At 63.8% G+C, this 54611-nt stretch carries 61 protein-coding genes (2 of these 61 cut by a window edge); 43 read left to right on the forward strand and 18 right to left on the reverse strand.

Features of this window, described 5'->3' with window-relative positions:
- From ACZ92H_RS13655 to ACZ92H_RS13685, 7 genes are all read left to right on the forward strand, one after another.
- Window positions 1-746, forward strand: partial view of a DegT/DnrJ/EryC1/StrS family aminotransferase gene (locus ACZ92H_RS13655; RefSeq protein WP_131378769.1) — the 3' portion only. Its footprint begins 391 nt before the window's first position; the window shows 746 of its 1137 coding nt (coding positions 392-1137); its start codon lies beyond the left edge, outside the window; its stop codon occupies window positions 744-746.
- A 114-nt stretch (window positions 747-860) separates the two neighbouring features.
- A complete protein-coding gene (locus ACZ92H_RS13660; protein WP_131378771.1) occupies window positions 861-1748 on the forward strand; it encodes a flagellin N-terminal helical domain-containing protein in 888 nt (295 codons plus the stop codon).
- A 179-nt stretch (window positions 1749-1927) separates the two neighbouring features.
- Window positions 1928-2797 carry a flagellin N-terminal helical domain-containing protein gene (locus ACZ92H_RS13665; RefSeq protein WP_131378773.1) on the forward strand — a complete coding sequence of 290 codons (870 nt, stop codon included), beginning with the start codon at window positions 1928-1930 and terminating at the stop codon, window positions 2795-2797.
- Window positions 2798-2973: 176 nt separating this feature from the next.
- Window positions 2974-3846, forward strand: coding sequence for a flagellin N-terminal helical domain-containing protein (locus ACZ92H_RS13670; RefSeq protein ID WP_131378775.1), 873 nt, complete (start codon window positions 2974-2976; stop codon window positions 3844-3846).
- A 195-nt stretch (window positions 3847-4041) separates the two neighbouring features.
- Window positions 4042-4923, forward strand: a complete 882-nt coding sequence (locus ACZ92H_RS13675) for a flagellin N-terminal helical domain-containing protein (RefSeq protein ID WP_465049782.1) — start codon at window positions 4042-4044, stop codon at window positions 4921-4923.
- 171 nt (window positions 4924-5094) lie between these two features.
- Window positions 5095-5973, forward strand: coding sequence for a flagellin N-terminal helical domain-containing protein (locus ACZ92H_RS13680; RefSeq protein ID WP_465049783.1), 879 nt, complete (start codon window positions 5095-5097; stop codon window positions 5971-5973).
- A 57-nt stretch (window positions 5974-6030) separates the two neighbouring features.
- Complete coding sequence (locus tag ACZ92H_RS13685; RefSeq protein WP_465049784.1) at window positions 6031-7134, forward strand: hypothetical protein; 1104 nt, start codon at window positions 6031-6033, stop codon at window positions 7132-7134.
- Window positions 7135-7209: 75 nt separating this feature from the next.
- Here the strand turns inward: ACZ92H_RS13685 and ACZ92H_RS13690 are convergent, their stop codons facing one another.
- The 7 genes from ACZ92H_RS13690 to ACZ92H_RS13720 are packed head-to-tail and all read right to left on the reverse strand — an operon-like array spanning window position 7210 to window position 13521.
- The gene (locus ACZ92H_RS13690) at window positions 7210-9297 is read right to left on the reverse strand and encodes a flagellar biosynthesis protein FlhA (protein WP_131378781.1); all 2088 of its coding nucleotides are present in this window, start codon (window positions 9295-9297) and stop codon (window positions 7210-7212) included.
- Entirely contained in the window at window positions 9294-10433 is a 1140-nt protein-coding gene (locus ACZ92H_RS13695) for an EscU/YscU/HrcU family type III secretion system export apparatus switch protein (protein ID WP_465049785.1), read from the reverse strand. The genes ACZ92H_RS13690 and ACZ92H_RS13695 overlap by 4 nt, the downstream gene beginning before the upstream one ends.
- Window positions 10423-11223: a flagellar biosynthetic protein FliR gene (locus ACZ92H_RS13700; protein WP_131378785.1), complete on the reverse strand. Its 801-nt coding sequence runs from the start codon at window positions 11221-11223 to the stop codon at window positions 10423-10425. Before ACZ92H_RS13700 ends, ACZ92H_RS13695 begins: the two co-directional genes overlap by 11 nt.
- A 12-nt stretch (window positions 11224-11235) precedes the next feature.
- Window positions 11236-11508: a flagellar biosynthetic protein FliQ gene (locus ACZ92H_RS13705; protein ID WP_131378787.1), complete on the reverse strand. Its 273-nt coding sequence runs from the start codon at window positions 11506-11508 to the stop codon at window positions 11236-11238.
- Between the two features lie 3 nt (window positions 11509-11511).
- Window positions 11512-12282: a flagellar type III secretion system pore protein FliP gene (gene fliP / locus ACZ92H_RS13710; protein ID WP_131378789.1), complete on the reverse strand. Its 771-nt coding sequence runs from the start codon at window positions 12280-12282 to the stop codon at window positions 11512-11514.
- Window positions 12279-12644: a FliM/FliN family flagellar motor switch protein gene (locus ACZ92H_RS13715; RefSeq protein WP_131378791.1), complete on the reverse strand. Its 366-nt coding sequence runs from the start codon at window positions 12642-12644 to the stop codon at window positions 12279-12281. The genes fliP and ACZ92H_RS13715 overlap by 4 nt, the downstream gene beginning before the upstream one ends.
- A gap of 1 nt (window position 12645) precedes the next feature.
- Window positions 12646-13521 (reverse strand): FliM/FliN family flagellar motor switch protein, encoded by an 876-nt coding sequence (locus ACZ92H_RS13720; protein WP_465049786.1) that lies wholly within the window; start codon window positions 13519-13521, stop codon window positions 12646-12648.
- Window positions 13522-14048: 527 nt separating this feature from the next.
- On the opposite strand from ACZ92H_RS13720, the gene ACZ92H_RS13725 reads away from it, so the two are divergent.
- The 17 genes from ACZ92H_RS13725 (at window position 14049) to ACZ92H_RS13805 (ending at window position 27749) form a co-directional block, all read left to right on the forward strand.
- Window positions 14049-14387: a flagellar hook-basal body complex protein FliE gene (locus ACZ92H_RS13725; protein WP_465049787.1), complete on the forward strand. Its 339-nt coding sequence runs from the start codon at window positions 14049-14051 to the stop codon at window positions 14385-14387.
- 60 nt (window positions 14388-14447) lie between these two features.
- Window positions 14448-16178, forward strand: a complete 1731-nt coding sequence (fliF, locus tag ACZ92H_RS13730; RefSeq protein ID WP_465049788.1) for a flagellar basal-body MS-ring/collar protein FliF — start codon at window positions 14448-14450, stop codon at window positions 16176-16178.
- Window positions 16156-17196, forward strand: a complete 1041-nt coding sequence (locus ACZ92H_RS13735; RefSeq protein ID WP_131378797.1) for a flagellar motor switch protein FliG — start codon at window positions 16156-16158, stop codon at window positions 17194-17196. The genes fliF and ACZ92H_RS13735 overlap by 23 nt, the downstream gene beginning before the upstream one ends.
- Entirely contained in the window at window positions 17193-17882 is a 690-nt protein-coding gene (fliH, locus tag ACZ92H_RS13740) for a flagellar assembly protein FliH (protein WP_131378799.1), read from the forward strand. The genes ACZ92H_RS13735 and fliH overlap by 4 nt, the downstream gene beginning before the upstream one ends.
- The gene (fliI, locus tag ACZ92H_RS13745) at window positions 17879-19189 is read left to right on the forward strand and encodes a flagellar protein export ATPase FliI (protein ID WP_465049789.1); all 1311 of its coding nucleotides are present in this window, start codon (window positions 17879-17881) and stop codon (window positions 19187-19189) included. Before fliH ends, fliI begins: the two co-directional genes overlap by 4 nt.
- An 8-nt stretch (window positions 19190-19197) precedes the next feature.
- On the forward strand, window positions 19198-19635 hold the full coding sequence (locus ACZ92H_RS13750; protein WP_131378803.1) for a flagellar export protein FliJ: 438 nt from the start codon (window positions 19198-19200) through the stop codon (window positions 19633-19635).
- An 89-nt stretch (window positions 19636-19724) separates the two neighbouring features.
- Window positions 19725-21134 carry a flagellar filament capping protein FliD gene (gene fliD / locus ACZ92H_RS13755; protein ID WP_131378805.1) on the forward strand — a complete coding sequence of 470 codons (1410 nt, stop codon included), beginning with the start codon at window positions 19725-19727 and terminating at the stop codon, window positions 21132-21134.
- Window positions 21135-21185: 51 nt separating this feature from the next.
- Window positions 21186-21575, forward strand: coding sequence for a flagellar export chaperone FliS (fliS, locus tag ACZ92H_RS13760; RefSeq protein WP_092802392.1), 390 nt, complete (start codon window positions 21186-21188; stop codon window positions 21573-21575).
- Window positions 21568-21885, forward strand: coding sequence for a hypothetical protein (locus tag ACZ92H_RS13765; RefSeq protein ID WP_465049790.1), 318 nt, complete (start codon window positions 21568-21570; stop codon window positions 21883-21885). Before fliS ends, ACZ92H_RS13765 begins: the two co-directional genes overlap by 8 nt.
- A complete protein-coding gene (locus tag ACZ92H_RS13770) occupies window positions 21882-23036 on the forward strand; it encodes a flagellar hook-length control protein FliK (RefSeq protein WP_465049791.1) in 1155 nt (384 codons plus the stop codon). The genes ACZ92H_RS13765 and ACZ92H_RS13770 overlap by 4 nt, the downstream gene beginning before the upstream one ends.
- The gene (locus ACZ92H_RS13775; RefSeq protein WP_465049792.1) at window positions 23036-23512 is read left to right on the forward strand and encodes a flagellar basal body-associated FliL family protein; all 477 of its coding nucleotides are present in this window, start codon (window positions 23036-23038) and stop codon (window positions 23510-23512) included. The genes ACZ92H_RS13770 and ACZ92H_RS13775 overlap by 1 nt, the downstream gene beginning before the upstream one ends.
- Before the next feature lie 39 nt (window positions 23513-23551).
- Window positions 23552-24295: a FliA/WhiG family RNA polymerase sigma factor gene (locus tag ACZ92H_RS13780; protein ID WP_131378812.1), complete on the forward strand. Its 744-nt coding sequence runs from the start codon at window positions 23552-23554 to the stop codon at window positions 24293-24295.
- Window positions 24296-24363: 68 nt separating this feature from the next.
- Window positions 24364-25278: a flagellar motor stator protein MotA gene (gene motA, locus ACZ92H_RS13785; protein WP_034757817.1), complete on the forward strand. Its 915-nt coding sequence runs from the start codon at window positions 24364-24366 to the stop codon at window positions 25276-25278.
- On the forward strand, window positions 25205-26266 hold the full coding sequence (locus ACZ92H_RS13790) for a flagellar motor protein MotB (RefSeq protein ID WP_131378814.1): 1062 nt from the start codon (window positions 25205-25207) through the stop codon (window positions 26264-26266). The genes motA and ACZ92H_RS13790 overlap by 74 nt, the downstream gene beginning before the upstream one ends.
- 16 nt (window positions 26267-26282) lie before the next feature.
- Complete coding sequence (gene flgM, locus ACZ92H_RS13795) at window positions 26283-26573, forward strand: flagellar biosynthesis anti-sigma factor FlgM (RefSeq protein WP_465049793.1); 291 nt, start codon at window positions 26283-26285, stop codon at window positions 26571-26573.
- Entirely contained in the window at window positions 26570-27010 is a 441-nt protein-coding gene (flgN, locus tag ACZ92H_RS13800) for a flagellar export chaperone FlgN (RefSeq protein WP_131378818.1), read from the forward strand. Before flgM ends, flgN begins: the two co-directional genes overlap by 4 nt.
- Entirely contained in the window at window positions 26997-27749 is a 753-nt protein-coding gene (locus tag ACZ92H_RS13805; RefSeq protein ID WP_131378820.1) for a glycoside hydrolase family 73 protein, read from the forward strand. Before flgN ends, ACZ92H_RS13805 begins: the two co-directional genes overlap by 14 nt.
- An 80-nt stretch (window positions 27750-27829) precedes the next feature.
- Here ACZ92H_RS13805 and flgA read toward each other — a convergent pair whose 3' ends face one another.
- On the reverse strand, window positions 27830-28399 hold the full coding sequence (gene flgA, locus ACZ92H_RS13810) for a flagellar basal body P-ring formation chaperone FlgA (protein ID WP_465049794.1): 570 nt from the start codon (window positions 28397-28399) through the stop codon (window positions 27830-27832).
- A 332-nt stretch (window positions 28400-28731) separates the two neighbouring features.
- Between flgA and flgB the strand changes: the two genes are divergently transcribed.
- From flgB to ACZ92H_RS13875, 13 genes are all read left to right on the forward strand, one after another.
- Window positions 28732-29094, forward strand: a complete 363-nt coding sequence (gene flgB, locus ACZ92H_RS13815) for a flagellar basal body rod protein FlgB (protein ID WP_034758109.1) — start codon at window positions 28732-28734, stop codon at window positions 29092-29094.
- An 8-nt stretch (window positions 29095-29102) separates the two neighbouring features.
- The gene (gene flgC, locus ACZ92H_RS13820) at window positions 29103-29513 is read left to right on the forward strand and encodes a flagellar basal body rod protein FlgC (RefSeq protein WP_071324110.1); all 411 of its coding nucleotides are present in this window, start codon (window positions 29103-29105) and stop codon (window positions 29511-29513) included.
- Window positions 29514-29516: 3 nt separating this feature from the next.
- Window positions 29517-30170, forward strand: coding sequence for a flagellar hook capping FlgD N-terminal domain-containing protein (locus ACZ92H_RS13825; RefSeq protein WP_465049795.1), 654 nt, complete (start codon window positions 29517-29519; stop codon window positions 30168-30170).
- Between the two features lie 58 nt (window positions 30171-30228).
- Window positions 30229-31407 (forward strand): flagellar hook protein FlgE, encoded by a 1179-nt coding sequence (locus ACZ92H_RS13830; RefSeq protein WP_465049796.1) that lies wholly within the window; start codon window positions 30229-30231, stop codon window positions 31405-31407.
- Between the two features lie 26 nt (window positions 31408-31433).
- Complete coding sequence (locus ACZ92H_RS13835) at window positions 31434-32162, forward strand: flagellar basal body rod protein FlgF (protein WP_131378829.1); 729 nt, start codon at window positions 31434-31436, stop codon at window positions 32160-32162.
- Window positions 32163-32195: 33 nt separating this feature from the next.
- Window positions 32196-32984, forward strand: coding sequence for a flagellar basal-body rod protein FlgG (flgG, locus tag ACZ92H_RS13840; protein WP_167468652.1), 789 nt, complete (start codon window positions 32196-32198; stop codon window positions 32982-32984).
- Window positions 32984-33658: a flagellar basal body L-ring protein FlgH gene (flgH, locus tag ACZ92H_RS13845; protein WP_131378830.1), complete on the forward strand. Its 675-nt coding sequence runs from the start codon at window positions 32984-32986 to the stop codon at window positions 33656-33658. The genes flgG and flgH overlap by 1 nt, the downstream gene beginning before the upstream one ends.
- Before the next feature lie 9 nt (window positions 33659-33667).
- On the forward strand, window positions 33668-34780 hold the full coding sequence (locus ACZ92H_RS13850) for a flagellar basal body P-ring protein FlgI (protein WP_131378831.1): 1113 nt from the start codon (window positions 33668-33670) through the stop codon (window positions 34778-34780).
- 18 nt (window positions 34781-34798) lie between these two features.
- Complete coding sequence (locus ACZ92H_RS13855) at window positions 34799-35206, forward strand: rod-binding protein (protein ID WP_465049797.1); 408 nt, start codon at window positions 34799-34801, stop codon at window positions 35204-35206.
- 81 nt (window positions 35207-35287) lie between these two features.
- Window positions 35288-36649 (forward strand): flagellar hook-associated protein FlgK, encoded by a 1362-nt coding sequence (flgK, locus tag ACZ92H_RS13860; protein WP_465049798.1) that lies wholly within the window; start codon window positions 35288-35290, stop codon window positions 36647-36649.
- Between the two features lie 10 nt (window positions 36650-36659).
- Window positions 36660-37571: a flagellar hook-associated protein FlgL gene (gene flgL, locus ACZ92H_RS13865; protein ID WP_131378833.1), complete on the forward strand. Its 912-nt coding sequence runs from the start codon at window positions 36660-36662 to the stop codon at window positions 37569-37571.
- Window positions 37572-37576: 5 nt separating this feature from the next.
- On the forward strand, window positions 37577-38620 hold the full coding sequence (locus tag ACZ92H_RS13870; RefSeq protein ID WP_131378834.1) for a hypothetical protein: 1044 nt from the start codon (window positions 37577-37579) through the stop codon (window positions 38618-38620).
- A 112-nt stretch (window positions 38621-38732) separates the two neighbouring features.
- Entirely contained in the window at window positions 38733-39824 is a 1092-nt protein-coding gene (locus ACZ92H_RS13875) for a glycosyltransferase family 9 protein (protein ID WP_465049799.1), read from the forward strand.
- Here the strand turns inward: ACZ92H_RS13875 and ACZ92H_RS13880 are convergent.
- Together ACZ92H_RS13880 and ACZ92H_RS13885 are read right to left on the reverse strand one after the other, a co-directional pair.
- Complete coding sequence (locus tag ACZ92H_RS13880; protein WP_465049800.1) at window positions 39809-41974, reverse strand: putative bifunctional diguanylate cyclase/phosphodiesterase; 2166 nt, start codon at window positions 41972-41974, stop codon at window positions 39809-39811. The genes ACZ92H_RS13875 and ACZ92H_RS13880 overlap by 16 nt on opposite strands.
- Window positions 41975-42166: 192 nt before the next feature.
- The gene (locus tag ACZ92H_RS13885; protein WP_465049801.1) at window positions 42167-42622 is read right to left on the reverse strand and encodes a hypothetical protein; all 456 of its coding nucleotides are present in this window, start codon (window positions 42620-42622) and stop codon (window positions 42167-42169) included.
- Window positions 42623-42803: 181 nt separating this feature from the next.
- On the opposite strand from ACZ92H_RS13885, the gene ACZ92H_RS13890 reads away from it, so the two are divergent.
- Window positions 42804-43283 (forward strand): PACE efflux transporter, encoded by a 480-nt coding sequence (locus ACZ92H_RS13890; RefSeq protein ID WP_465049802.1) that lies wholly within the window; start codon window positions 42804-42806, stop codon window positions 43281-43283.
- On the opposite strand, the gene ACZ92H_RS13895 is transcribed toward ACZ92H_RS13890, so the two are convergent.
- On the reverse strand, window positions 43247-44140 hold the full coding sequence (locus tag ACZ92H_RS13895) for a LysR family transcriptional regulator (RefSeq protein WP_465049803.1): 894 nt from the start codon (window positions 44138-44140) through the stop codon (window positions 43247-43249). The genes ACZ92H_RS13890 and ACZ92H_RS13895 overlap by 37 nt on opposite strands.
- Window positions 44141-44209: 69 nt before the next feature.
- Between ACZ92H_RS13895 and ACZ92H_RS13900 the strand changes: the two genes are divergently transcribed.
- Window positions 44210-44413, forward strand: a complete 204-nt coding sequence (locus ACZ92H_RS13900; protein WP_465049804.1) for a DUF3460 family protein — start codon at window positions 44210-44212, stop codon at window positions 44411-44413.
- Window positions 44414-44548: 135 nt separating this feature from the next.
- On the opposite strand, the gene ACZ92H_RS13905 is transcribed toward ACZ92H_RS13900, so the two are convergent.
- Complete coding sequence (locus tag ACZ92H_RS13905) at window positions 44549-45298, reverse strand: YcbK family protein (protein WP_465049805.1); 750 nt, start codon at window positions 45296-45298, stop codon at window positions 44549-44551.
- A gap of 99 nt (window positions 45299-45397) precedes the next feature.
- Entirely contained in the window at window positions 45398-46234 is an 837-nt protein-coding gene (locus ACZ92H_RS13910) for an EAL domain-containing protein (RefSeq protein ID WP_131378840.1), read from the reverse strand.
- A 233-nt stretch (window positions 46235-46467) separates the two neighbouring features.
- Here ACZ92H_RS13910 and ACZ92H_RS13915 point away from each other — a divergent pair, with 233 nt between their 5' ends.
- Window positions 46468-47280 carry a class II glutamine amidotransferase gene (locus ACZ92H_RS13915; protein ID WP_465049806.1) on the forward strand — a complete coding sequence of 271 codons (813 nt, stop codon included), beginning with the start codon at window positions 46468-46470 and terminating at the stop codon, window positions 47278-47280.
- Between the two features lie 67 nt (window positions 47281-47347).
- Here ACZ92H_RS13915 and ACZ92H_RS13920 read toward each other — a convergent pair whose 3' ends face one another.
- Entirely contained in the window at window positions 47348-47878 is a 531-nt protein-coding gene (locus tag ACZ92H_RS13920; protein ID WP_131378842.1) for a GNAT family N-acetyltransferase, read from the reverse strand.
- 301 nt (window positions 47879-48179) lie between these two features.
- On the opposite strand from ACZ92H_RS13920, the gene ACZ92H_RS13925 reads away from it, so the two are divergent.
- Window positions 48180-49235 carry a sulfate ABC transporter substrate-binding protein gene (locus ACZ92H_RS13925; protein ID WP_131378843.1) on the forward strand — a complete coding sequence of 352 codons (1056 nt, stop codon included), beginning with the start codon at window positions 48180-48182 and terminating at the stop codon, window positions 49233-49235.
- Window positions 49236-49303: 68 nt separating this feature from the next.
- Here ACZ92H_RS13925 and ACZ92H_RS13930 read toward each other — a convergent pair whose 3' ends face one another.
- Window positions 49304-50476 (reverse strand): helix-turn-helix transcriptional regulator, encoded by a 1173-nt coding sequence (locus ACZ92H_RS13930; RefSeq protein WP_465049807.1) that lies wholly within the window; start codon window positions 50474-50476, stop codon window positions 49304-49306.
- A 156-nt stretch (window positions 50477-50632) separates the two neighbouring features.
- Here ACZ92H_RS13930 and ACZ92H_RS13935 point away from each other — a divergent pair, with 156 nt between their 5' ends.
- Both ACZ92H_RS13935 and ACZ92H_RS13940 read left to right on the forward strand, forming a co-directional pair.
- Window positions 50633-51829 (forward strand): hypothetical protein, encoded by a 1197-nt coding sequence (locus ACZ92H_RS13935; protein ID WP_465049808.1) that lies wholly within the window; start codon window positions 50633-50635, stop codon window positions 51827-51829.
- A gap of 317 nt (window positions 51830-52146) precedes the next feature.
- A complete protein-coding gene (locus ACZ92H_RS13940) occupies window positions 52147-52365 on the forward strand; it encodes a TOBE domain-containing protein (protein ID WP_034757699.1) in 219 nt (72 codons plus the stop codon).
- 66 nt (window positions 52366-52431) lie between these two features.
- Here ACZ92H_RS13940 and ACZ92H_RS13945 read toward each other — a convergent pair whose 3' ends face one another.
- The 3 genes in view from ACZ92H_RS13945 to ACZ92H_RS13955 are tightly spaced (at most 44 nt apart) and all read right to left on the reverse strand, a layout consistent with a single transcriptional unit that may run on beyond the window.
- Entirely contained in the window at window positions 52432-52860 is a 429-nt protein-coding gene (locus ACZ92H_RS13945; protein ID WP_465049809.1) for a DsrE family protein, read from the reverse strand.
- Window positions 52861-52904: 44 nt separating this feature from the next.
- Window positions 52905-53654 carry a LytR/AlgR family response regulator transcription factor gene (locus ACZ92H_RS13950; RefSeq protein WP_465049810.1) on the reverse strand — a complete coding sequence of 250 codons (750 nt, stop codon included), beginning with the start codon at window positions 53652-53654 and terminating at the stop codon, window positions 52905-52907.
- Window positions 53651-54611: the 3' portion of a sensor histidine kinase gene (locus ACZ92H_RS13955; protein ID WP_465049811.1), read on the reverse strand. It continues 302 nt past the right edge of the window; the window shows 961 of its 1263 coding nt (coding positions 303-1263); the start codon falls outside the window, past its right edge; the stop codon is at window positions 53651-53653. The genes ACZ92H_RS13950 and ACZ92H_RS13955 overlap by 4 nt, the downstream gene beginning before the upstream one ends.

The raw sequence follows: 54611 nt of genomic DNA on the forward strand, positions 1-54611 counted from the left end.
TCATGCCGGTGCACTGCTATGGCCGGCCGTGCAATGTGGACAAGATTGAAGAAATCGCCAGCAACTACGGACTGAAGGTCATCTATGATGCCGCCCACGCCTTCGGGGTTCGGTATCGCAATGAAAGCGTCCTGCAGCACGGCGACCTCTCGGTGCTCAGCTTTCATGCCACCAAAGTCTTCAATACCTTTGAAGGCGGCGCCATCATTTCGCCGAACGCCAAGGCTAAGCGGCATATCGACCACCTGAAGAATTTCGGTTTTGTCGATGAAGTGACGGTGGTTGCGCCGGGCATCAACGGCAAAATGAACGAAGTCAGCGCCGCTTTCGGCATGTTGCAATTGAAAGGCATCGGCGACGCCCTGCAGCAGCGCGCGGCGATCGACCGCCACTACCGCACGGGACTGGAAGCAACGCCTGGCATCCTGTGCCCCGCCTTGCCGGCCGATACCAGCTTCAATCATGCGTATTTCCCCATCCTGGTGCAGGCGCAATACCCGCTCCGCCGCGATGACCTGTTCCAGAAACTGCGCGATGCCGGCATCTATGCGCGCCGCTACTTCTACCCCTTGATCAGCGACTTCCCCATGTACCGGCACATGCCTTCGGCGGCACGGGCCAACCTGCCCAACGCCAGCGCCATGGCGGAGCAAGTGATCTGCCTCCCGCTCTACCCGGACCTGCCTGCGGAACAGGTCGAGCGTATCGTCGGGATCATCCGCGGCGGATGGGCAAACGGCAAATAAATATTCCCATACAGAAATTTTTATTTAATAGACAGGCAAAAACGGTCGTCTTGTACTCAGGAGAGCGCAAACTCGCGGCTCTCGACTGAATTCACCCTATTAGGAGTTTTTCCCATGCTGAGTTTGCATACCAACAACGCGTCGCTGTCCGCGCAAAATTCGATTGCCAAGACCCAATCGCAACTGTCGACCTCGATGACCCGCCTGAGCACCGGCTACCGCATCAACTCGGCCATGGATGACGCGGCCGGCCTGCAGATCGCCACCCGCCTGAAAGCCCAGACCAGCGGCATGACCGTTGCCATGAGCAACACGCAAAACAGCACCTCGATGCTGCAAACGGCCGAAGGCGCGTTTGGCGAAGTCACCAACATGCTGGTGCGCATGAAGGATCTGGCCACGCAAGCTGCCGATGCCTCCTCGAACACGGACGACCAGAAAGCCATGCAGGCCGAGTTCGACGCCCTGGGCCAGGAACTGTACAACATCATGAGCAACACCACGTTCGGCGGCAGCAAGCTGCTGGGCGACGGCGCCGGCACCGCCGGTTCGCCGACCCTGTCGACGACCATGACGTTCCAGATCGGCGCGAGCTCGACGGAAAAAATGTCGATCGACGTCTCGGGCGGCATGTCGACCCTGAACACGGCGCTGAAAGCCGTGTCGGCCAAGTTCTCGTCCGTTGCCACGACCGCCGCCGGCGCCGAGATCACCACCGGCACCGCCGCCAATGCCATGATCAAGACGCTGGCCGATGCCATCGACAACGTCGGCACCGTGCGCTCCGCACTGGGCGCCGCCGCCAACCGCCTGGACCACATCAACAGCAACCTGTCGAACATCTCGACCAACACCAAGGCTGCTACCGGCCGCATCATGGACGTCGATTTCGCCACCGAAAGCTCGAACATGACGTCGTCGCAAATGCTGCTGCAAGCCGGCACCGCGATGCTGAAACAAAGCAACAGCATGTCCTCGATGGTCATGTCGCTGCTGCAATAATCGACTGCGTCTCAAGACCAGCCCCGGCAAGCGATTGCCGGGGCTTTTTTTATGGCGCATGCTGGCAAAAAAATTTCCACATGGCATTTAATAAACGGCGCGGGATAGTCGTCTTGTACTAGGGAGAGCGCGATGGTTCGCGGCTCCCGACCAAACATACCTAATTAGGAGTTTTTCCAATGCTGAGCCTGCATACCAACAACGCGTCGCTGTCCGCGCAAAACTCGATCGCCAAGACGCAATCGCAACTGTCCACCTCGATGACCCGCCTGAGCACCGGCTACCGCATCAACTCGGCCATGGATGACGCGGCCGGTCTGCAGATCGCCACCCGCCTGAAAGCCCAGACCAGCGGCATGACCGTTGCCATGAGCAACACGCAGAACAGCACCTCGATGCTGCAAACGGCCGAAGGCGCGTTTGGCGAAGTCACCAACATGCTGATCCGCATGAAAGATCTGGCCACGCAAGCTGCCGATGCCTCGTCGAACGTCGATGACAAAAAAGCCATGCAGGCCGAATTCGACGCCCTGGGCTCGGAACTGGCCAACGTGATGACCAACACCACCTTCGGCGGCAGCTTGCTGCTGGGTGATGGCACGGGCACCACCGGCACGCTGTCGTCGTCCATGACCTTCCAGATCGGCGCAAGCTCGACGGAAAAAATGTCGATCGACGTCACCGCCGGCATGACCGGCCTGGCAGCAGCCCTGAAAGCCGTCTCGGCCAGCTTCTCCACCGCCGGCGCCGCCGGTACGGAGCTGACGGCAGCGGCCAACACCGCCATCGGCAACCTGACCACCGCCATCGACAAGGTCGGCACCGTGCGTTCGGCCCTGGGCGCCGCCGCCAACCGCCTGGACCACATCAACAGCAACCTGTCGAACATCGCCACCAACACCAAGGCCGCGACCGGCCGCATCATGGACGTCGATTTCGCCACCGAAAGCTCGAACATGACGTCGTCGCAGATGCTGCTGCAAGCGGGCACCGCGATGCTGAAACAAAGCAACAGCATGTCCTCGATGGTCATGTCGCTGCTGCAATAATCGACTGCGCTTCAAGAGCAGCCCCGGCAAGCGATTGCCGGGGCTTTTTTCATGGCGCGCCCTGAATATGAAAAATTTCCATACAGCACTTAATAAGCGGACAGATCTGGTCGTCTTGTACTGATGAGGGCAAGAAACGTTGCCCCTCGACGAATTCACCTTACAGGAGCAACACCATGCTGAGCCTTCACACCAACAATGCATCGCTGTCCGCACAGAACTCGATCGCCAAGACCCAATCGCAACTGTCGACCTCGATGACCCGCCTGAGCACCGGCTACCGCATCAACTCGGCCATGGATGACGCGGCCGGCCTGCAGATCGCCACCCGCCTGAAAGCCCAGACCAGCGGCATGACCGTTGCCATGAGCAACACGCAAAACAGCACCTCGATGCTGCAAACGGCCGAAGGCGCGTTTGGCGAAGTCACCAACATGCTGGTGCGCATGAAGGATCTGGCCACGCAAGCTGCCGATGCCTCCTCGAACGCACAAGACAAGACCGCCATGCAGGCAGAGTACAACGCCCTGGGCCAGGAACTGTACAACGTCATGACCAACACCACCTTCGGCGGCAGCTTGCTGATGGGTAACGGCACGGGCACCACCGGCACGCTGTCGGCTGCCATGACGTTCCAGATCGGCGCGAGCTCGACGGAAAACATGACGATCGACGTCAAGGCCAACATGGTCACCCTGTCGGCATCGCTGCTGGCCGCGACGAAGAACTTCGCCGCCGCCGCATCGACCGGCGCGTCGGAACTGACCGGTACCGCCAATGCCACCATCGACTTGCTGGCCAAAGCCATCGACGACGTCGGCACCGTGCGTTCGGCCCTGGGCGCCGCCGCCAACCGCCTGGACCACATCAACAGCAACCTGTCGAACATCGCCACCAACACCAAGGCCGCGACCGGCCGCATCATGGACGTCGATTTCGCCACCGAAAGCTCGAACATGACGTCGTCGCAGATGCTGCTGCAAGCGGGCACCGCGATGCTGAAACAAAGCAACAGCATGTCCTCGATGGTCATGTCGCTGCTGCAATAATTTTTACCCCGTACTACCCGCTGGTACCGGCCAGCAAGAAAAGCCAGACCGCGCGTCTGGCTTTTTTACGCCCCACGCCATTTTTTCAAATAATTTCCACACGGCATTTAACGTTTACGGCCGCACGGTCGCCTGTCTTGTTTGAGGACGAAAAATTCCACTGTCCTGCAATGCATTTACCACAGGAGTTACCATATGCTGAGCCTTCACACCAACAACGCATCGCTGTCCGCACAGAACTCGATCGCCAAGACCCAATCGCAACTGTCGACTTCGATGACACGCTTGTCCACCGGCTACCGCATCAACTCGGCCATGGATGACGCCGCCGGCCTGCAGATCGCCACGCGCCTGAAAGCACAGACCAGCGGCATGACCGTCGCCATGAGCAACACCCAGAACAGCACCTCGATGCTGCAGACGGCCGAAGGCGCGTTTGGCGAAGTGACCAACATGCTGGTACGCATGAAGGACCTGGCCACGCAAGCTGCCGATGCGTCCTCGAACGGCCAGGACAAGACCGCCATGCAAGCCGAATACGACGCGCTGGGCCTGGAACTGTACAACGTCATGACCAACACCACCTTTGGCGGCCAGACCCTGCTGGGCGACGGCAACACCGGCAAAGGCACGCTGTCGGATGCGATGACCTTCCAGATCGGCGCAAGCTCGACGGAAAAAATGAGCATCAACGTCTCCGCTGACATGGGCACGCTGAACACCAAGCTGGTGGCGCTGTCGGCCAACAACTTCAAGGCCACTTCCGGTGGCGTGGGCACCGAGCTGACCGCCGCCGGCACCGCCAATACCACCATCGACAAACTGGCCGCGGCCATCGATAACGTGGGTGTCGTGCGTTCCGCCCTGGGCGCCGCCGCCAACCGCCTGGACCACATCAACAGCAACCTGTCGAACATCGCCACCAACACCAAAGCCGCGACCGGCCGCATCATGGACGTCGATTTCGCCACCGAAAGTTCGAACATGACGTCGTCGCAAATGTTGCTGCAAGCGGGCACCGCGATGCTGAAACAAAGCAACAGCATGTCCTCGATGGTCATGTCCTTGCTGCAGTAATTCTTGTCCGGCCGCTTGCGGCCAGCCAGCCAAGCCAGACTGCGGTCTGGCTTTTTTATGCGCGGAACATATTAATTTAACTATATTTGCCAGCATATTTAACGATCTTGGCAACGCAGTCGCCTATACAAGGTAGACCCGCCCATCCCTTCACCCCACCGGAGCCGCCACGTGCTGAGCATTCACACCAATATCGCCGCACTGTACGCCCAGAGCGCCGCCTCGAGCGCGCAGCGGCGGCTGTCGACGTCGATGTTGCGCCTGAGCACAGGCTACCGCATCAATTCGGCCATGGATGACGCCGCCGGGCTGCAGATCGCCACGCGCCTGAGCGCGCAAGTGAGCGGCATGACGGTCGCCATGCGCAATACGCAAAACAGCACCTCGCTGCTGCAAACGGCCGAAGGCGCTTTTGGCGAAGTCACCGACATGCTGGTGCGCATGAAGGACATGGCCACGCAGGCGGCCGACGCCTCCGCCAACCAGCTCGACCGCGACGCCCTGCAGGCCGAATACGATGCGCTGGGCCAGGAACTGTACAACGTGCTGACCAACACCACGTATGGCGGCAGCCTGCTGCTGGGCAATGGCACGGCTGGCAAGGGTACCCTGTCGCAAGCCCTGACCTTCCAGATCGGCGCCAGCAGCAGCGAAACCATGCAGTTCAGCGTGGCCGGCAAGATGAGCGACCTCGATGCGGCCCTGAAAGCCATCTCTGCGAACTTTGCGCCGGGCGCCACGGCTGGCAGCGAAATCGGCAGCAACACCAGCGCCAACACCATGATCGACTTGCTGGCAGCGGCGCTCGACCAGGTCGGCGGCGTGCGCTCGGCCCTGGGCGCCACCGCCAACCGCCTCGAGCACGTGAACAATAACCTGGCCAACATGGTCACCAATACCAAGGCCGCCATCGGCCGCATCATGGATGTCGACTACGCGGCGGAAAGCGCCAACATGACATCGGCGCAAATGCTGCTGCAGGCCAGCACGGCCATGCTGAAACAAAGCCAGAGCATGCAGAAAATGATACTGTCGCTGTTGCAGCCGTGACGCATGCCGCAGCCCCGGCTGGCGGTTTTTTATAGACTTTGATCTGGAAGCAGTGGCATGGCGATAGACCGCATTTCCTCCGGCAACCCGGTTCCCCTGATTACGCAGCGCTTCGACGTCAGCCCGGCCACGCCGATGGTGCCAGGCGTGGTGCAGCCGCTGGTGCCCGTCGGCCCCTACATGGCGTCCGCGCCCGATGCCGGCACCCTGCCCGCGCAATTGCAGCAGCAGGGGCAGGACAGCCTGGCGTCGCTGATCAAGCCCAACGGCGATGGCACGGGCGCCACGCCGCGCGACAGCAGCGCCATGCAGGTCAATCAGCTGTTCTTTACGCGCCAGCTGGTATGGCAGCCGCCCGACGCGGCGCAGCTGGCCGCCTCGTGGCGCGTGATGGTCAAGACCTATGGCGAACAGTACGCGGCGCTGCAGGAACAGGCGCGCGGCCAGCACGTGCCGGGCAACCTGTTCATGGCGGAACAGCAGCCGGCCCTGCTGCGCGAAGGCCCCCGTCCGCCCTTGACGGTCGACAGCGAAGCATGGCGCTTTGCCGTGTATGGCTGGGGCGGCCAACGCCTGCTGCTGCGCGTGCTGGCCAGCGACGAGGACGAGGATGCCGCTGCGCCCAAACGCCGCGGCAAGGTGGCGCTGCGCGTGGAACTGCTCATCACCGGCATCGGCCGGGTGGTGATCCAGATGGAACCGGCCGGCGATGGCGTGCTGCTGGAACTGGCTGCCGATGAAGAGTCCGCCCTGCGCCACCTGCGCCTGGCCCTGCCCGAGATCGCCGACGCCGTGCGGCGCGCGGGATTGCGCGTGGTGCGCTGCCGCCTGAACCGCCAGCTGCACGCGCAGCGCGTGCACGGCAACTACCCCATGCAGGCGGGCGCAGCCGCGCTGACCCTGCCGCTGTTCCGCGCCATGGCAGAAGTGGCGCTGCTGCTGACGCAGCCGGAAGCGGAGGCAGCCGCCAATCCCGAGCCACCGGCGCAAGCGCCAGCGGCCGGGCCGGAAGAAGACCTTATCGTCTCGAAGGAAGTGGCGGCACCGCTCGACTACGACTATGGCGACGACGCGGACGGGACTGCGCCAGGCGCCACCGTGCTGCTGCTGGCCGACGGCCAGGAGCACGAGCTGCTGCCGCCGATCGACGAACAGGATTGACGCAGCCGTCCTGGCGGTCAAAAAAAACGGCGCCCGCAGCGCCGTTTTTGCCATTCCCCAAGCTTACTTCAACACCTATCCCACCGTGCCGATAATGCTCACTTCGCGGTTTTCCGGGATTTCGTTATACGACAGCACATGCAGGCCCGGCGCGAACAGGCGCGCATAGCGGGCCAGCAGCGGACGGATCTGCGGCAGCACCAGCAGCAGCGGCGGCGTCGCCTGCTGCTTCATCTGCTCGCGCGCCACCGGCATGTTCACTTGCAGCTGCGACAACAGGTGCGGGTCGATCGGATAATTATCCAGGGTCACCTTGCCCGACTGGCGTGCCTGGTTCAGCGAACCGAGCAGCATGTTTTCCAGCTCGCCACCGAGGTTGAAAGCCTGCATTTCCATCTTCTGGCCGAACAGGCTGCTGACGATCTGGCGCCGCAGCGCGCAGCGCACTTCGGCCGCCAGCAGGATGGGGTCCTTGGTGGTTTCCGAACTGTCGAGCAAGGTGGTGGCGATGGGCACGATATCCTTCAAGGACACGTTTTCGGCCAGCAAGACGCGGAATACGCGCAGCATCTGCGTGTGCGTCAGGGCCTTGTCCAGCGCGCCGGCCAGTTTCGGCGACAGGGCCGTCAGGCGCTCCATCATGCTGGTGACGTCTTCGTGGCGGAACAGTTCCGGCAAGTATTCGCGCACCATCTTCGACAAGTGCGTGGCGATCACGCTGGGCGCCTCGATGACCTGGTAGCCCAGGCCCAGCGCATGCGCCTTCTCGCCTGGCTCGATCCACGTCACGGGCATGCCGTAGGCGGGCTCGATGCCGGGAATGCCGTCGAGCTGGCCATATACGTTGGGCGACGGAATGGCCATCAGGCGGTCGGCCTGCACTTCCGCCTGCGCCACCACGGTGCCGGACAGCACGATCGCGTATTGCGAGGGCTTCAGGGCCAGGTCGTCGCGCACGCCGATATTCGGCAGCAGCAAGCCCATGGATTCGGACAGGCTCTGGCGCACGCCCTTGACGCGCTTGTTCAGCGGTTCGCCCTGGGTCTTGTCCACCATGCCCACCAGCTTGTAGCCCAGCATGACCATCAGCGGCTGCACGGCGGGCAGCTGCTGCCACTCCAGTTCCGCGGGCTTGTCGTCCCGCAAGGCCGCCTCGATGGCCGCCATGCCGGCCGCATCGGGCCCCTTCACGCGCTTGGTGAGGCGCCAGGCGACAAAGCCCAGCACGGCGGCAAAGGTCATGAACATGAACCATGGCATGCCCGGGATCAGGGCCAGCGCCACCATCATGCCGGCCGCGCTGAAGATCACCGTTGGCGACGTCAGCACCTGGCCCGCCACCTGCTGTTCGAAGTCGCCCGAATCGCTGATGCGCGTCACCAGGATGGCGGCGGCGGCCGACAGCAGCAGCGCCGGGATCTGCGCCACCAGGCCATCGCCGATGGTCAGCAGTGCGTACTGGCGGAACGCGTCGCCAAACGACAGGTCGTGCATCAGCGAGCCGATGGCCACGCCGCCCACCATGTTGATGATCAGGATCAGGATACTGGCGACGGCGTCGCCGCGCACGAACTTCGAGGCGCCGTCCATGGCGCCGTAGAAATCCGCTTCGGCGGCCACGTCCTTGCGGCGGATCTGGGCTTTTTCCTGGTTGATCAGGCCGGCGTTCAGGTCGGCATCGATGGCCATCTGCTTGCCCGGCAAGGCGTCCAGGGTGAAGCGTGCCGACACCTCGGAAATACGCTCGGCGCCCTTGGTGACGACGGCGAAGTTGATGATCATCAAGATCACGAAGACGACGATACCGACGACGAAGTTGCCGCCGATGACCACGTTGCCGAAGGCCTCGATCACCTTGCCGGCCGCGTCCGCGCCCGTATGGCCGTGCAGCAGCACCACGCGGGTGGATGCCACGTTCAGCGTCAGCCTGAGCATGGTGGTGGCCAGGATCACCGTCGGGAAGACGGAGAAATCGAGCGGCCGCTTGGCCGAGACGCTGACCAGGATGACGATCAGTGCCAGCACGATATTGAAAGTGAACAAGATATCGAGCAGCACTGGCGGCAGCGGCAAGATGATCATCGCCAGGATCACCAGCAAGAACAGCGGCGTGGCGAACTTGTGGCGGCGCATTTCAGCAACCACTCTGTTCAGGAAATTCATGAAGGTACTACCTCGCTCAAATGAGATGGCACGACCACCTCGGTGGGAAATGGGGGCTGGGCGGCACGCTGCCCAGAACGGAATGCTTTCAGCTGCAGTATGTAATTGAGCACCTGCGACACGGCCTGGTACAACTGCACCGGTATCTGCTGCTGTACCTGGCTGGTGTTGTAGATGGCGCGCGCCAGCGGCGGCAGCTCCAGCGTCTCGATATGGTGTTCCTTCGCCACCTGGCGGATATACAGCGCCATCTCGTCGACGCCCTTGGCAACGACAAACGGCGCCTCGGCGCGGTCCTGGTCATACTTCAAGGCGACAGCGTAATGCTCGGGGTTGACGATCACCACGTCGGCGTCGGGCACGGTCTTGCGCACGCTGCGCCGGCCGATCTGCTGCTGCAGCTGGCGGATGCGCTGGCGCACTTCGGGCCGGCCTTCGCTGGTCTTGTGCTCTTCCTTGACATCCTGCTTGCTCATGCGCTGGTTACGGGCAAAGAAAAACGCCTGCGCCGGCACGTCGATGATGGCAAACAGCACGAACACGGAAATGAGCGCCATCAGGCCGTCGAGCATCAGCGCGGAACCGTCAAGCATGGCCTGCGTGAGCGGGCGGTGCTGCAAATCGACGTAATGCGTCAGGCTGGAACGGCTGACATGCACCAGCACCAGGCCCAGCACGGAGGCCTTGGCGATGGACAGGCCGAACTCAAAACCATGCTTGGGCGTGATCAGGCGACCCAGATTCTTGGCCGGACTCAGGCGCTCCATCTTCGGCATCCAGTTCTTCGTGGTGATGACCCAGCCGCCGGGTATCAGCGAACCGAGCACCACGAACAGGGGCACGCAAAACAGCGGCACGATCATCTTGATCAGCAAGCCAACGGAGGTGGTAAACGCCATCGACATGGCATTGTCCAGCGCGCCCTTGCTGTCGAGCGGCATGAAGGCCATGGCGAACAGTTCGCGAAAAGTGTCCAGGTAGCCGGGCAGCAGATAGATGAACACCTTCATGCTGATCAGAATGCCCAGCGCCGTCGACAGGTCGCGCGAGCGCACCACCTGCCCTTCCTGGCGCGACTTCTTCAGCTTTTGCTGTGACGCCTTTTCGGTTTTGTCGCCGGTGCTGCTATCCGCCATGGGCCACCCGCATCTGCTCCTGGATCATGTCCAAGACGCGATTGGTCATCGCCACATAATGTTCCGGCACGTAGCGCACGATCTGCGCCAGCATTACCAGGCCGAACAGGGTAATCATGGAAAACCCCAGCGAAAACAGGTTCAGCGACGGCGCCACGCGGTTCAGGAAGCCAAAGCCCAGCTGCACCACCATGGTGGAAAAGACGATCGGCAAGGCCAGCAGCATGGCGGCGGCGAAGATCCACGCCACGTTGTAGGCCACCGTCTGCAGCAGCAGCGGGCCATAGCCCTGCCCCACGGGCCAGGCCGTGAAACTGGCGCCGATCACGCCCGTCAGCACCAGGTGGCCGTCGATGGCGAAAAAGACGATCATGCACATGATGGTCAGCAGCCCCGTGATCACGTCCGACGAAGTGCCGTTCAGCGGGTCATTCATGACGGCCATGGAAAAGCCCACCTGGCTCGAGACCAGGTAGCCGAGGACCGACATCACGGACATGGCGAAGTGGAATGCCAGGCCCAGGATGAAGCCGATGACGGCCTGTTCCAGGGTGGCAACGGCGGCATGCAGCGAGAATGGATCGATCTTCAGCAGCTCCTGCGAGGCACCCGACGCCTGCATGACGGGCAGCATCAGGATCGCCAGCACCAGCGACAGCAGCACGCGCACGGGCGTGGGCACCATCGCGTCGCCCACCACGGGCGAGGCGCTGAGCATGGCCAGGATGCGGCAGAACGGCCACCACACGGCCAGCAGAAACGGCAGCACCTGATTGAAAATCTGATCCATGGGCGCGCGGCGCTATCCGACCAGGGTGGCCGCGCGCTGAAAAATGGAAACGCAATAATCCATCAGGTAGCCCGACATCCAGCGCCCGGCCAGGATCAGGGCCAGCAAGGTGACCAGCAGGCGCGGCAGGAAGCTCAAGGTCTGCTCGTTGATCGACGTGGCGGCCTGCACCAGCGCCACCACCAGGCCCATGAGCAGGCCCGGCACGACCAGGATCACCACCAGCAGCATGACGATATGCAGCGCTTCGATGATCAGGTCGACGGCAACTTCAGGGGTAAACATGGGTCAGTAGCCCTGTATGCTGGTAACGAGGGTGTTGACGGTCAGGGTCCAGCCGTCGACGAGCACGAACAGCAGCAGCTTGAACGGCAATGAGATCACCAGCGGCGAAAGCATCATCATGCCCATGGCCATCAGCACGGAGGCCACCACCAGATCGATGATCAAAAACGGAATGAACAGCATGCAGCCGATCTGGAACGCCGTCTTGAGTTCGGACAACACGAACGCGGCCAGCTTGACCGTGAAGCTGTGGTCTTGCGGGCGCATGGTCGACGGTTCGCCCGCCAAATGGGCGATCTGCGCCAGCGCGGCCTTGCTCGTTTGCGCCAGCATGAACCGCGAAATCGGCACTTCGGCGATCTTCAGCGCTTCCTGCATGCCGATCTGGTCGCGGTCGTAGGGCACGAATGCGTCCTTCCACACCTGGTCGCCGATGGGACGCATGACGAGCAGGGTCAGGATCAGGGCGATGCCCGTGACGATACGGTTGGGCAAGCCCTGCTGCAGGCCCAGGGCCTGGCGCAGCAGGGACAGCACGATGACGAAGCGGGTAAAGCTGGTCATCATCATGACCATCACGGGCAGCAGCCCGAGCAGGGTCATGACGACGAGGATCTGCATCTTCACCGACAGGTCGGTCTTCGCGCCCGGCACCACGCCGGACAATAAATCCTGCGCGCCGGCGGCGCTGCAGCACAGCATCAGCACGGGCACGGCGAGCGCCGCCGCCAGCGGGCCGTGGCGCCGGGTCACACCGGGTACCGCCAGCTTCATGCTGTCATCAGGTCGAGATTGAGGCCGTCGAGGTCGATGACTTTCAGGCCGTAGTTCTCGCCCGCCACCACCACTTCGGCGCGGCCGATCGGCGTGCCGTTGACCTTGATCACCAGCGGTTCGCCGGCCAGCATGTCGAGTTCGATCACGCTTTCCGGGCCGATGGCCATCAGTTCTTCCAGCGAGATGCGCGCCGAGCCCACTTCCAGGGTCAGGGTCACGGGAATCTTGCGCATCATTTGCGGGATGTCGCGTCGCGCGCGGGTACTGGCAACGTCGGCGACTTCGCCCTGGTCGATGATCATATCGTCGCCCAGGTCTTCCAGCAGGGTTTCGCTCTGGTTGGTATCGGTCATATTCATATTATTCGACATCTTCAAATGAGGTTAAACAGAGCTTGCCCTTGTGTTCGGAAACGGCTGCTGTAAATAAACGGGAGTCGTCGAGCATGACGTCAGTGCGGCTCAGGCTGACGGGAATCACGTCGCCCACGCGCAAGTCGAACAAGGCGCCCAGCTGCACCTGCTTGCTGACGAGGCGGCCTTCCAGGGTCACCTGCAGGCGCGAAGCGAGCGGGCGCACGCTGCGCAGGGCCTTCTTGGCCTGCGCGCGCTCGGGCAGCAGGCCGCGCAGCACGTCGGCCATCACGCGCTTGTCCAGCGAAAACCAGAAGGTGCCGCTCTGCCCCGCCTCGACGTCGCTGAGCGCGACGGTGACGATCCAGCTGCCGCGCGCCGGATGCACGCCCGACTGCACGACAGGCGCGGCATTCGCATCGATGGCGCTGGACTTGCCCAGCGTTTGCAGGTTCTTGTCGATGCGGGCGAACAGGCTGGATACCAACTGTTGTCCCAGCACCACAGCCAGACGCTCTTCCGTGGCCGTCACGCGCACCAGCGCCGGATCGGGCAGCACGCCCTTGGCGCCGGCACTACCATAGCGATAGTTCAGCACGCTTAAAAGGATCTGGCGCTCGAGGGTAAAGCCGGCCTGGCCGGCCGGCGTGGAGAAACTCAGCCAGCGGTTCACGCTGTCCTCGTTCTCGACGCGCGACAGGGTCACGCCGTCGATCTGAAAATTACCCCAGTAGCGGCGGCTCATGGGCTGGCGCAGGGCCACGGCCAGGTCGTCGCGCAGCTGGGCGCCGAACACATGCAGCAAATGGACAGGACGTCCGAGCAGACAGGAATCCAGGACTTGATGGCGCGCAGTTTGATCTGTCTTGGTAATGGTTGTCATGTAGTGGTCATGTCGGTATTGCGGTGGCAGAACAAATTATACGGATCGCCCGAAATTAAATACAGCATCATCTTGGCCTTGCTGACGGCAGCGCAAGCAAACGATTGCGCATCGTATCGCATGCTGGATGGCTACGGTGCTGAACAATACATGAAAATCCTAAATATTGCCATGTATCAATATTCCTTGAGCCAATCCTCTCTTTACTTTATAGTTGCCGCGAGGTAAGCTTATAGCGACAAAATGTAGATTTGCAGTGCGCCATTCCGCTTACCTGATTCCGGTTTTCATGGCAGTTTTCAGTTCCTCTTATTGCCACCGGTAGAAACTTTTATCAGCTATATATTGGTTGTCATGGCCGTGTAAATCACCTCGGCGTAGGTTGCTGAGTCTGTGCTTGGATCTGCTTGCAGCGGATGGTGTGGCAACTGATAAAACTGATGGGTTCCGCGGCAGCGCCGGGACTGGAATGGCAACACCAGTATTTCTGATTGATACGTCACCGCATATTGAAAGTAGAGGGCAAGATGAGCAACGAACTCGCAGGTCTGATCAAGGCCGACCTGGCAGCACTGACCAATGACGCACGCGCCCTGGGCGCCAGCATCATGCCGGCCGCCCAATTTGGCGCGCCGGAACAATCGGGCTTCTCGTTCGCGCAAAGCATGAAAGACGCCGTCGGCAAGGTCAACAACGATGACCGCATGGCCGCGCAAAAAATGAGCGACGTCGACAGCGGCAAGAGCGACGACCTGGTCGGCGCCATGCTGGCCAGCCAGGAAGCGAGCCTGTCCTTCTCCATGTTGATGCAAGTGCGCAACAAAGTCATGGGCGCCGTCGACGAACTCATCAAACTGCCTCTGTAAGATTCACGCCCAGATCCACGCCCAGCCTCCCAGCGAAAGTTACCCCAAGTGATTACCCCCATGAAGTCCGCATTTGCGCGCTGGCGCCTTGGTGCCCAGCCCGCCATCCCGCCCGCCCTGCTGAAGAACCTGGTCCCCATCGTCGTGCTGGCCATCGGCATCACCGCCATGGTGACCATGTACTTCTGGCGCGACCAGGCCAACTACAAGCCGGTCTTCGGCGCGCGCGAAAAAGTGGCCGTGACGGACATGATGGCAACCCTCGACGCCGAGCACATCCCCTACCGCCTGCATCCGGACAGCGGCCAGGTGCTGGTGCCCGACGCCATGCTGGGCAAGGTGCGCATGCTGCTGGCCTCGAAAGGCGTGACGGCGCAGCTGCCGGCCGGCCTGGAGCTGATGGACAAGAATGACCCGCTGGGCGTCTCGCAATTCGTGCAGGACGTGCGCTTCCGCCGCGGCCTGGAAGGCGAGCTGGCGCAAAGCATCATGACGATGGACGCCATCGCTTCGGCGCGCGTCCATTTGTCGATTGCCAAGTCGACCTCGTTCGTCGCCAGCGACGGCGACAAGTCGTCCGCTTCCATCGTCGTGGCGCTGAAGCCGGGCCGCACCCTGGCGCCGGAACAGATCGCCGCCGTCATCAACATGGTGTCGGGCAGCGTCGCCAGCCTGGCGCCCACGCGCGTGAGCCTGGTCGACCAGGGCGGCAACCTGCTGTCCTCGCACATCGACCTGACGGACGGTTTCGACGCCTCGGCCGCCGGCAATGAAGGCGCCAAGCGCTTCCAGGATGACATCCGCCGCAACGTCACGGGCCTGCTCGGCCCCGTCATCGGCGAAGATAACTTCAAGCTCAGCGTGACGGCCGCCGTGAACAACGACCGCGTGGACGAAACGCTGGAAAAATACGGCGAAGCCCCGAAAGTGACGAGCGAAGCGATGCGCGAAGAGCAGGAGCGCAACCGCACCGTGGCCGGCATTCCCGGCAGCCTGTCGAACCGTCCGCCTGCCGCCGCCGTGCCCGCCCCTGCCGATGCGGCCGGCGCCGCGCCGGCCGATGGCGCGCCGAAGCCGTCCGACGACGGCACGGCCCGCAAGAACGCCACCACGCGCCAGTACGCGTACGACCGCAGCATCACGCAGATCAAGCGCAGCCGTGGCCGCCTGGAAAAACTCAGCGTCGCCGTCGTCCTCAACAGCGCCGCCGCGCCGAACCCGAAAACCGGCTGGACCCCTGGCGAACTGGGCAACATCGAAAAAATGCTCAACAGCGGCCTGGGCATCAACGCCCAGCGCGGCGACAGCCTGAGCCTGACGGCGCTGCCCTTCCCCGCCAAGCCGCCGGTGGCGCAGTGGTGGGAAGAGCGCGATACCGTCGTCGACTTCAGCAGCTGGCTGCTGTACGCGCTGGGCGCCGTGCTCGGCTACTTCCTGATCCTGCGCCCCCTGATGCGCCTGCTGACCTCGCGCCTGGCGCCGCCAACCCTCAAGCAGCTCGATCCCGCCATGGCCCTGCCCGGCAGCCCGGCTGCCGGCGCGAATGGCGTGACGGTGCCCGGCGCCCCCGCCCTGGGCCTGAACGGCGTGCCGGCCCTGGAAGGCGAAGCGGCTGCGTCCGGCAGCATGCCGGTGGTGCCGCTGCTGGAAAATTATGACTTGCCGCCACCTGGCTCGGCGGTCGACGTGATGGTCGACCACCTGAAAGTGCTGGCTGAAAAAGAACCCGAGCGTGTCGCCGAAGTCGTCAAACAATGGATGCAGAAAAATGGCCGAACTCAACAACAATAATCTCCCTGACGACGCAGAATTCGAGAGCGTCAGCCTGAATCCCGTGGAGCAGGCCGCCATCGTGCTGCTGAGCATGGGCGAAGAGCAGGCCGCCAACGTGCTGCGCTGCCTGTCGCGCGAAGAATTGCTCGAAGTGACGCAAGTGATGTCGCGCATGAGCGGCATCAAGGTCGAGGCCGTGAAAACGGCCATGCAAACCTTCTTCGACGACTACCGCCAGCAAAGCGGCGTGCATGGCGCCTCGCGCAGCTACCTGAAGCGCTCGCTGGACATGGCGCTGGGCAGCGATATCGCAAATAGCGTGCTGAACAACATTTACGGCGATGCCATCCGCCCGAAAATGGCGCGCCTGCAGTGGGCCTCGCCAAAATGGCTGGCCGAATACATCGTCAACGAACACGTGCAGATGCAAGCCGTCTTCCTGGCCTTTTTGCCGCCCGCGCTGGCCGGCCAGATCCTCGACGCCCTGCCCGTCGAAGGCCGCGACCTGGTGCTGCTGAACCTGGCGCGCCTGGACGAGATCGACCGCGACCTGCTGGTCGAGCTCGATGAACTGGTGGGCCGCTGCCTGGGCACGCTCGACACGCAAAGCACCAGCGTGGAAGGCATCCGCCAGGCCGCCGAGATCCTCAACCGCATGCCGGGCAACCGCGCCGCGCTGGTCGAACTGCTGCGCGCGCACGATCCGGAAGTGGTGTCGGAAATCGAGCTGAGCATGTACGACTTCCTGATCCTCGCCACGCAAAGCGATGTCACGCTCACGCGCATCCTGGAAGACGTGCCGATGGAACAGTGGGCCATCGCCCTCAAGGGCGCGGAGCCGTCGATCCGCGATGCCGTGCTGAAAACCATGCCGCGCCGCCAGGCACAGAGCTTCGAAGACATGATGCGCCGTTCCGGCCCCGTGCCGCTGTCGCGCATCGAACAGACGCGCCAGGAAATCATGGCCACCGTCAAGGGCCTCGCCGATGCGGGCGAGATCGAAGTGCAACTGTTTGCCGAAGCGGTGATTGAATGAAGCACTTTCGCTCGTATCGTTTTCCGCCCCTGTCGCAGTTCATCGCCGCCGGCCAGCGCGCCTCGAACGAGGACACGGACGGCCAGTGGCAGGCGTCCGTCTCGGAAGGTTTCGAGCAGGGCCAGCGCGACGGCTATGAAGTGGGCCTGGTGCAAGGCCAGCAGGATGGCTACGACGCCGGACGCAGCGACGGCATGGCGCACGGCCGCGAAGAAGGCCGCAATGAAACCCTGGTGGCGCTGGACCGCCTGGCGCGTCCCGTCGACGCCATCTTGCGCGACCTGAAAAAAGTGCGCGCCGACTACCGCGCAGCGCAGCGCAAGGAAGTGGTCGACCTGGTGGCCAAGGTGGCGCGCCAGGTGATCCGCGCCGAACTGGCGCTGCAGCCAGTGCAATTGCTGGCCCTGGTCGACGAGACCCTGGCCTCGATGCCGCCCACGCGCGAGGAGATCGACGTCTTCCTCAATCCGGAAGAATTGAAGCGTATCAGCGAACTCGATCCGAAGCGCGCCAAGCGCTGGAACCTGATCGCCGACGCCCGCCTCGACGCGGGCGAATGCCGCATCAAGGCGGGCGACAATGAAGTCGACGCCGGCTGCCATCAGCGCCTGTCGGCCTGCATGGAACAGGTCAGCAGCCATCTGGCGCTGGCCGCCGAACACGCGGACCAGGGCACGCCTGCATGATCGCCGACACGCTGCGCAGTTTCGAGATCGGCGACATCCCGGTCGCGACGCCGACCGGCCGCCTGGTCGGCGCTTCCGGCTTGCTGCTGGAAAGCGCCGGCTGCCGTTTGCACACGGGCCAGCGTTGTCAGATCGAAACTGTGAATGGCGAGTGGCTCGATGCGCAAGTCGTCGGCTTCCGTGAAAAGCTCTCTTACCTGATGCCTTTCAAGAAGGCCTCGGGACTGACCACGGGCGCGCGCGTGCTGCCCCTGCCCGACAAGGCCAGCCTGCAGATCGGCCCCTCGTGGCTGGGCCGCATGGTCAATGGCCTGGGCGAGCCGATCGACGACCTGGGCCGCCTCGGTGGCGAACACATCCTGGAAGTGACGCCGCCGAAGATCAATCCCCTGAAGAAACAACCCGTGGTCGAGCCGCTGGACGTGGGCGTGCGGGCCATCAACAGCATGCTGACCCTGGGCAAGGGCCAGCGCGTGGGTCTGATGGCCGGTTCCGGCGTCGGCAAGAGCGTGCTGCTGGGCCTGATCACGCGCCAGACGGTGGCCGACGTGGTCGTCGTCGGCCTGATCGGCGAACGGGGCCGCGAAGTGCGCGAATTCGTCGAAAAATCGCTGGGCGCGGAAGGCTTGAAAAAAGCCGTGCTGGTGATCGCCCCTGCCGACGAATCGCCCTTGATGCGCATCATGGCCACCGAACTGTGCCATTCCATCGCCGCCCATTACCGCGACCAGGGCAAGCACGTGCTGCTGCTGGTCGATTCGCTCACGCGCTACGCGATGGCGCTGCGCGAAGTGGCGCTGGCCCTGGGCGAGCCGCCGGCCACGCGCGGCTATCCGCCGTCCGTCTTTTCGAATTTGCCGCAACTGGTGGAGAGCGCCGGCAATGGCGCCCACCCGGAAGGCAGCATGAGCGCCATCTACACGGTGCTGGCCGAAGGCGACGACCAGCAGGACCCCGTGGTCGACACGGCGCGCGCGATTCTCGACGGCCATATCGTGCTCACGCGCGAACTGGCCGAGCGGGGCCACTACCCCGCCATCGACATCGCCGCCTCGATCAGCCGCTGCATGGCGCAGGTGATCACGCCCGAGCACATGCTGGCGGCGCGGGCGCTGAAGGCATCGATGGCGCGCCATGCGCGCGTGCGCGACCTGATCCCCCTGGGCGCCTACGTGCCCGGCGCCGACCCCATCACCGACCGCGCCGTGCAATTGCACGGGCCCATCGAGGCCTTCCTGTGCCAGGGCACCAAGGAAGAGGCGCCGATGGGCCCGTGCATCGCACAACTTGAACAGATCATGGCCTAGGAGCATTTGTGAGCGACGCGCATACCATCCGCAACCTGACTACCCTGGTCGGCTTGCGCAGCACCGAAGTGGAACGCCTGCAAGGCGAAATGGCCGCCCAGACGGCCGTGCGCGAGCGCTACCAGAAAAACCTGGAGCGCCTCACGGGCCTGTACACGGATAGCGGCCCCAGCGGCGCCCTGCCTCTGGCCCTGTCCGTCAACTGCGGCAATTTCAAGCAAGCCGTCATGCAGATGGCCGACCAGCACCGTACCGACCTGCATTTGCATGAAGCCAACATGGCCATTTCGCAGCGGGCCCTGAACACGGCGTGGGCCAAGCGCGAGGTGCTGGACCAGGTGCTGACGCAAAAACAGCAGCATGTTGCAAACAAGCAACAACGTACCGATGCCAAGCGGCAAGACGAGCTGGCGACCCAATTCTGGTTCCGCGGGCAGGTAAAATGAGCTTTGTGTAAGTTTCTTTCAGGAAAATTTCACGAAACGGGAATGGGGGTCGCCTTGTACCGGTATATCCCTTTATTCAGGAGTCTGGCATGGCAAGCGTAATTACTTCACCGGTCTACGATCCGATCACCACCGCAAAAAACCTGGCGACCAAGGAAATTGCGGCGCAGCAAGCAGCACTGACGGCGAAAAACACGCTGGCCAACAATACCAGCACGGCGCTGAACAACATGAAGTCGGCCATCTCCGCCTTCCAGCTGGCCATGTCGGCCATGACCACCAGCAAGTCCGTGCTGAGCCAAGCGGCCACCTTCCCCTCCGCGGGCTATGGCACGGCGACGGCCGGCATCAATGCCGCGCCCGGCACGTACAGCTTTTTCGTGGAAAAACTGGCCACGGCCAGCCAGCTGTCGTACGGCGGCCTGACAGGCGTCGCCACGGCTGACGGCACGGGCACGCTGAAAGTGAAAATCGGCGATGGCGTGGGCGACAATACGCTCGACATCGACCTGGCCGCCGCCGACAAGGATGGCAACGGCACCCTGACGCCGCAGGAAATCGCCGCCGCCATCAATGGCAACAGCAAGAACAACTCGCGCGTGACGGCATCCATCGTCACCATCGGCAACGAAGCACAACTGGTGCTGACGTCGAATGTGACGGGTGTCGCCAATGCCGCCACGCTCGATGCCAGCGGCGTCACCAACGTCGCGCTGAAAGGCGCGCTGATCGCGCCAGCCAACTTCAAGGAAGTAGTCAAGGCCGACGACGCCATCGTCTGGCTGGGCAACAAGGATACGGGCACCAAAATCACACAGGCGTCGAATACCTTCACCAACGTGCAGGACGTGAAGATCACCTTCACGCGCGCCATGTCGGCCGCCGAAGCGCCGGTGCTGCTGACGGTCGCCACCGACAACGCCGGCACCATCGCCAATGTGCAGACCTTCGTCGACGCCTACAACAAGCTGAAAACCCTGATCGACGGCCTGGCCAGCCCGGGCGACCCGGCCAAGGGCGTGGCCGCCGGCATTTTCGCCCATGATTCGGGCCTGAACGCGCTGCGCACCAGCATGGGCAATGCCCTGCGCATGAGCATCGGCGGCGATTCGCTGGTGTCGTATGGCATCACGGCGCAGCGCGACGGCACGATCAGCCTGAACAGCGCCAAGCTGACGGCCAAGCTGGCAACCAACCCGACGGGCCTGGACCAGCTGTTCGGCAATAACAGCCTGTCCGCGCCGGCTGGCGTGCTGGGCGGCCTGGACAAGGTGCTGGGCCAGTGGAGCAACGTCACCAAGGGCCAGATCAAGCAGCGCCTGGAAGCGACCGATACCCTGCAAAAAAGCCTGAACAAGAGCATGGACCGCCTGAATACGCAGTATGACAACTCGTACAAGCGCTACCTCGACCAATTTACGCGCCTGCAGATTTTGCAGGAACAGATGAACAAAAACGTCGACATGTTCGACGCCATGTTTGGCAACGATAAATCCTAAGGCGAGCGTGCCTGCCGCGCCGCCGCAAGTTCTGACAGTGAGAAACAAGACATGTTAAACAATGAAGCTTACGGCAACTACCATGCAGTCAACCTGGATGCCCAGACCTCGCGCGCCTCGCCCGTGGAACTGGTGCTGGTCCTGACGGACGGCCTGCTGGAAGAACTGGCGCGCGCGCGCGGGCATATCGTGGGCAAACGCTACGAACAGAAGGCGATCAGCCTGGATAAATGCACGCAGATCATCAACGGTCTGTCGAGCTCGCTCGATTTCGACAATGGCGGCGAAGTGGTGGTCAACCTGGCGCGCCTGTACGACTATTGCGTGGCGCGCCTGTACACGGCCGGCATCAAGCTCGACCCGACCCTGATCGACGAAGTGACGACCTTGATGACGACCATCAAGCGGGGCTGGGTGGGCGTGCAGGCCAACAATGCCTAGGCGCAGCGCACTGCAGCAGCTGGGCCGTCAATTTGCCGCCGCCAGCGAGCAGGCAGACTGGGCAGCACTGGAACGGCTTTCCGCCACCCTGGCGAAAAACCTGCCCTTGCTGGCCGAACGGGGCGCATGGAATGCGCTGGAACAAACAGAATTGTTGCAATTGCGCAAAATTCACGCGCAAGCGGTTAAAATTTGCTCTGCGGAAAAAGAACGCCTGGGTCTGCACCTGGGTGCATTACAGGCAAATAAGGAAGGTTGGGTCGCCTACGCCGCGCTCGGCGAATTCGACTCTGAAGGGTATCAAGCATGATCATGAACTTCAACACGGCGCCGGCCGCTCCGGCATCGACGGGCAATGCGGCGCCTGCAGCGGCAGCGCCGCAGGCCGGTCTCTTGCCCGGCACGCCAGGCTATGGCAGCAGCGCGGCCGCGCCAGGCACGGCCGCCGCGCCTGCCGCCCTGCCCCTGTTCGCGCAGGCGCTCGATGTGGCGACGGTAGAAGAACCCGGTACGCCCGCGGCCGAGACCGGCGCGCCAGTCAAGGATGGCGACAGCGACAGCCAGGCCGACAGCACCCTGCCTGCCATGGCGCCCCCTGTCATCGGCTTGCCGGTGGCCCTGCTGCCGCCAACGGATGCGGCCGCGGCTGAAGCACGCGCCGCCGCCCTGGCGCAGACCCAGTCCGGCGCGGCGCAAGCCAATCCGGCACTCACCATCAGCATGCATCCGGCGGCGGTCACCTTGAACGCCCAGGCAACGCCGCAGGCGGCAGGCCGCGACACGCGCGAACCGCTGGCCGCCGCCAATCCGCTGCCGGCGGCAAAGAGCGGCAGCGGCACCCTGCCCGCCGCCTTCGACGCCGTGCTGGCACAGGCAGCGCCCGCACCTGCCGCACCTGCCGCGCGCGACGGCGAACGCGCCGCCACGCCCGTCGCTGCCGCCGCCCCGAATCCGGGCCTGGCAGGCGCCGTGACCAACGCCGCCACGACGGCGCCCGCCGGCGACACCATCAAACTCAACGGTCCTGCGCAGCAATGGCAGGAGCCCCTGCGCGAAGCGCTGGGCGAACGCCTGCAGACGCAGATCGGCCGCAACAGCGAGCACGCGACGATCCGCCTCGACCCACCGATGCTGGGCCGCATCGAAATCTCCATCCGCCATACGGCCGGCGCGCTGCAAGTCAACGTGACGGCATCGAATGCGGAAGTGCTGCGCCAGTTGCAGGGCATCGGCGAAAACATGCGCAGCGACCTGGCGCAGCGCCAGTACACCGACGTGGCCGTGAATATCAGCGCCACGCCGCGCAGCCCCGCCGCCCAGGCGTTTGCCGAAGGCGATGCGCGCGGCCAGCGTCAGCCAGGCCGCCAGCAGGACGATGCCGAACCGGGCCGCGCCCTGTCCGACGGCACGCCGTCCGGCACTTCCACCACTTACGCCATGCATGAGCGAGAAACCGCCTGATGAATATGAAAATGAAACTGATCGGCGGCTTCGTCGCCGTGGCCGTGCTGGCCGCCGGCGCGGCTGGCGGCGCCATGTGGTACCTGGCCAAGCCGGTTGCCGGCCATGCCGAGACCGCCGAAGCGAAAGCCTCGCCACCGCCTGCCACGGGCAAGAAGGCACGCAAGTTCCTCACGCTCGACAAGGTCATCGTGATGCTGCGCCGCGGTCCTGGCGACACGGACACGCATTACCTGTCGGCCGACCTGGTGATCGCCACCACCGAGGAAAAGGAAAAGCTGACCAAGGACCACCTGCCGCTGATGCGCTCGATCGCCGTCAGCACCTTGTCCAGCTTCCCCATGGACAAGGCCCAGACCATGACGGTGGAACAGTACGCGGAACAGATCAACAAGGCCTTCAATGTCAGCTACGAGCGCGAACAGATGGAAAAGCCGTTCACGGAAGTCATGGTCGGCAAGCTGATCATTGAATAAGCCGACGCCAACACGCCAGCCGACCTAGTGGGAGACCCCGTGGCCTATGTAGAGCAATACCAGGAAGCGTACGGCGCCGGCGAATATGCCGCCGCCAGCGCTTGCGCGGCCGTGCTCAGCGTTGCTGAAGAGCAACAACATCTGGTGGCGTATGCGCCGTTGGTGAAACGCATCGTGCGCCAGCTCAATTCGCAGGTATCGGGCGCCATCGACCGCGACGACATGGAGCAAATTGGACTGATGGGCTTGCTCGAAGCGCTGCGCCGCTACGGCGTGCCGGACCAGTCGTTCGGCAGCTATGCCAGCCTGCGCATCCGCGGCGCCATCCTCGACGAATTGCGGCGCCAGGACTGGCGCCCGCGCGCCGTGCGCCAGGAAAGCCATCGCTTGCGCGACAGCGTGCGCGCCCTCACCCGGCGCCTGGGGCGCGAGCCGCAGGAAGCGGAAATCATGGCCGCGCTGAAGCTGACGCCGGAAGCCTTCCAGGAATACCAGCTGGCGGAAAACGCCGAGCTGATCGCCAGTTTCGATGAAGTGCTGCAGGAAAGCCTGGGACAGGCGGACAGCGCGCCCAGCCCGGAAGAGCAATTGATGGTGCGGCGCAGCCTCGAACAAGCCTTGCGCGCGCTCGACGAACGCGAACAGCGCGTGGTGCAGATGTATTACGAATTCGAATTGAGCTATAAGGAAATTGCCGCCGTGCTGGACTTGAGCGACGCCCGCGTCTGCCAGCTGAACAAGACGGCACTGGGCAAGATGAAAGCCATGCTGCAAGACGCATAAGTTTCCGTACTAGTTTTAGAAAAACTCATCAAATTGACGCAGTACAATGACGCAGAAAGGCAGTTGACATGGTAATTATCGGTATCTTAATCGTGATGGGGTGTGTATTCGGAGGCTTCGCCCTGATGGGCGGCACCGTCCACGCGATCTGGCAACCGGTCGAGTTGATCATCATCATCGGCGCCGCCGTTGGCGCCCTGGTGCTGGGCAACCCCAAGCATGTACTCGGTGAAATGCTGCACCAGATGCGCAAGATCGTCACGCACAAGAAGCAAGGCTCGGAATTCCAGCGCCAGTTGCTGCTGCTGATGTATGAACTGCTGCAAACGGCCGCCGGCGGCCTGAAGGCCCTGGACGCCCACGTCGAGGCGCCGCGCGAAAGCGCCCTGTTCCAGCGCTACCCGCTGGTACTGGAAGAGCCGAAACTGCTGGCCTTTATCGTCGACAACTTCCGCCTGATGGCCATGGGCAAGATCAACGCGCACGAGCTCGAAGGCGTGCTGGAGCAGGAGCTGGAAGCCATCCACGACGAATTGCTGCAACCGTCGAAGTCGCTGCACAAGATCGCCGAAGCCATGCCCGGTTTCGGCATCCTGGCCGCCGTGCTCGGCATCGTGATGGCCATGAATTCCGTGGCCGACGGCGCCGATGCGGCGGAAATTTCGGAAAAAGTGGGCGCCGCCATGGTCGGTACCTTCATCGGCATCTTCTTCTGCTACGGCGTGCTCGACCCGATGTGCAACATGATGAAACAGCTGGTCGGTGAAGAAGGCTCGACCATGGAATGCGTGAAGGTCGTGCTGGTCACGCACGTGGCGGGCAAACCGCCCCTGCTGGCCATCGATGCGGGCCGCCGCCTGGTGCAGCTGAACATCAAGCCGAGTTTCGCCCAGCTGGAAAGCTGGATCAATGCGCTGGAAGATGGCGGCGCCGAACAAGAGCAAGGCCAAGGCCGGGGAGGCCGCCGTGCTAAAGCCGCATGAGAAACATGAACAGGCCATCATCAAGCGTGCCGGACGCAAGCACGACGACGATGGCCACGGCGGCGCCTGGAAAGTCGCGTTCGCCGACTTTTGCCTGGCCCTGCTGTCGCTGTTCCTCGTGCTGTGGCTGATGGCCGCGCGCGAGCAGCAGGCGATGAAGGAAATCATGATGGATGCATCGGCAGGCAGCCGCCAGGGCGAAGGCCAGGGCGTCATGCCGGAACAGAAAGGCGGCCCGCGCGGCAGCCTGATCGAGCGCTTCCCCATGCCCCGCAAGGGCACGGGCGACACGCGCACGGAAGGCAAGCAGGCGCAGGATGGCAAGGCCGGCTCGGCCCCGCAAAACCAGACCAAGGTCAGCTACCAGTCGCCGGAAGACTTGCTGGCCCTGTCGCGCGCGCTCGACAAGCTCAGCGATGAAGCGGGATTGAAGAGCAACTTGCAGTCGGTGATCACGCCCTACGGCTTGCGCGTCATGCTGCACGATACGGACAAGCAAGGCATGTTCGTGCGCGGCAGCGCCGTGCCGACGGACCGCTTCCGCAAGCTGCTGCGCCAGATGGGTCCCGTGTTTGCCCAGATGGAGAACCAGATGCTGATCGTCGGCCACACCGATTCGATGCAATATGCGAATACGGGCTATGAAGGCTATTCGAACTGGACCCTGTCGGCCAACCGCGCCATGTCGGCGCGCGCGCAATTGCTGATCGGCAGCATGAGTCCGGACAGCGTCCTGCAAGTGGTGGGCATGGCCGACCGCGCGCCGCTGGACGTGAAAAACGCCAGCGCCGGCATCAACCGCCGCATCGAACTGTTAATATTGACGCGTGGACAGGCAGACAGCATCGCCGCCATGTTCGGCATGGCCGGACAAAAGGCGCAAGGCGAAGAGTTGCAAGTGGGCGAACCGGATGCGGGAACCTTGCAGCGCCTGCGCGACAAACTGGGCTTGCCCGCCAGGAAAGAGCGGGACGAGCATGCAAATTAAAGGCAAGGGACATCGTATGAAAATCTCCTCCGGCAATACCGGCGCAACCGTGCGCAGCGGCGCCGTGGCGCCTGCCGAGGCGATCGCCGAGCATGGCGCTGCCGGTGCGGTGACGCCCGGTTCGGCCGCTGGCGAACAGATGCAGTCGGCCGTGCTGCAACCGGCCATGGCCGCCCTACGCACCATGCCCGACATCGACCACGAAAGAGTGGCCATGCTGCGCGATGCGCTGGCCAAGGGCGAATTACCCTTCGACCCGTCGAAACTGGCGGGCCTGATCCAGCGTTTCCACGGCGGTGAGTCGTGACCGCCCCGCGCAAGGGCATCACGCGCCAGGAAGCCGTGCGCCGCGTGCTGCAAGGCATGGCCGACGATAGCCTCGGCTACGCCGCCCTGCAAGCCTTGCTGGAAGAACAATTCCAGGCCACCCTGCGCCACCAGAGCGCGCAGCTGACGGCGCTGGCCGACCAGGTTATCGCAGCCGTCGAGCCCCTCGACGCGCGCCGGCGCCAGCGGGTCAGCCTCGTCACCGCGCTGCTCGGTCCGCAGGGCGACATGCCGCAGCTGTTTGCCCTGTTGCAAGAAGATGCGCGCAGCAAGGCCCAGGCCGACTGGGTGGCGCTGGAACAGATGGTGCTCGAATGCAAGCGCCTGAATGCCCGCAACAGCGAATTATTAACGGAACAGTACAGCATCATGCAGCGCGTGCTGCATGGCGAGGAAGATACGTATGCGCCAGGCTGATTTTTCACAGATGCGCGCGATGGCCGCCACGCCGTCGACGCTGGCGACAACTGCCGTGCAGAGCAATATGCGCGCCACGCCTGCGACGGCGGCAGCCGGCAGTTTTGGCAGCGTGTTCCAGCAGGTGCAGGGCGAAGTGGCCCGTTTTATCGAACAGGGCGGCGGCAGCGCCACCACCCTGAATCCGCAAGGGCGCGCCTACCTGGAGCAGAGCCAGCCCGTGAATGTGCTGGGCAGCATCAACCAGGGTGGCGAGATCGGCGAAGTGCAGCAGCAGTTCCTCGCCTCGATCAAGCCCTGGACGGAAGAAACGGGCGCGCGCCTGGGCGTGGCGCCGGAAATCGTCGCCGCCCATGCGGCGCTGGAATCGGGCTGGGGCCAGCGTCCCCTGCGCCAGGGCACGGGTGCCGACACGAATAACCTGTTCGGCATCAAGGCCGGCGGCAAATGGCAGGGCGACGTGGCCAGCAATGTCACCACCGAGTACGAGGCAGGCAGCGGCACGGCCCTGAAGAAAACGGAACGTTTCCGCAGCTACCCGGACCAGGCCAGCGCCTTCCGCGACTATGCGCAAGTGCTGCTGGACAATCCCCGCTACCGCCCCGCCCTCAACACGGGCAAGGACGCGGGCGCCTTCGCGCAAGGCCTGGCGCGCGGCGGCTATGCCACCGATCCCCACTATGCGGCCAAGCTGACCCAGCTGGCGACGCGCCTGCAGCGCACGGCCGCCGCCGAGTAGTTCCGCCGGGTCGTTCCCTGAGCGGCCGACAATCTCGGCCGGCGCTCCCTTAACGGCCGGGAATCTCGGCCGGCGCTCCCTTAACGGCCGGGAATCTCGGCCGGTTCCACCACGCCCGCATCGACCACCCTGGCGCGTATCACCGTGCCGCTGGTGGCGTTGCGCACGCGAATCACCTGCCCCAGCGCGCCCGGGTCCATCGCCTCGCCCGCCATGCTCACTTCCACCTGTTCCTTGCGCGCGACGATGCTGACGGCACTGCCCCGCTTGATCAGCATGGGCGCGGCCAGCTGGCCCTGGCGCAGCACTTCCCCCGCGCGCAGGCTGCGCCGGCTCGACAGTCCCACGGCGTCGGGCAAGGAGGCAATACTGTCCGGCAGCATCGTCACGTCGCGCCGCGCCAGCGCCACGTCGCCCGCCTGCAGCGGCGTATTCGCCGTCACGGGCACGCTGGTAACGGCGACTTGCGCCGTGATGGCGCCGCGCACCAGCATCTCGTAGCGCCAACCGTTGCTCCCAGGACACACTGCAACAAAGCGCATGCGCTGGGCCGAACGGCTGTCCGCCGCCTCGAGCGCGACCGGCGCCGCACAGGCGGGAATGGGGCGCGCGCTTTTCACCACGGCGACTTGAAACTGCGGTTCCAGCAAGCCTGCGGCGTCCGCTTGATGCGCTAATTGCTCGCGCGCCAACTGTTCTACTCGCGAAAATATATTGTCGGCTGGCAATTCTGCGCGTCCTGCACTACTATATAGGCTGGTCAGAAAAAATAGGCCCGGAAGCAGTATGTGAGGACGTGGCATCTTGTTTCGCATCATCGTAATGCTGTTGAAATGAATCATTGCTAACCTTAATCAAAGATACTGAAGCGGCATGACCTTACCATGCGTCAACATGACCAGGCTGGGATTTTACCTCCGCACCACCTATTTTCTAGCCCGAACTGCAAAAAGCACGATCGAATTCAATACAAAGGATGACCATGGGGATTAATTTCAAGGACGCGCTCGGCGTGCATGCCGACGCGCTCGCACTGCGCGCCGACCGCACACGCGTGCTGGCAGCCAACATCGCCAATGAAAACACGCCGGGCTTCCAGGCCATGGACATGGATTTCGGCAGCGCCCTGCAGCAGTTGCAGGACAACGAAGCGGGCCTGCTGTCGACCGATGACGACGCCAGCGCCCTGTACCGAGTACCCTACCACCCCAGCCGCGACGGCAACACCGTCGAAATCGGCGTCGAACAGGCGGCCTTCTCGCAGAACGCCACCGACTTCCAGACCAGCCTCACTTTCGTCAACATGAAACTGAAGGGTCTGTCCAAGGCCATTTCCGGACAATAAGGAACAGCATGAGCTTCCAGGATATTTCCAAGATCGCCGGTTCGGCGATGGCGGCGCAAACCGTGCGCCTGAATACCATCGCCAGCAACCTGGCCAATGCCGATTCCGTTGCCGGCTCCGAAGGCGAAACCTACCGCGCGCGCAAGCCCGTGTTTTCCGCCGTGATGGATGGCGCCAGCGGCGCGGGCGGCCGCGTGCAGGTGCTCGACGTGGTGCAAAGCGACGAACCGCTGCGCAAGGTCTACGAACCGGGCCATCCGATGGCCAATGCCGACGGCATGGTGTACTACCCCAACGTCAATCAGGTGGCCGAGATGACCGACATGATGTCGGCCTCGCGCGCGTTTGAAACGAATGTCGAAGTTCTGGGCCGCATCAAGTCGATGCAGCAGTCGCTCCTCAAATTAGGTGAAGCATAAGCCATGGAAACCAATCTCTTTACAAACAATACCAGCAGCAGCGGTACGAACAGCAATGCCGTGGCCTCGAACAACAATGCCACGCAAGACATGTTTACCAAACTGCTGGTGGCGCAGATCAAGAACCAGGACCCGCTGGCGCCGACCGACCCTAGCCAGTTCGTCAATCAATTGACGCAGCAGGCGCAGACGGAAGCGATGCAGAACCTGTCGGCGCTGACCAGCGCCAATGCCAGCGTGCTGCAATCGATGCAGGTGCTGGCCCTGGGCGCGCAGGTGGGTTCCGAAGTGATGGTCAATACCGACACGGTTCAGATCGACAAGAACACGGTCAGCGGCAGCATCGCGCTGGCCGCCACCAGCAGCAAGACCACCGTCACCCTGAAAGGTGCCGACGACAAGGAATACAAGATCGAACTGGGCGCCAAGGCGGCCGGCACGGTGCCGTTCACCATCGATCCCGTGGCGCTGGGCTTGCCCACCGGCACCTACACCATGTCGGTGAGCACCAGCAGCACAGAAAAACCGACGGTCGATATCGCAGGCAAGCTCAACAGCGTGCGCCTGTCGTCCTCCGGCAACATGATTCTGAGCGTGTCGAACCTGGGCGAAGTCAACCCTGGCGCGATCACGGGCTTTAACGGCAAGACGGCCTGATCCGCCCGCGCCTTCGTTTCCTGAACACTAATCTCGTCCTTCACTAAAGGAAGTCAACATGAGCTTCGACATCGCCCTGTCCGGTATCCAGTCCATCAACCAACAGTTGAACAGCACCAGTAACAACATCGCCAACGCCGGCACCTACGGCTTCAAGAGCAGCCGCGCCAACTTCTCGGCCATGTACGCCGGTTCGCGCGCGACGGGCACGGAAATCGGCTCGATCACGCAAAGCATGACGCTCAACGGCGGCGTGCTGAACACGGGCCGCGCACTCGACGCCGCCATCGACGGCCGCGGCTATTTCGTCACGCGCGATGCGCAAAACACCATGACCTACAGCCGCGTCGGCATCTTCTCGGCCAGCAACGATGGCTTGCTGATCGATTCGAATGGCCGCCTGGTGCAAGGCTATGCGTCCGTCAAGGGCAGCACCGCGCTGGGCACCATGGGCGACATCAAGATCCCGACGGGCCAGATTCCCGCCGAGGCATCGACCAAGCTGGCCTACGCCGCCAACCTGTCGTCCGACTGGACCGTGAAAACCCCCGCCTTCGACAAGACCAATGAGCTGAGCTACAACAGCGCCAAGGTCTCGGTCGTCTACGATTCGCTGGGCGGCAAGCACGCGCTGGGCCAGTACTTCGTCAAGACGGCGACCGGCGTGGACGTGCACTACACCTTCGACAACACCGACGTGACGCCAGTGACGAAAATGACCTTCGACACTGCCGGCAAGCTGGTGACCGGCACGGCCGCCACGCCAGTGCTGCCGACGCCGCCTGGCGCGGCGGCCATGTCGGTCGCCATCGACTACACGGGCACCACCCAGTTCGCCGGCGAGGCAACCACCTCGACCGACCGCGCCGATGGCTATGCCTCGGGTACCTACACGGGCGTGGAACTGGCCGACGACGGTTCCGTCGTGGCGAAGTACACGAACGGCCAGAAGCAGAGCATCGGCGTGCTGGCCATCGCCACCTTCCCCGACGAAGGCGCATTGACCGCGGTCAACGACACCAGCTGGATTGCCTCGACCACTTCCGGCACCGCCATCTACGACCGTCCTGGCGTGGGCATGGCCGGCAAGCTGGCCACGAGCTCGCTGGAGCAGTCGAACGTCGACATCACCACCGAACTGGTGGGCCTGATGACGTCGCAGCGCAACTACCAGGCCAACTCGAAGGTCATCTCGACCGAGAGCGCCATGCTGCAATCGCTGATGCAAGCGTTGTAATCAACGAAACGCAAGGGTAAAGAGCTATGGATGCGCTGATTTATACCGCCATGAGCGGGGCCGACCGCGCTCTGCGGGCACAGCAGGTACACGCCAACAACCTGGCCAACATCGAGACGGGCGGCTTCCGCGCCAACCTCGAGGTGTCGACCGTCCAGCCGCTGCAAAACGGCTATGGCTACGACGACCGCCACATGACGCAGACACAGTCGAGCGCCATCGGCACGCGCACGGGCGCCATCAAGGAAACGGGACGCGAGCTCGACGTGGCCATCACGGGTCCCGGCTTTCTCGCGGTGCAATGGCAAAACGGCGAGGCCTACACGCGCGCCGGCGCCATGGACCTGGATGAAACGGGAGCGCTGACCATCAATGGCCGGCCCGTGCTGGGCGAAGGCGGCCCGATCACGATACCCGAACACACCAGCCTGTCGATCGGCGGCGATGGCACGATTTCCATCCAGGTGCCGGGCACCGCGCAAATGCAGACCGTCGACAAGCTCAAGCTGGTGAATGCGGAAACGGGCGAACTGACGAAGAACGAGGCGGGCCTGATCGTCTCGCGCACGGGCGAAGACTTGCAAGCCGACCCTGCCGTGCGCCTGCGCGACCGCCACCTGGAAGGCAGCAACGTGTCGGCCGTCGAGGAAATGGTCGCCACCATGAGCCTGAACCGCAGTTTCGAGATGCAGATGAAAGTCTTCAAGGCCAGCGATTCCATGACGGAATCGGGCAACCGCCTTCTCGGTGCCTGAGTCCACCGCGATTAAATATTCAAGGAGCAATACATGAATCCAGCAATGTGGATCAGCAAGACCGGCGTGCAGGCGCAAGATGCAAAACTGCAAGCCATCGCGAATAACCTGGCCAACGTCAACACGGTCGGCTTCAAGCGCGACCGCGTCGTCTTCGAAGACCTGTTTTACCAGGTGGAACAGCAGCCGGGCACGCAGCGCGCCGACAACACCCTGTCGCCATCGGGCGTGCAGCTGGGTAACGGCACGCACATGGTCGGCACGCAAAAGGTGTTTACCACCGGCAGCCTGCAAACGACCAGCCGCGAATTCGACGTGGCCATCACCGGCAACGGCTTCCTGCAAGTGTTGCGCCCGAACGGCGAAGCGGCCTACACGCGCGCCGGCCAGCTGGGCATCAATGAAAACGGCGTGATGGTCAACGCCCAGGGCTTGCCCCTGGTGCCGCAGATCACCGTGCCGAACAATGCCACGGCGATCACCATCGGCGAAAACGGCATGGTCACGGCAACCGTGCCGGGCAACGTCGCGGGCACGGAGCTGGGCCAGCTGAACCTGTCCAGCTTTGTCAACCCGACGGGCTTGCTGGCACTGGGTGAAAACCTGTTCCAGGAAACGGCATCGAGCGGCACGCCGACGGAAGGCCGTCCGGGCGAAGGCGCCCTGGGCAAGCTGAAACAGTTCGCCCTGGAAGGCTCGAACGTGCAGGTCGTCGAAGAGATGGTCGACATGATCGCGGCCCAGCGCACCTATGAAATGAACACCAAGGTGCTGTCGGCCGCCGACAACATGCTGCAATACCTGGCGCAAGCGGCACGCTGATGACAGTCGCCATGAAAGCCACGGCGGCCCTGCTGCTGGTGCTGACAGCCGGTTGCGCCAGCCGTCCGGCGGCGCCGGTGGCGCCCAGCTTTTCCGATACGCCGCTGCCGGTGGCGCCGCGCAGCGCGGCGCGCGGCGGCGTATCCGGCGGCGTCTTCAATCCCGACGCGGGCCTGGCCCTGACCTCCGACAGCCGCGCCTTCCGCGTCGGCGACGTCGTCACCGTGGCCCTGCAGGAAACCACGCAGGCCAGCAAGAAGGCGGGCACCTCGTTCAACAAGGGTTCGTCCGTCGGCGTGAAGGCCGCCAACATCCTCGGCAAGACCCTCCCCAAAACGGGCGTCGACCTGTCCGCCGACCGCAACTTCGCGGGCGACTCGACCAGCACGCAGCAAAACGCGCTGTCCGGCGCCATCACCGTGATCGTGCAGGAAGTATTGCCGAACGGCTTGCTGCGCGTGCAGGGCGAGAAAACCCTGACCCTGAACCAGGGCGAGGAGTTCGTGCGCCTGCGCGGCTACCTGCGCGCGGCCGATATCGATTCCAACAACCAGGTGTCATCCTTGCGCATCGCCAATGCGCAGATCGCCTATTCCGGCCAGGGCACCCTGGCCGAAGCCAATACCCCGGGCTGGCTGACGCGCTTCTTCGTCGGCCCGTGGATGCCGTTTTAAGGTGACATGATGAAATTTCGCTCCGCCCTGCCCCTGGCAGCCATGCTGGCCGCGCTCTGCGGCCTGTCCCTGCCCGCCTCGGCCGCGCAAGTGCTGCGCAACCTGGTCAGCATCGAGGGCGTGCGCGACAATCCGCTGGTCGGCTACGGCCTCGTTGTCGGCCTGAACGGCAGCGGCGACACCACCCAGGTGAAGTTTTCCAGCCAGTCCGTGGTCAACATGCTCAAGCAGTTCGGCGTGAAGATGCCGGATGGCGCCGAATCGAAAAGCAAGAACGTCGCCACCGTCATGGTCAGCGCCGTGTTTCCTCCTGGATACCGTCGCGGCCAGGCCATCGATGTCACCGTATCCTCGCTGGGCGATGCGAAAAGCTTGCGTGGCGGCACCTTGCTGCTGACGCAGCTGCGCGCGGCCGACAATGAAACCTATGCGCTGGCGCAAGGCAACGTGGTGGTCGGCGGCTTGAATGCCACCGGCAAGAGCGGCTCGTCCGTCACCGTCAACACGCCCACTTCGGGCCGCATTCCCAACGGCGCCAACATCGAACGCGAGATCCTCAGCGATTTTTCCACCAAGCCGACCGTCACCCTGAACCTGCGCCACCCGCATTTCGAGACGGCCATCAATATCGTCGAAGCCGTCAACCGCCGCTTTGGCGCCGTCGCCACCACCAGCGACGCCACCAGCGTGGAAGTGCTGGCGCCGGAAAACCCGACCCAGCGCGTGGCCTTCATGGCCAAGCTCGAAGCGCTCTCCGTCGACGTGGGCGCCGATACGCCGAAAGTGGTGTTCAATTCGCGCACCGGCACCGTCGTCATCGCCGAAGGCCTGCGCGTGAAGGCGGCGGCCGTCACCCACGGCTCGCTGAAAGTCATCATTTCGGAAAGCTCGGCCGTCAGCCAGCCGGCGCCGTTCGGCCGTGGCCAGACCACCGTCACGCCGCAGTCCAAGGTGTCCGTCGACCAGGGCAATGGCAATATGTTCAAATGGCCGGCCGGCGCCAAGCTGCAAGCCATCATCGACGTGGTCAACAGCCTGGGCGCCTCGCCCGATGACATCATGGCAATTTTGCAAGCCCTCGACCAGGCCGGCGCCATCGAAGGCGAACTGGTGGTCATCTAACGTGGCACTGAAAGCTGAATGGAAATGAACATCAACGACAGCAGCAGCGCCCTGCCCTCGGCGCTCGATGACCGCTCTCCGGCGGCAGCCACGCCGGCCGATCCCCGCTACGCGGCCAAGGCCACCGAGGCGGCCGTCAAGTTCGAAGCCTTCTTCATCTCGCACATGCTGCGCCAGATGCGCTCGGGCACGCGCGAGATGGCCGGCGAAGACAGCGTCTTCAAGGACCCGATCAACAGCGACATGCTGGAAATGGCCGACAACCTGGTGGCCGACAAGATGGCCGGCCAGCGCGCCTTCGGCATCGCCGATGCCATCCTGCGCCAGCTGCTGCCGGCGGCCAGCGCCCCCGTTTCAGCCAGCGGCACCGGCAAAAGCGCTGTCAAAACCGACAATATTGCAGCGGCGCTTAATAAATCCGTCTGAAGCGTCGCCTGTTCAAGGTAACAACGATACCCGGCCTGCCCACCAGCATGCGCCACACTCTTCACGAAAGAAACTTGCCCAATGAGCATCATCAGCAATGCATTGTCAGGCAGCATCGCCGCCCAGGCCGCACTGAATGCGGCCAGCCAGAACATCGCCAACCTGCAAACGGCCGGCTATACGCGCCAGGGCGTGCTGCTGTCTTCGCTTGGCGCCGGCGTGGGCGTGCGCTCGGCCGGCAATGGCGTGGAAGTGTCCGCCCTGCTGCGCTTTGCCGATGCCTATAAAAGCCAGCAGATGTGGCGCGCCGCGTCCGACCAGGGCGCGCGGACGCAAACCCAGCCTTACCTGACGCAGCTCGAGCGCGTGATGGGCGACGATGCGTCGAGCATCAGCAACGGCATCGACGGCTTCTTCGCCGCCCTCAACGCGGCCGCCGTCGATCCCACCTCGACGCCGCTGCGCCAGCAGATCATCACCTCCGCCGATGCCATGGCGCAGCGCTTCAACAGCATCAGCACCGTCATGAGCAACCAGTTGCTGTCAGTGCAACAACAGCGCGCTGCCATTGTGCCGCAAGCCAATACGACCCTGGCGAACATCGCCGCGCTGAACCAGCGCATCAGCACATCCACGGCGTCGGGCACCAACGTGTCGTCGCTGATGGATGCGCGCGACCAGCTGATCGACGGCCTGGCCGCGCAGATGGGCATCGAAGTCATGGACCAGCCCGACGGTTCGCGCAATGTCTCGCTGAAATCGGGCCAGCCGCTGGTCATCGGCGGCATGGCCGGCACCCTGAGCAGCAGCATGACGGCGCAAGGCGACCAGACACTGGGCTTGCAATTCGCCAATTCCAGCTTCACCCTCGACATGGTCGCCATCGGCGGCCAGATGGGCGGCCTGGGCGAGTTCGAACAAAACACGCTGAAACCGCTGCAACAGTCGATCGCAGACCTGGCCACTAATCTGAGCAACAAGATCAATGCGCAGCTGGCAGCGGGCACGACCATGGCAGGCACGTCCGGCGGTCCGCTGATGGTCTACGCGAACGGCAAGCTGAGCATTACTGCCGGCTTCAGCGCCAAGGACCTTGCCCTGTCGGGCACGGGCGCCGCTGGCGACAGCAGCAACTTGCAAAAACTGATCGACATCAAGAACCAGCCGATCAATGTCGACTGGGTCGGCTCCGTCCTGATCAGCGACGCGGACACGCAGCTGGTCGGCAAGCTGGGCATCTACAGCCAGCAGAACCAGGCCTTGCTGAAGACGGCCAACACGGTGCGTTCGCAGGCCATCGACGACTGGAAGTCCACCAGCGGCGTCAACAAGGATGAAGAAGCCATGAACCTGGTGGAATTCCAGAACATGTATCAAGCCAACATGAAAGTCATTTCCGTGGCGAATGCCCTGTTTGACGCCACTTTGCAAATGATGGGTTAAGGAGAAGATCATGCGTGTCGCCAGTAGCCAGTACCAATCGCTGATCAATATTTCGCTTCAGCAAAACCAGGAACGCATCAATTTCCTGACCCAGCAAATGTCGTCGGGCCTGCGCATCCAGCTGCCATCGGACGATCCGATCGGCAACGTGCGCATTTCGCGCCTGACGCGCGAACAGGCCATGGTCACCCAGTACCAGGACAATATCGCCACCGTGAAGGTGCGCCTGCTGAAAAATGAGAATTACCTGTCGAGCATGGTCACCGACATGGGCCAGGCGCGCGACCTGCTGGTCTGGGCCGCCGACGGCAGCAATGCGCCGGACGATCTCAATTCCATGACGCAATCGTTGATCGCCATGCGCGACAGCGTGCTGTACACGGCCAACCTGAAGGACCAGGAAGGCCGCTACATGTTTTCCGGCACCGCCACCGACCAGCCAGCCATCAAATTCGATGAGAACGCGACCGTCGGTTCCCGCTACAGCTATATCGGCAACAACGATACCCAGACTGTGGTGGTGGGCAATGGCGTGACGCAGGCGGCCAACGTCGACGTGGACAAGCTGCAAGTGTGGCTGAACAAGATCGACCAGGCCATCGCCACGCTGGGCAAGCCGGGCGTCAGCCCGAACGATCCGGCCGTGCGCGCCGACGTCGTGGCGGCGCTCGATGGCACGGATGACGGCATGGATTTGCTCTCTGGTAAGATCGCCATCTTCGGCGGCGCGCAAAACATTCTGTCGACCTTGTCCGGCAATTTGGCCAACGTCTCGCTGTCGAACGATTCGGCCCTGCTGGACCTGAAAAAAACCGACATGGGCGCCGCCGCCATTGAGCTGACCGGCTACCAGACCGCCCTGCAAGCCACGTATAAGGCCTACGCCAAGGTGGGCACCATTTCCCTGTTTGATCTTCTCTGACCATCATGCAAATCGCTCAGACCTCCTCCTCTTCCGGCGTTGCCGCCAAAAGCGCCGGCACGGCACGCGTCGTCGATGACGCGTCCGCCGCCGTCAGCGGCGGCGCCAGCGCGCGCAGCGAAGCGCCGGCGGCGCGGAGTTCGACGACAAGTCTGCAGCGCGGCCTGAGCAACTGGGATCACCAGCTGCAGGGAGAAATTTCCAACGCCCAGCAAACCCTCGACTACCTGGAACGCAGCAGCAGCCAGCTGCAAGCCTTGAAAAGCGAGCTGGCGGCCAAGCTGGCCGCGCGCCAGGGCCGCGAAGGGCAAGTCGAGGCGCGCGTGCGCCAGTTCAGCAATACCTGGCGGCAGCGCGCCAGCGCCTCGGGCGGCACGCTCGACGCACAGCTCGGCTATACTAGCCCGCAGGCGGCGCAGCAGAATTTCAGCATCCGCGGCCTGACCATGGCCAGCCTGCAGGAAGGTCCGCAGGAAGTGCTGGCCTTTTCCGTGGGCGGCGCGAATCAGGCCTTGCGTTCGGTCAATATCGAACCTGGCCTGAGCCAGGACGAGATCGTTTCGCGCTTCGACCGCGCACTGATGCCATCCGGCATCCGCGTCAAGCAGGGAGAGGACGGCGAGCTGGTCTTCAGCACGGCGGAAGCATCGTGGGCCAACGTGCGCGACAGCCTGTCCGTGCGCGGCAGCGGCATCCGCTACCCGACGGGCCAGATGAGCCGCGTGCGCACGGATGCGGAACCGGCCGCCATTGCGCCGGAAGAGTGGAATACCAGCGATGTGGAAGCCTTGCGCGCCACCTTGCAGCAAGTGGTGCAGGCCCTGTCCCACCTGCAGCAGGCGCGCAGCTCCGTCAGCCTGGCGCTGGCGCAAGCGACGGGCCGGGTCGCCAAGGCGCAGCCCGTGCAGATCAGTGTCAGCATGGACACCCTGGCGGAAAACTTCACGGAAAAAGCCAGCCAGCCCGGCTATGAATCCCTGCTGGCGATCAGCTCGGCGCTGGTCGGCATCAGCCGCGAACGCGTGGTTGCCCTGCTGGGCCTGCGCTAAAAACCTGGTCGGCCCCCTATCGGCGGGCCGTGGAAGACCGTAAGATGCTGCTGGCGCGCCCGCTTATGGCCAAGCACGCCAGCGCATCCCGTCATCCACACCTGGAGCTCCCTTGATAAAGACCGCCGCCCGGCTGATCAGCTACGCCCTGCTGGGCAAATCCGACAAGCAGCCCCTCGATATCGCCAAGGTGCGCAAGGTTTTAATCCTGCGCAACGACAAGATCGGCGACATGATCGTCACCTCGGCACTGCTGCGCGAACTGAAAAAAAATTACCCGCACTGGCAGATCGACGTGGCTGCCAGCAGCGTCAACCGCGATGTCATCGCCGCCAATCCCCACGTCGGCGAGATTCTCATCTGGGATAAGCAGCCGCTGCTGCGCGACTTGCGCACCACCATTGCCGACCTGCGCCGGCGCCGCTACGACGTCATCTTCAATCCCTATAACCGGTTTTCGATTCCGCTGCTGCTGCGTATCAAATGGCTGGGCGCGCGCTACCTGACCGGGTTTGCCATCCCCAAGTACGGCACCTCGACGGCAAAACTGGGCATGTTCGACCATACGGTGCCGTGCGACCGCAGCCGCCACATCCTGCACAGCTACTTCGCCACGTTCGGGCAATTCAAGCTGCGCGACATCGACATGCGCTATGAACTGTTCGGCGTGGACGCCCATGCGGCGCCCATCGACGCCGCCTGCGACAGCTTGCTGCGCGCGCATGAAGGCCTGTTTTGCCTGAATTTCCAGGGCAGCAATGCGCAACGCACGGTCAGCGTGGCCGACGCGCAGCGCTGCTGCGCCGCCCTGGCCGCGCGCTATCCGCACCACGCCCTGCTGGTCATCGCCGCACCGGGCACCGAGGCGCGCGCCGCCGAGATCGTGCAAGGCGCGGGCCATGCCAACGTCATGCTGGCGCCGCCCACCGGCCATATCCTGCAGCTGGCCGCCCTGATACGCCGCTGCGAACTGGTGCTGTCGCCGGACACGTCGGTGATCCACATCGCTTCCGCGTATGACAAGAAAATCGTCGGCTATTACATCCGCACCGACAACTACCGCTGGTTTTATCCGGCCAGCAGCCAGTACCGCGTCATCCTGGCGCCAGGCCTGACCCTGGCCACAGTCAGCGCCGACGAAACGCTGGCGGCCGTGGCAGCGCTGATGGACGGTGACGCCGAGGCCGTTCAAGCCGTGGGCTGAGCGGCCAGCAATCGCTCCATCTGCCGTGCCGGCAAGGCGCCGGCAAACAGAAAGCCCTGGGCATAGTCACAGCCGGCAGCGCGCAGCAGGTCGCGCTGCAGCGCCGTCTCCACGCCCTCGGCGACCACCTTCAAGCCCAGCCGCTGCGCCAGCGCGATGATGGCTTCGCACAGGGCCAGTCCCGCATCGCCCTGCCCCAGGGCGCCGACCAGCGAGCGATCGATCTTGAGAAAGTCGATATCGAATTTCTGCAGGCAGGCCAGCGAAGTCTGGCCGCTGCCGAAATCGTCGAGTGCCAGCGCCAGGCCCATGGCACGGAACTGGCGCAGCCGCTCGCCCACCTGGCGCGCCTCGTCCAGCAGCACCCCTTCCGTGGTCTCGATGACAATGGCGCCCGGCGCCAGGCCTTCGCGCCGCAAATGCTCGGGCCAGCCCTGGTACAGGGCGGCGTCGCCGCGAAACTCCACGGGCGACTTGTTGATGCTGATCTGGAAACCGGCGCCATACGCGGCTTGCCATTGCTGCGCCTGGCGCACGGCCTGGCGGAACACCCAGTCGCCGATATCGGTGATCAAGCCGTTCGCCTCGGCAAAGGCGATGAACTCGGCGGGCGCCAGCAAGCCGCGCAGCGGATGGCGCCAGCGCAGCAGCGCCTCGGCGCGCGCGATGGCGCCATCGTGCAGGCTGACGATGGGCTGGTAATGCACCTCGAACTGTTCCTGCGTCAGCGCCAGGCGCATTTCGCGCACCGTGCTGCGGCGCAGTTCCGCCGCCTGCTGCAGGGCCGGGGTGAAATAGCGGTAGCCGTTGCGGCCCGCATTCTTGGCCGCATACATGGCCTGGTCCGCATGCCGCAGCAAGGTTTCGGCCGCCTCGGCATCGGCAGGATACAGCGCCACGCCCACGCTGGCCGACACGTGCGCGCTGTCGTCGTCGAGCGCGAAAGGCATGGCCAGCGCCGTGACGAGCTCCTGCACCACCCTTTCGATGCCCGCCAGCTGCCCCACGCCTGCCAGAATGACGGTGAATTCATCGCCGCCCAGGCGTGCCACCGTGTCCGTGGCACGCACGCGCTCGCTGATGCGCCGCGCCGCCTGGCGCAGCAGGATATCGCCCTTCTCGTGGCCCAGGCTGTCATTTACCTGCTTGAAGTTGTCCAGATCGATGAACAGCAGGGCCAGGCACGCCCCTTCGCGCTTGGCACGGCGCGTCTCGTTGTGCAGCCGGTCGAGAAACATGTGGCGGTTCGGCAGCCCCGTCACCTGGTCGAAATTGGCTTGCTGCCAGATGCGTCCCGATGCTTCGCGCTGCGCCGTGATATCGCTGACCAGCGCCAGCGCGCCCAGATAGGCGCCGCCGGCATCGAAGATGGGATTGGTGGCCAGGGTGGCCCACAGGGCGCTGCCGTCGCGGCGCAGGAACTTGAACTCATGGCGTTCGGCGATGCCATCCTGGCGCCGGGCAATGTTGCGTTCCAAAATGGCGCGGCCTTCGTCATCCATGAAGGCGGCCAGCGGGCGGCCCAGCATGTCTTCTATCCGGCAGCCCAGCATGTACGCCATTTTCGGGTTGACAAAGCTGGTCAGCGCCTGCGCGTCGATTTCCCAGATACCCTCTTCGGCGCTGTGCACGATGCGCCGGAAACGCTCCTCGCTGCGCTCGAGCGCGGCCAGCTTGCCTTCGGCCTGCTCCAGCACCAGGCGCAGCGCCTGGCCGTTCGGATCGGCGCTGCCCAGCAGGGTGACGGGCAAGCCCGCTTCGCGCGCATCGGGCCGCAGCCGCACCTGCAGCTGGATGCGCTCCGGTTCGCTGCTATTGAGCACGCGCTGCACGAATTGCTCGAAATCATGGCGAAACGCTTCGTGCACATACGTGCGGAACAGCACGTGGCCAGGCCGCTCCCGTGGCAAGCCGAACAGTTCGGCCGCCACCAGGTTCAGCTGCACGATCACGCCGTCCAGGCCCAGCACGAAATAGGCGACAGGCGCCAGCAAATACAAATCGTTGAAATAGGCTTGTTCGCGCTCCGCCTTCACGCGTTGCGGACTGAAGACGCCGGCGTCGAGCAGCGAGGCGCCAGGCCATGCCGCGTGGCCGGGGCCGCGCGGCGAGGAATCCGGAGCAGGTACCGCAGGCGGCGTGTTGTCCATGGCTATCCTTGTGCACTACCGCCCTGACGATCAGGCGGACGCTGCCCCGAGCCTAGCACGCGGCAGGCGCAGTGTCGAGCGACGCCTGTGCAAGTTACAAGCCCGGGCGGCGGCGTGGCCGCGCCCAGGCCGGCTTCGTCAGTGGCGACACGGGCCGCGACCGGCCATCCAGGAACCAGCGAGGCTGATCGTTCAGTAAGCCATGCCGCGCCGGCGCAAGCCGAAATCATGGCCGACCACCAGCAAGGTGCTGGCCACCAGGCTGGACAGGCCCACGATCAGCTGGATCAGCTTATCGTCCGGCAAGATCCATAGGGAAGAAGCGGGCGTTTCGCAACCCGTGGCGGCGCTGATCAGCGGCGCGACCCACGCCGCGTCCGGCGTCACGTCGAGCACGACGGCGCCATCGGCGCTGGTCTGCATGTAAATGTCGCCGCCCTCGGCCAGCGAAAAGCAGATGCCCACGCCCGTTTCCGTGGCGCCGATATTGTCCTGCATGCTGCGGTTATGTTCCTCGATCCACACTTCCACGTCATAGGGCGTTTCCAGGTGCTCCCACGGACGGGGGCGAAAACGGGGCCGTACCTCCGGGCTGGCGGGGGTATCGGCGGAGGTATCCGGAATATTGCTGTCTGCTGCGCCTTGCATGCTCGTGACCTTTTCTGCGGTAATGCGGCGGGACCAGTCGCCCGCCAGCCGCCATTATCCCCCGTTCATGCCCGGCATGGTATTTCCTCCTTCAATACATCATAAAAACTGATAGCTATTAACTTTTAACATCAGCATGACTGACTTAAAATGACCGCCACTTCTTCATTACAGGCTTTACATGCAAGGCATCAAACGCAAAATCGTCTACGTCACCGCCTTTGAAATCATCGGCATGGCCATTTCCACGGCCTGGCTGACCCTGCTCTCGGGCGAATCGCCCACCAGCACGGGACCGCTGGCGATCATGATCACCACCATCGCCGTGATCTGGAACCTGCTCTACAACACGGCCTTCGAATACTGGGAAATCCGCCAGGTATCGCGCACGCGCACCGTCTGGCGCCGCATCCTGCATGCGATCGGCTTCCAGATCACCCTCGTCATCTACCTGATTCCGCTGATCGCCTGGTGGCTGGACATCAGCCTGTGGCAAGCCTTCGTGCTGGACTTTGCCCTGATGCTGATCATCCCGTGCTACAGCTTCATCTTTAACTATTTCTTTGATGGCCTGTTCGGCGTGCCCCTGTCGGCGCAGCAGCCCAAGGAAGAAGCCGTCGAGCGTCAGGGCGCGGCCGTCTCGACTTCCGTCAGCAACTGAAGAAAGGACCGCGCCGCCATGCCCAGCGGCCGGTCCTTCATCCACACCAGGTGGATCGGCAGGACCAGGCCATTGCCCGTGTTCTTGAAGGCGACCCGGCGCACCCGCCCCGCCGCCAGCGAGTGGGCGATGGCCGAGGCGGCAAAGTTGCCCCAGCCCAATCCTGCTTCCACCATGGACAGCGCCATCGGCAAGCTGTCCGTGCGCCAGTAGGACAGGCCCACCACGGGGCGCGCATCGGCCAGGTCCAGCTCGCGGCTGGCGACGATGATCTGGCGCAAATTGACCAATTCCTCGATATACAGGGGCCGCCCCGCCGCACTGGGCGGATGCTGCGTGGAAATGATCGCCAGCAAGGCATCGCTGCCCACCAACTGGAACTGTTCCTCGTGATTGATGCGTCCGCCCGCAAAGGCCATGCAGGCGCTGATGCGGCCCCGGTGCAGCATGTCGAGCACGTCATCCTGCGGCGCCGTCAGCACTTCGATGTCGAGCAGCGGATGGCGCAGCGACAGCGCGCGCACGGCGGCCAGAAACGGCGCATGGTCGAGCTCGGCCGCGATGCCCAGCGAAATGCGGCTTTCCAGTCCCTGCGACAATTCCTGCGCATGCAGGTGCAACTGTTTCAGCTGTTCGGCGATCAGGCGCGCATGGGGAATCAAGGCTGCGGCGGCCGGCGTGGGCACGGCTTCGCGCGCGCTGCGGTCGAACAGGATAATGCCCAGTTCCGCCTCGATATTGGCAATGGCCATGCTGACGGCCGACGGCGCCCGCTGCAAGGCGCGCGCGGCGCTGGAAAACGAGCCGCCATCGACGACGGCCAGGAACAGTTCGATATTATGGCTGGAGAGTTTCATGGCTTAGACTGGAAGTGCGGCACTTTTCGGCGCGCGGACGGTCAAACGGGAATTCACGGGAGTACGCACATGCGCCATCGATTAACTTACCGCCGCAGCGGCTACGTTTCGGAATTCACCCGCTTCATCGACGGCTACCTGCAGGCGCACCCCGAGGTGCAGGCCAGCCAGCGCCAGGGCTGGCGCATTTTCTGGGAGCGTCGCGTGAACTTCGAAGAGTGGCGGCGGGCCGGCAGGGACAGCGTGCCGGAACCGCCGTATCACTATGGCTGATCACAAAAACGCTTGAAAAAACCGTCGCCAGCGGCAGTGCTATGTGGCCGCGAAACGCTCCCTGCCAGGCAAGGGGCGCCAGATCAGCGCGCTGCGCCGGCCGCAAAGGGCGCCGCCCGCGGTTTGCGCAGACGCTCAACCTTTCCAGGTGCGCTGGAGGCCCGTATCCGCATGGATCCAGCCGCCACGGGGGCCGGAGCGGTAATAAAAGCCCACGCCGCCCTGCTTGAAGCTGCGCACGAGCGAACCGAGCACTTCCGCATTCAGGTTCGCCACGCGGATATCGGCGGCGCGGCCGGAGATGTGCAGCGACTGGCGCGCGGCCGGCACGCCCGCTTCGCGCAGCTTGCTGTTCGACTCGGCCGTGCGGTAGCCCGACAAGATTTCCAGCGGCTGCTCGATGCCGTAGCGGGCCACGAACGCTTGCGTGCCCCACAGGGTTTCCAGCAATTTCGGATCGATGGCGGCCGTCTTCTTGCCGTTCACGTCGCGCAGCAAGTGGCACAGTTCCTGATAGGCTGAATCGATGACTTCGCCATCTTTCCAGTACAGCAGCTTGGCTTTTTCATTGCTGGCGGGGCGCACCACTTCCAGGGTGCGGGGCTTGAGCCAGAATTCCAGGTCCAGCGCCTGCGCGTCGAAGATGTCGGGCGGCGGTTCCAGTTCCGTGATGGCCTGGCGCGACTGCGAGGTGATCGAGCGGTCGACGCTGGCCAGCTGGGTCGGCTGCGGCGGCACGCCTGCGCGCGGGGCGCGCGGCTTGGCGCTGGCCGAAGCCGAGGCGGGAGCGGCCGTGCGCGAAGCGCAGCCGATGAGAGGCGTGGCTACCAGGCCCAGCGCGGCCAGGCCCATACCGTGGTGTAGAAAATTTCTGCGCGATGCCATAGTCATTCCAATATAACGATAGGAATACTATAGCCTATTGTGCTGCGAAGAAAAACCCTGAATGCCTATCGTGTCACCCTGTTTTCAGCGCATTTTTCATCAAGCGGCGGCGGCGATGGGCGCGCTGCCCTGTTTCGCCAGCGCCAGCGCCGTCAAGGGCTTATCAAGCAGATAACCCTGTGCCACGATGGGCAATCCAGTGGCGGCGGCGATGCGCTGCAGGGCAGCCAGCGCGGCCGGCGTATCGAGGCGCTTGAAGACGACGCGGATTTTTGCCGCATGGCACAGGCTGACAAAGCTGGCGGCGGCATCCTCGTCGCTGAGGTTGCCCGCATCGAGCTTGAAGGCGTGCGGATGCAGGCGTTCCAGCATGCCCGTGGCCTCGTGCACGCTGGCCACGTTGATGGCCAGGCGGAAGCCGTTGCGGCGGTAATTATCGGCCACATAGTTCAGCAGCCAGCCCTGGTTCGGCGTGACGGCCGGCAATTGCAGCACGATGCGCTCGATCGGCAAGCCCAGTGCGTCGAGGATGCGCTGGAAGGCGTGGCCATGGTTGCTGCTGACGGCGCTCAACAGGCGGTCATGCACGTTGAGGTACAGGTCCGACTGTTCCGCCTCCGGCTGGCGGAAGAAATTAATGGCGTGCAGCATGCGGCACAAGCGGTCCAGTTCCACGGACTCATCATCGCTGGCCGCATGGTCGAGCAAACGCCACAGGGACAGGCCCTCGTCCGCCTTCGACACGCTGCGCGCCAGCCCCTCGAAAGCGAGCAATCGTCCACTTTGCAGTTCGCGCAGCGGCTGGAAGGCGCTCGTCATGGTGCAATTGAAAAAGCGTCCCAGCGCCCTGCCCTCGTCATCGAGCCAGACGCTGGTGCCGGCCTGGGTTTGATGCGACAGGCGGGCCAGGTAATTTTTCAGGACGGGAAATGGCATGGATGCTCCTTCGTAGGGCTGCGCCCGCTTCCCTCGTGGGGAAGGCGGCGCCAAAGTGTGCAGACTAAGGCAGGGCGAACCAAAGGAGAACGAATGGTTTCGCCATTTGATATGCGCCCAGCAAATAAGACGATGCAACGCCGGGCGCATATCGATAGTCAGAAACATTCCTTCCTGCGCCAAACGCCAGCCTTTACTGTGCTCATGTACCGTCATCATCAGGAAGGGCCGCCATGTGCCAGTTACTCGCAATGAACAGCAGCAAGCCGGCTGCGCTGGGATTTTCCTTCGCCGGCTTTGCCGAGCGGGGCGGCCGCACGGACGAGCACCGCGACGGCTGGGGCATCGCTTATCACTCCAGCGCTGGCTGCACCCTGCTGACCGACCACCTGGCCGCCATCGACTCGCCGCTGGCGGCCACGGTGCAGCAGCATCCTGTCAAGGCAAGAAACATCGTCGCGCATATCCGCAAGGCCACGCAGGGCCGCATCGCGCCGGAAAACACCCACCCCTTCGCCCGCGAACTGTGGGGCAAGACGTGGTCGTTCGCCCACAATGGCGACTTGAAGACGTGGCGCGCACCTGCCAATGTCCACTACCGCGCCAACGGCGACACGGACAGCGAACAGGCGTTTTGCCACTTGCTGGCCAGCCTGCGCACGCGCTTTCCTGCGGGCCAGCCGGCGCGCGCAGACCTGCGCGCGGCCATCGGCGAGCTGGCGACGGACATCGCCGCGCACGGCAGCTTCAATTTCATCCTCTCGGATGGCGAGCTGCTGTTCGCCCACTGCTCCACGCATCTGCACTATGTGATCCGCGAATATCCATTTTCCGTGGCGCAGCTGATCGATTGCGAACGCAGCATCGACTTCCGCCAGCACAATCACCTGGACGACCGCATCGCCGTCATCGCCACGCATCCGCTGACGGAAAACGAGGACTGGGTGGCGTTTGCGCCCGGCGAACTGAAACTGTTTGCCGGCGGCACCTTGCTGCCGGCGGCGGCAAGCACGGCGCAAGGCGTGTATATCCAGATCAGTTACTGAGAGAACATGGGGGGAACGGAGGGAAAGGCCCGCCGCCGGATGGGCGGGCTGAGGTCGTGCAGTGCCGTCAGGCCGAATTGCAGTTGCAGAAGCGTTTGCGCTTGGGGTCGCCGCTAGAGATGCCCGCGGGATCGATCTGTTTCCAGCAGAAAATCGTTTCCACGCCATATGGCGACCGCACATTGCCCGCCTCGACATAGCCCTGCTTGACGAAAAAGGCCTGGCTGCTGGCCGTGCTGTGCAGTTGCAGGGCCTTGATGCCCCATTCGCGCGCCTGCGCTTCCAGCCGCTCGACCAAGGCCTTGCCCGCACCGCGGCCTTGCGCCTCGGGCAGCAGGTAGCACAGGGCCAGCTTGCCGGCGCGCGTCAGCAGGCCCACGCCGACGACGGCGCCCGCATCGACGGCGACGAGCGAAAAATTGGTGGGCGACGCGAACCAGCACGCCACCATCTGCGGTGTTTTATTGCCCAGCCAGGCTTCCAGGATGGCCGGATCGTCCCGATGATCGAGGCTGCAGCATTCGACGATCGAGCGTCGTAATACATTGCACGCCTCGAAAGCGTCGGTCGATGTTGCAATACGAATTTCAAGACTCATGTACGCTCACAAAATATTCCAGTTGCCGATGCAGGCGGTTTCACCGTGTATCGCGCCATTCGACTATACACCAAGCGGCGCAATCGGGTTTTTTCACGCCGCGTCAAGAGCGGCTTTCCCCTATGAGTATCAGTGCGCAGCCTAAGCCCTGGCGCCCCGCTTGCCCACGAATCATTTCAAAAATCCATATCTGTTTTTTGGCAGAAACGGGAATGTGATCTAAGCATATTACGAAAAATTCGTTTCTTTTCCGGCCGGAATTTTAGACTATGTCTGTCTATTCTCACAACAAGAGTTCACCATGTCCCCATTCAACGCCGTAACGACCGCCATCCCGACGCTCACCCAACGCTCGCGCCGCTGGTTCCTGGCCAGCGCCCTGGCTGCTTCCGCCGCCGCCATGAGCCTGCCCATGGCCGCCAGCGCGGCCGAGCCCGTGGTCTTGCTGAATGCGTCCTACGATGTGATGCGCGAACTGTTCAAGGATGTGAATCCCGCATTTATTGCTGATTGGAAAGCAAAAACGGGCGAAACCATCACCATCAAGCAATCGCACGGCGGTTCCAGCAAGCAGGCGCGCTCCGTCGCCGATGGCCTGGAAGCGTCCGTCGTCACCATGAACCAGGCCAATGACATCGACATCCTCGTCGACCGCGGCCTGGTGGTGGCCGACTGGGCCAAGAAATTCCCCAACAACGCGGCGCCGTTCTATTCCACCATGGTCTACCTGGTACGCAAGGGCAACCCAAAACACATCAAGGACTGGGACGACCTGGCCAAGCCGGGCATCAAGGTCATCGTGCCCAACCCGAAAACCTCGGGCAACGGCCGCTACACCTACCTGGCGGCCTGGGGCTATGCGCTGAAAAAAGGCGGCAGCGAAGCGCAGGCGCGCGAGCTGGTCACCAAGCTGTTCAAGAACGTGCCCGTGCTGGACGGCGGCGGCCGCGGCGCCACCACCACCTTTACGCAGCGTGAAATCGGCGACGTGCTGGTGACGTTTGAAAATGAGGTGCAGCTGGTGCGCGCGGAATTTGGCGACAACTTTGAAGTCGTGTATCCAAGCATCTCGATCCTGGCCGAATCGCCGGTGGCCGTCGTCGACAAGGTGGTCGACCGCCGCGGCATCCGCAAGGAAGCCACGGCCTACCTGCAATACCTGTATTCGGAGCCGGGCCAGGAACTGGTCGCCAAGCATTACCTGCGCCCCCGTTCGGCTGCGGTGGCGAAAAAATATGCGGCCAGCTTCAAGCCGATCTCGTTGTTCACCATCGACGATGTGTTTGGCGGCTGGAAACAGGCGCAAAAGAAACACTTTGACGACGGCGGCGAGTTCGACAAGATTTATCAGAAGTAAGCAACGAAGCCCGCACGGCAGCCAGCGCGCCGTGCACATTGCAAAAACCGGGACCTGTCCCGGTTTTTTTATGGGCGCGCGCCAGCGCCCCACTCCAGCGCGCTGAACAGGCTGGCGATTTCGCTGCTGCGGCGCGTGCCCGTCTTCGCCAGGATGGCCTGGATCTGGCTGCGCACCGTGCTGATGCGCACGCCCTGGCGCAGGGCGTACTCGGCTGGCTCCACGCCGTCCGCCAGGGCCAGCGCCAGCGACCATTCGGCCGCCGTCAAGCCACAGGGACGCGCGGCATCCGCCGGCCCATGCGCATGCCGCGCCGACGCGCGAAACAGCGGGCGCAGCGACAGCATGGCCAGCCGGCCGCCGTTGCCGCAAGCGGCCGCGTCCGTGGGTATCGGCAAGGGAAGGATGGCAATTTCCAGGGCTGGCCGGTCATTCGCGTCGGCCACGTACAAGGGCCCCGGCGCGCCCCCGGCCTGCCCGGCGCACGCCTGCCGCACCTGCTGCGCCAGGCGCTGCTGCAAGCGGCCGGCGCGCAAGCCCACCCTGCCGCCGCGCAGCACCACCACGGCCGTGGCCGATGCCAGCGCCGGCACCAGCGGCGGCCCGCACAGCAATTGCTGCGCCGTCTGGTTCATGAACACCAGCTGCAAGCTGGCATCGACGAGCAAAATGGCACGCGGCAAGGCATCGAGCGCCGTCCAGGCCAGCGCACCGTGCACCTGCGCCTGCTGCGCCGTATCGCGCAGGCGAAACACATTCGGCAGGTGGTCGAGCACGCGCTGCAGCTGGCTGCGCGTGCGCTGGTCAAAACGGCCCTGGCCGGCGGCCCGATGCGCGGACAGGATGGTCAGCGCGCCGTTGTCGGGCACGATGCCGCTGCAGGAATAGCGCACGCCCGCGCGCAGGTAAAAATCCTGGAAGTACTCGCTGCGCGCCACGGCCTGGTCGCTGAAATGGTCTTGCATCAGCTGCATGCGTCCCGGCGGGCCGCGCGTCAGAATGGCGTAGCCGGGATCGAGCGCGTGATAGTAGCGGCGGTAGCCGTGCTCCCAGGCCGTCTCGTCCAGGCCCGTGATGCAGGCGCGCGACGGCGCCACCCCCGCTTCCGCCTTCAGGAAGCAGCAGGCCACATCGCCGCCGGCCAGCCGGGCGAACGCCCGCATGGCCGCCTCCCACTGCAGCGGTTCCAGCGCCGCCCGGTAAAAGCCGGCAATCACGGGATCGGCGCCATCCTTGTCCATCGTTGTCCCCGCAACTGTCAAAAAACGGCGCCGCATCCTTCACTTGAAGGATGCGCGGCGGCACCCCGGCAAGCACCATGGCGTGGATGGCGTCTGCCCGGCGCACCGCCATCGCCAGTGACTTTCCCCACATCGACTACTTCAAGGAGCAGCATCATGCCTACAATTGATACCGGTCGTCGCATCGTTTCCCTCGTGCGCGCAGGCCGCCAGCCCCTGCGTCTGGCGCTCAGCGCGGGCGCCCTGCTGGCGCTGTCTGCCTGCGCCAACCTGCACACCATCAGCCGCAGCAGCGACTTGCCAGACGATGGCAAGGCAATCCACCTCGATGCGGCCCAGCGCGTGATCCACGTCACGAAAGACGGCAAGGCTTGCGCCGAACCGACGCCGGACGCCCTGCAATCGTACGCTTCCTCGTTTGGCGGCGCCCTCAACGCGGGCACCGATGGCGCATCCTTCTCCGACGCGCTGCGCGCCAATGCCGCCAGCGTGGGGCTGCACTCGCAAAGCATCACCCTGATGCGCCAGCAGCTGTTCAACATTTGCGAGTATGCGCAAAACAGCTGGCTCAATGACGCCGATGTCATGCTGCTCATGGAGCGTTCGCAAGACCTCACCCTGGGCATTCTGGCCATCGAGCAACTCACCGGCGCCGTGGTGGCGCGCCAGGCCGTGCTCGACGACAACAGCGACGTGGCGGCAACGGCCAGGCAGCGCCTGCAGGCGTCGCAAGATGCCCTGGCAACGCAAGCCAGGCTCGACCTGGCGATCAAGAAAGAACAAGCGCTGCAGGCCGATGCCGCCGCACAAGCCAGCCCGGCGACCGCAGCCGCTGGCGCCAAGGAAGCCGTCATGCTTAAGACCGCGCAGGAGGACACAAGTTCTGACGGCGCCGCCGGACAGGCGCTGGCGCAGGCGCACGCCGAGCGGGCCGCCCTCGAGGCGCGGCTGGCCGGGCAGCTGGCGCTAAGCCAGCCTGGCGCCAGCGGCCAGGGCGGCCTGGCCGCACCGCTGCATGCCAGCACCGTCAACGACAAGACGGCGGCGCACCTGGCCCAGGCCAGCACGGACATCGTCAACATGATCTTGAACAAGGGGCATTTGACGGATATGTGCATCACCTTCATCAACCACCCGAAGAAACATATGGAAATGTGGGAACACTACAAGGAGGTGATGAATCAATGCAAGGCGGTGCTGACGGCCGACCTGCGCTCCGGCACCACCCATCCCTATAGCGCCATCACGCGCTTGCCAGGCGTGATCGTCACGCCCCTGCCCGACGCGGAGAACGGGCCCATGGGGATGCCCGGGAAAGGCCAGAACGGCGCCAGCAAGCGGCCAGGCGACTAAGCCGGGCGCCGCAGCCATTGCTGCGTCAGCACCGGCGTGCACCGCGGCAGCCGGCGGCAGCGCGGCGACGCGGCGGCGGCCGGCACGACGGCCCGGGACCAGCACGCGAGCGACAAGCAGAATGACGCAAACAAGAATCAGGCAAGGCAGACTCGCGGCCGTCGCCGGCGGGCATAGTCGAATACCGTGCTTGCGCCAGCGCTGGCGAGCGTTTTTCGCATAACGATATGCGCATCGATTCGTGGCCAAAAATGCGCATGCGCCGTACTCTGGCCATGTCGCGCCGCATGGCGTATTACAGGCACAAAGGAAACATCATGGCTATCTCGGAAGTGAATGTACGCAACCAGTTTCGCGGCAAGATCAAGGAAATCATCTTTGGCCCCGTGGTCTCGGAAGTGGACGTGGAAACGCCGCACGGCATCGTCACCTCGGTGATCACCTCGCGCTCGATCAAGGATCTGGACCTGAAAGTGGGCAGCGAAGTCATCGCCCTGGTGAAATCGACGGAAGTGTCGATCGCCAAGATCCAGTAAGCACCCTCCCTGCCACCGACGCCGCGCCCCTTGCGATCCGGCAGCGGCGCGGCGCTGGCATGGCGGCTACGGCTTGATGTAGACGTAGCCTTCCTGCGCCTGCAGCCGGCTCAGTTCGGCCACGCCGGATGGCACGATGACGGCTTCGGGCAGCACGCGCTGGCGGTCGATCCCGCGGCCTTCCAGGGTGTTATTGCAAACGCGAAAACCAACGCCGCGCTGCGCCAGCTCCCGCACCACCACGTCGTACGGATAACCATCCTTGTCGATGGCGCCATCGAGCAGGAAATCGATGCCGGCGTCATGCGCGACCAGCACGATGGTCGCCTGCGGGCTGGCATTGAGGTGATTGCGGATATTTTTCAGCGCAGCCGTGGCATTGCTGGCGTCATTGACGTGGTACACCACCTTCTCTTCCTTCGGCGCCGCGCTGGCGGCAGTCAACGACAGCAGGGAGAGGAGGACGGCGGCGAACCAGCGGCGTAACAGTGTCATGGCATTCCCATCAGATTGGCGGTTAAAGAAATATTGCCATCATATCAATCCTTGAACAAATACGTAAAGGTGCGGCTGACGGGCAGCCTTTCCGTGCTGCCCCGCACCAGCACCTGCATGCGCTCGGCGTCGATGCGTTCGGCCGCCTCGATGGCTTTCACATTGACCATGGTGCCGCGGTGGATTTGCCAGAATTGGTCCGGGTCCAGTCCGCCCAGCAAATCCTTCAGCGGCGTGCGCACCAGCGCTTCCGAGCCGGCCAGCACCACGCGCGTGTATTTGGTGTCGGCCTGGAAAAACAGCACGTCGTCGATATCAATCAGGCGGATCTGCTTGCCCACCGTGGCCTTGATCCATTTCATCTTTTCGCGCGGCGGCGCCGGCAGCGCGGCGCGCAGCGATTGCAGCAGGTGCGCCATGTCGGCCGGCTGTGCGCCCAGCTTGTCGCGCAGCCGGGCCAGCGCCCGCTGCAGGCGCTCGGCCTGCACGGGCTTGAGCAGGTAATCGACGGCGCCCGCGTCGAACGCGTCGACGGCGTACTGGTCATAGGCCGTGACGAACACCACGTGGGCGCGCTTGCCGATGCGCTCGGCCACTTCCAGGCCCGACAGGCCGGGCATGCGGATGTCGAGGAAGACCACGTCCGGCTCATGCTCGAGGAAACCGTCCCAGGCATCATTGCCGTTTTCCGCCACCAGCACGATGCGCGCCTCGGGCCAGGCCTGCTCCAGCAAGCCTTGCAGGCGCTCGCGCATCAGCGGTTCGTCTTCGGCAATCAGGATGGTGGTGTTCATGGGCGGCTTTCCTTTGTCGGCATCGGTAACAGGATGTCGGCGGTCACGCCGCCCGCATCCCCATTGCGCAGTTCCAGGCGGCCGGCCATGGCGCGGCCACCGGCGGCGGCCAGCCGCAGGCGGCTGCGCACGTTTTCCAGGCCCAGCCCGCCGTCGGCGGCAGGCCCGCCATCCTGCGCCAGGCCCGCGCCCGTATCCTGGACGCGCAGGCGCAGCATGCCGTCGATACGCTCGGCGGCAATATGGATCTCGCCGCCGCGCAGGGCCGGTTCGATGCCGTGCTTGATGGCATTTTCCGCCAGGGTCAGCACGATCATGCTGGGCACCATGGACTGCGCCAGGTCCGCCGGCAAGTCCAGGCGAAAACGCAGCCGCTGGCCCATGCGCGCCTGCATCACGCGCAGATAGGCCGCCACCATGTCGAACTCGCTTTGCAGCGCCACCTGCTCGCTGCGCATCTCGGCCAGGCTGGCACGCAGAAAGGCGATCAGGTCGGCAGTGAGGGCGGCGGCGCGCGCGGCGCCATCGGCGCCCTGCTCGGCCAGCTGCTGCACGGCACCCAGTGTATTGAAGAGGAAATGCGGTTCGATCTGCGCGCGCAGCAGGCGCAGCTGCGATTCGCTCAGCTCGCGCGCCAGGCGGTCGCGCTCCGCTTCCTGCTGCAAGCGCAAGCTCATCGCTTCGAACTGGCGGTTGCGCCACATGGCGACGATGCCCAAGGGAACAATGTACAGCAAGCTCACCACCAGCAGGGCGATTCCCACATTGCGGGCGATTTTTTCCGGCGAGATCACGATCGGCTGGTCGCTGAAGACGGTGGCGGCCCCCATGCCGACCAGCAAGCCGCACATGCACGCCAGCAGGATGCGCAGCAGCGGCTTGACGGAGCGCGTGGCCGCCAGCCGGCGGTAATTGAACCACACGCCCATCAGGCCGCAGGCGAGCGAGAAACCCACC

Source organism: Janthinobacterium foliorum, assembly GCF_978021625.1.

Coding starts and splice junctions, on each gene's coding strand:
- ACZ92H_RS13660 (WP_131378771.1), top strand. CDS start 861: ATGCTGAGTTTGCATACCAACAACGCGTCGCTGTCCGCGCAAAATTCG.
- ACZ92H_RS13665 (WP_131378773.1), top strand. CDS start 1,928: ATGCTGAGCCTGCATACCAACAACGCGTCGCTGTCCGCGCAAAACTCG.
- ACZ92H_RS13670 (WP_131378775.1), top strand. CDS start 2,974: ATGCTGAGCCTTCACACCAACAATGCATCGCTGTCCGCACAGAACTCG.
- ACZ92H_RS13675 (WP_465049782.1), top strand. CDS start 4,042: ATGCTGAGCCTTCACACCAACAACGCATCGCTGTCCGCACAGAACTCG.
- ACZ92H_RS13685 (WP_465049784.1), top strand. CDS start 6,031: ATGGCGATAGACCGCATTTCCTCCGGCAACCCGGTTCCCCTGATTACG.
- ACZ92H_RS13690 (WP_131378781.1), bottom strand. CDS start 9,297: ATGAATTTCCTGAACAGAGTGGTTGCTGAAATGCGCCGCCACAAGTTC.
- ACZ92H_RS13695 (WP_465049785.1), bottom strand. CDS start 10,433: ATGGCGGATAGCAGCACCGGCGACAAAACCGAAAAGGCGTCACAGCAA.
- ACZ92H_RS13700 (WP_131378785.1), bottom strand. CDS start 11,223: ATGGATCAGATTTTCAATCAGGTGCTGCCGTTTCTGCTGGCCGTGTGG.
- ACZ92H_RS13705 (WP_131378787.1), bottom strand. CDS start 11,508: ATGTTTACCCCTGAAGTTGCCGTCGACCTGATCATCGAAGCGCTGCAT.
- fliP (WP_131378789.1), bottom strand. CDS start 12,282: ATGAAGCTGGCGGTACCCGGTGTGACCCGGCGCCACGGCCCGCTGGCG.
- ACZ92H_RS13715 (WP_131378791.1), bottom strand. CDS start 12,644: ATGAATATGACCGATACCAACCAGAGCGAAACCCTGCTGGAAGACCTG.
- ACZ92H_RS13720 (WP_465049786.1), bottom strand. CDS start 13,521: ATGACAACCATTACCAAGACAGATCAAACTGCGCGCCATCAAGTCCTG.
- ACZ92H_RS13725 (WP_465049787.1), top strand. CDS start 14,049: ATGAGCAACGAACTCGCAGGTCTGATCAAGGCCGACCTGGCAGCACTG.
- fliF (WP_465049788.1), top strand. CDS start 14,448: ATGAAGTCCGCATTTGCGCGCTGGCGCCTTGGTGCCCAGCCCGCCATC.
- ACZ92H_RS13735 (WP_131378797.1), top strand. CDS start 16,156: ATGGCCGAACTCAACAACAATAATCTCCCTGACGACGCAGAATTCGAG.
- fliH (WP_131378799.1), top strand. CDS start 17,193: ATGAAGCACTTTCGCTCGTATCGTTTTCCGCCCCTGTCGCAGTTCATC.
- fliI (WP_465049789.1), top strand. CDS start 17,879: ATGATCGCCGACACGCTGCGCAGTTTCGAGATCGGCGACATCCCGGTC.
- fliD (WP_131378805.1), top strand. CDS start 19,725: ATGGCAAGCGTAATTACTTCACCGGTCTACGATCCGATCACCACCGCA.
- fliS (WP_092802392.1), top strand. CDS start 21,186: ATGTTAAACAATGAAGCTTACGGCAACTACCATGCAGTCAACCTGGAT.
- ACZ92H_RS13765 (WP_465049790.1), top strand. CDS start 21,568: ATGCCTAGGCGCAGCGCACTGCAGCAGCTGGGCCGTCAATTTGCCGCC.
- ACZ92H_RS13770 (WP_465049791.1), top strand. CDS start 21,882: ATGATCATGAACTTCAACACGGCGCCGGCCGCTCCGGCATCGACGGGC.
- ACZ92H_RS13775 (WP_465049792.1), top strand. CDS start 23,036: ATGAATATGAAAATGAAACTGATCGGCGGCTTCGTCGCCGTGGCCGTG.
- motA (WP_034757817.1), top strand. CDS start 24,364: ATGGTAATTATCGGTATCTTAATCGTGATGGGGTGTGTATTCGGAGGC.
- ACZ92H_RS13790 (WP_131378814.1), top strand. CDS start 25,205: ATGCGCTGGAAGATGGCGGCGCCGAACAAGAGCAAGGCCAAGGCCGGG.
- flgM (WP_465049793.1), top strand. CDS start 26,283: ATGAAAATCTCCTCCGGCAATACCGGCGCAACCGTGCGCAGCGGCGCC.
- ACZ92H_RS13805 (WP_131378820.1), top strand. CDS start 26,997: ATGCGCCAGGCTGATTTTTCACAGATGCGCGCGATGGCCGCCACGCCG.
- flgB (WP_034758109.1), top strand. CDS start 28,732: ATGGGGATTAATTTCAAGGACGCGCTCGGCGTGCATGCCGACGCGCTC.
- flgC (WP_071324110.1), top strand. CDS start 29,103: ATGAGCTTCCAGGATATTTCCAAGATCGCCGGTTCGGCGATGGCGGCG.
- ACZ92H_RS13825 (WP_465049795.1), top strand. CDS start 29,517: ATGGAAACCAATCTCTTTACAAACAATACCAGCAGCAGCGGTACGAAC.
- ACZ92H_RS13830 (WP_465049796.1), top strand. CDS start 30,229: ATGAGCTTCGACATCGCCCTGTCCGGTATCCAGTCCATCAACCAACAG.
- ACZ92H_RS13835 (WP_131378829.1), top strand. CDS start 31,434: ATGGATGCGCTGATTTATACCGCCATGAGCGGGGCCGACCGCGCTCTG.
- flgG (WP_167468652.1), top strand. CDS start 32,196: ATGAATCCAGCAATGTGGATCAGCAAGACCGGCGTGCAGGCGCAAGAT.
- flgH (WP_131378830.1), top strand. CDS start 32,984: ATGACAGTCGCCATGAAAGCCACGGCGGCCCTGCTGCTGGTGCTGACA.
- ACZ92H_RS13850 (WP_131378831.1), top strand. CDS start 33,668: ATGAAATTTCGCTCCGCCCTGCCCCTGGCAGCCATGCTGGCCGCGCTC.
- ACZ92H_RS13855 (WP_465049797.1), top strand. CDS start 34,799: ATGGAAATGAACATCAACGACAGCAGCAGCGCCCTGCCCTCGGCGCTC.
- flgK (WP_465049798.1), top strand. CDS start 35,288: ATGAGCATCATCAGCAATGCATTGTCAGGCAGCATCGCCGCCCAGGCC.
- flgL (WP_131378833.1), top strand. CDS start 36,660: ATGCGTGTCGCCAGTAGCCAGTACCAATCGCTGATCAATATTTCGCTT.
- ACZ92H_RS13870 (WP_131378834.1), top strand. CDS start 37,577: ATGCAAATCGCTCAGACCTCCTCCTCTTCCGGCGTTGCCGCCAAAAGC.
- ACZ92H_RS13880 (WP_465049800.1), bottom strand. CDS start 41,974: ATGGACAACACGCCGCCTGCGGTACCTGCTCCGGATTCCTCGCCGCGC.
- ACZ92H_RS13885 (WP_465049801.1), bottom strand. CDS start 42,622: ATGCAAGGCGCAGCAGACAGCAATATTCCGGATACCTCCGCCGATACC.
- ACZ92H_RS13890 (WP_465049802.1), top strand. CDS start 42,804: ATGCAAGGCATCAAACGCAAAATCGTCTACGTCACCGCCTTTGAAATC.
- ACZ92H_RS13895 (WP_465049803.1), bottom strand. CDS start 44,140: ATGAAACTCTCCAGCCATAATATCGAACTGTTCCTGGCCGTCGTCGAT.
- ACZ92H_RS13900 (WP_465049804.1), top strand. CDS start 44,210: ATGCGCCATCGATTAACTTACCGCCGCAGCGGCTACGTTTCGGAATTC.
- ACZ92H_RS13905 (WP_465049805.1), bottom strand. CDS start 45,298: ATGGCATCGCGCAGAAATTTTCTACACCACGGTATGGGCCTGGCCGCG.
- ACZ92H_RS13910 (WP_131378840.1), bottom strand. CDS start 46,234: ATGCCATTTCCCGTCCTGAAAAATTACCTGGCCCGCCTGTCGCATCAA.
- ACZ92H_RS13915 (WP_465049806.1), top strand. CDS start 46,468: ATGTGCCAGTTACTCGCAATGAACAGCAGCAAGCCGGCTGCGCTGGGA.
- ACZ92H_RS13920 (WP_131378842.1), bottom strand. CDS start 47,878: ATGAGTCTTGAAATTCGTATTGCAACATCGACCGACGCTTTCGAGGCG.
- ACZ92H_RS13925 (WP_131378843.1), top strand. CDS start 48,180: ATGTCCCCATTCAACGCCGTAACGACCGCCATCCCGACGCTCACCCAA.
- ACZ92H_RS13930 (WP_465049807.1), bottom strand. CDS start 50,476: ATGGACAAGGATGGCGCCGATCCCGTGATTGCCGGCTTTTACCGGGCG.
- ACZ92H_RS13935 (WP_465049808.1), top strand. CDS start 50,633: ATGCCTACAATTGATACCGGTCGTCGCATCGTTTCCCTCGTGCGCGCA.
- ACZ92H_RS13940 (WP_034757699.1), top strand. CDS start 52,147: ATGGCTATCTCGGAAGTGAATGTACGCAACCAGTTTCGCGGCAAGATC.
- ACZ92H_RS13945 (WP_465049809.1), bottom strand. CDS start 52,860: ATGACACTGTTACGCCGCTGGTTCGCCGCCGTCCTCCTCTCCCTGCTG.
- ACZ92H_RS13950 (WP_465049810.1), bottom strand. CDS start 53,654: ATGAACACCACCATCCTGATTGCCGAAGACGAACCGCTGATGCGCGAG.